The sequence below is a fragment of the Streptomyces sp. NPDC107654 genome (assembly GCF_055639035.1).
This window is the reverse complement of record NZ_JBVKBI010000026.1, coordinates 56,960-107,093: the sequence shown is the minus strand read 5'-3', so window position 1 is coordinate 107,093 and position 50,134 is coordinate 56,960. Positions and strand designations below refer to the sequence as shown.

At 69.2% G+C, this 50,134-nt stretch carries 46 protein-coding genes and 9 pseudogenes; 29 read left to right on the top strand and 26 right to left on the bottom strand.

What is annotated here, in order from left to right; all coding sequences use genetic code 11:
- Positions 1 to 913: 913 nt before the first annotated feature.
- The 7 genes from ACZ7N4_RS32900 to ACZ7N4_RS32870 all read left to right on the top strand — a co-directional run bounded on the left by ACZ7N4_RS32900 (position 914) and on the right by ACZ7N4_RS32870 (position 7,584).
- The gene (locus ACZ7N4_RS32900; RefSeq protein ID WP_471365878.1) at positions 914 to 3,631 is read left to right on the top strand and encodes a helicase associated domain-containing protein; all 2,718 of its coding nucleotides are present in this window, start codon (positions 914 to 916) and stop codon (positions 3,629 to 3,631) included.
- A 113-nt stretch (positions 3,632 to 3,744) separates the two neighbouring features.
- A complete protein-coding gene (locus tag ACZ7N4_RS32895) occupies positions 3,745 to 4,248 on the top strand; it encodes an AAA family ATPase (RefSeq protein ID WP_471365874.1) in 504 nt (167 codons plus the stop codon).
- On the top strand, positions 4,170 to 4,550 hold the full coding sequence (locus ACZ7N4_RS32890; RefSeq protein WP_471365891.1) for a hypothetical protein: 381 nt from the start codon (positions 4,170 to 4,172) through the stop codon (positions 4,548 to 4,550). Before ACZ7N4_RS32895 ends, ACZ7N4_RS32890 begins: the two co-directional genes overlap by 79 nt.
- Complete coding sequence (locus ACZ7N4_RS32885) at positions 4,463 to 5,629, top strand: ATP-dependent nuclease (RefSeq protein ID WP_471365871.1); 1,167 nt, start codon at positions 4,463 to 4,465, stop codon at positions 5,627 to 5,629. The genes ACZ7N4_RS32890 and ACZ7N4_RS32885 overlap by 88 nt, the downstream gene beginning before the upstream one ends.
- Complete coding sequence (locus tag ACZ7N4_RS32880) at positions 5,626 to 6,183, top strand: UvrD-helicase domain-containing protein (RefSeq protein ID WP_471365867.1); 558 nt, start codon at positions 5,626 to 5,628, stop codon at positions 6,181 to 6,183. The genes ACZ7N4_RS32885 and ACZ7N4_RS32880 overlap by 4 nt, the downstream gene beginning before the upstream one ends.
- Before the next feature lie 36 nt (positions 6,184 to 6,219).
- Positions 6,220 to 6,639: a UvrD-helicase domain-containing protein gene (locus ACZ7N4_RS32875; protein ID WP_471365861.1), complete on the top strand. Its 420-nt coding sequence runs from the start codon at positions 6,220 to 6,222 to the stop codon at positions 6,637 to 6,639.
- A gap of 165 nt (positions 6,640 to 6,804) precedes the next feature.
- Positions 6,805 to 7,584, top strand: a complete 780-nt coding sequence (locus ACZ7N4_RS32870) for a hypothetical protein (protein ID WP_471365857.1) — start codon at positions 6,805 to 6,807, stop codon at positions 7,582 to 7,584.
- Here the strand turns inward: ACZ7N4_RS32870 and ACZ7N4_RS32865 are convergent.
- The 6 genes and pseudogenes from ACZ7N4_RS32865 to ACZ7N4_RS32840 form a co-directional block, all read right to left on the bottom strand.
- On the bottom strand, positions 7,575 to 8,771 hold the full coding sequence (locus ACZ7N4_RS32865) for a hypothetical protein (RefSeq protein WP_471365854.1): 1,197 nt from the start codon (positions 8,769 to 8,771) through the stop codon (positions 7,575 to 7,577). The two genes, ACZ7N4_RS32870 and ACZ7N4_RS32865, sit on opposite strands and share 10 nt — an antisense overlap.
- Positions 8,768 to 9,901, bottom strand: a complete 1,134-nt coding sequence (locus ACZ7N4_RS32860) for a methyltransferase (RefSeq protein ID WP_471365851.1) — start codon at positions 9,899 to 9,901, stop codon at positions 8,768 to 8,770. Before ACZ7N4_RS32860 ends, ACZ7N4_RS32865 begins: the two co-directional genes overlap by 4 nt.
- A gap of 280 nt (positions 9,902 to 10,181) precedes the next feature.
- Positions 10,182 to 11,225, bottom strand: coding sequence for a ketoacyl-ACP synthase III family protein (locus ACZ7N4_RS32855; RefSeq protein WP_471365848.1), 1,044 nt, complete (start codon positions 11,223 to 11,225; stop codon positions 10,182 to 10,184).
- Between the two features lie 127 nt (positions 11,226 to 11,352).
- A complete protein-coding gene (locus ACZ7N4_RS32850) occupies positions 11,353 to 11,880 on the bottom strand; it encodes a Mu transposase domain-containing protein (RefSeq protein ID WP_471365888.1) in 528 nt (175 codons plus the stop codon).
- A pseudogene (istA, locus tag ACZ7N4_RS32845) lies at positions 11,881 to 12,636 on the bottom strand (IS21 family transposase); the annotation flags it as partial. It abuts the gene before it with no gap.
- 349 nt (positions 12,637 to 12,985) lie between these two features.
- Positions 12,986 to 13,546, bottom strand: coding sequence for a GNAT family N-acetyltransferase (locus ACZ7N4_RS32840; protein WP_471365845.1), 561 nt, complete (start codon positions 13,544 to 13,546; stop codon positions 12,986 to 12,988).
- A gap of 465 nt (positions 13,547 to 14,011) precedes the next feature.
- Between ACZ7N4_RS32840 and ACZ7N4_RS32835 the strand changes: the two are divergent.
- Positions 14,012 to 14,381: pseudogene (locus tag ACZ7N4_RS32835) on the top strand (IS701 family transposase); the annotation flags it as partial.
- Between the two features lie 126 nt (positions 14,382 to 14,507).
- Positions 14,508 to 14,879: pseudogene (locus tag ACZ7N4_RS32830) on the top strand (transposase); the annotation flags it as partial.
- Positions 14,880 to 14,932: 53 nt separating this feature from the next.
- Here the strand turns inward: ACZ7N4_RS32830 and ACZ7N4_RS32825 are convergent.
- Positions 14,933 to 15,373, bottom strand: a complete 441-nt coding sequence (locus tag ACZ7N4_RS32825) for an HIT family protein (protein WP_471365885.1) — start codon at positions 15,371 to 15,373, stop codon at positions 14,933 to 14,935.
- 208 nt (positions 15,374 to 15,581) lie between these two features.
- Between ACZ7N4_RS32825 and ACZ7N4_RS32820 the strand changes: the two are divergent.
- The 3 genes and pseudogenes from ACZ7N4_RS32820 to ACZ7N4_RS32810 all read left to right on the top strand — a co-directional run bounded on the left by ACZ7N4_RS32820 (position 15,582) and on the right by ACZ7N4_RS32810 (position 17,151).
- Positions 15,582 to 16,331: pseudogene (locus ACZ7N4_RS32820) on the top strand (transposase).
- The gene (locus ACZ7N4_RS32815; protein WP_471365883.1) at positions 16,244 to 16,603 is read left to right on the top strand and encodes a Scr1 family TA system antitoxin-like transcriptional regulator; all 360 of its coding nucleotides are present in this window, start codon (positions 16,244 to 16,246) and stop codon (positions 16,601 to 16,603) included. The pseudogene ACZ7N4_RS32820 and the gene ACZ7N4_RS32815 overlap by 88 nt, the downstream one beginning before the upstream one ends.
- An 86-nt stretch (positions 16,604 to 16,689) precedes the next feature.
- Complete coding sequence (locus ACZ7N4_RS32810) at positions 16,690 to 17,151, top strand: hypothetical protein (RefSeq protein ID WP_471365843.1); 462 nt, start codon at positions 16,690 to 16,692, stop codon at positions 17,149 to 17,151.
- Here the strand turns inward: ACZ7N4_RS32810 and ACZ7N4_RS32805 are convergent.
- Together ACZ7N4_RS32805 and ACZ7N4_RS32800 are read right to left on the bottom strand one after the other, a co-directional pair.
- Complete coding sequence (locus ACZ7N4_RS32805; RefSeq protein WP_471365838.1) at positions 17,121 to 17,237, bottom strand: type I-E CRISPR-associated endoribonuclease Cas2; 117 nt, start codon at positions 17,235 to 17,237, stop codon at positions 17,121 to 17,123. The genes ACZ7N4_RS32810 and ACZ7N4_RS32805 overlap by 31 nt on opposite strands.
- A gap of 67 nt (positions 17,238 to 17,304) precedes the next feature.
- Positions 17,305 to 17,928: a DUF4352 domain-containing protein gene (locus ACZ7N4_RS32800; RefSeq protein WP_471365832.1), complete on the bottom strand. Its 624-nt coding sequence runs from the start codon at positions 17,926 to 17,928 to the stop codon at positions 17,305 to 17,307.
- Between the two features lie 89 nt (positions 17,929 to 18,017).
- Here ACZ7N4_RS32800 and ACZ7N4_RS32795 point away from each other — a divergent pair, with 89 nt between their 5' ends.
- Together ACZ7N4_RS32795 and ACZ7N4_RS32790 are read left to right on the top strand one after the other, a co-directional pair.
- Positions 18,018 to 18,578 carry a hypothetical protein gene (locus ACZ7N4_RS32795; protein WP_471365827.1) on the top strand — a complete coding sequence of 187 codons (561 nt, stop codon included), beginning with the start codon at positions 18,018 to 18,020 and terminating at the stop codon, positions 18,576 to 18,578.
- Positions 18,517 to 19,323 (top strand): class I SAM-dependent methyltransferase, encoded by an 807-nt coding sequence (locus ACZ7N4_RS32790; protein WP_471365822.1) that lies wholly within the window; start codon positions 18,517 to 18,519, stop codon positions 19,321 to 19,323. The genes ACZ7N4_RS32795 and ACZ7N4_RS32790 overlap by 62 nt, the downstream gene beginning before the upstream one ends.
- Before the next feature lie 186 nt (positions 19,324 to 19,509).
- Here ACZ7N4_RS32790 and ACZ7N4_RS32785 read toward each other — a convergent pair whose 3' ends face one another.
- A complete protein-coding gene (locus ACZ7N4_RS32785; RefSeq protein WP_471365819.1) occupies positions 19,510 to 21,057 on the bottom strand; it encodes an AMP-binding protein in 1,548 nt (515 codons plus the stop codon).
- A gap of 655 nt (positions 21,058 to 21,712) precedes the next feature.
- Positions 21,713 to 22,948, bottom strand: coding sequence for an FAD-dependent monooxygenase (locus tag ACZ7N4_RS32780; protein ID WP_471365814.1), 1,236 nt, complete (start codon positions 22,946 to 22,948; stop codon positions 21,713 to 21,715).
- Between the two features lie 105 nt (positions 22,949 to 23,053).
- Here ACZ7N4_RS32780 and ACZ7N4_RS32775 point away from each other — a divergent pair, with 105 nt between their 5' ends.
- The 4 genes and pseudogenes from ACZ7N4_RS32775 to ACZ7N4_RS32760 all read left to right on the top strand — a co-directional run.
- Positions 23,054 to 23,767 (top strand): TetR/AcrR family transcriptional regulator C-terminal domain-containing protein, encoded by a 714-nt coding sequence (locus tag ACZ7N4_RS32775; RefSeq protein WP_471365811.1) that lies wholly within the window; start codon positions 23,054 to 23,056, stop codon positions 23,765 to 23,767.
- A gap of 221 nt (positions 23,768 to 23,988) precedes the next feature.
- Positions 23,989 to 24,309, top strand: coding sequence for a MafI family immunity protein (locus ACZ7N4_RS32770; RefSeq protein ID WP_471365807.1), 321 nt, complete (start codon positions 23,989 to 23,991; stop codon positions 24,307 to 24,309).
- Between the two features lie 81 nt (positions 24,310 to 24,390).
- Entirely contained in the window at positions 24,391 to 25,167 is a 777-nt protein-coding gene (locus tag ACZ7N4_RS32765; protein WP_471365804.1) for a hypothetical protein, read from the top strand.
- A gap of 262 nt (positions 25,168 to 25,429) precedes the next feature.
- Positions 25,430 to 25,591: pseudogene (locus ACZ7N4_RS32760) on the top strand (DUF5670 family protein); the annotation flags it as partial.
- A gap of 135 nt (positions 25,592 to 25,726) precedes the next feature.
- Here the strand turns inward: ACZ7N4_RS32760 and ACZ7N4_RS32755 are convergent.
- Positions 25,727 to 26,150, bottom strand: a pseudogene (locus ACZ7N4_RS32755) (transposase); the annotation flags it as partial.
- Between the two features lie 69 nt (positions 26,151 to 26,219).
- Positions 26,220 to 26,336, bottom strand: a pseudogene (locus ACZ7N4_RS32750) (IS5/IS1182 family transposase); the annotation flags it as partial.
- A 104-nt stretch (positions 26,337 to 26,440) separates the two neighbouring features.
- Here ACZ7N4_RS32750 and ACZ7N4_RS32745 point away from each other — a divergent pair.
- Complete coding sequence (locus tag ACZ7N4_RS32745; RefSeq protein WP_471365802.1) at positions 26,441 to 26,938, top strand: hypothetical protein; 498 nt, start codon at positions 26,441 to 26,443, stop codon at positions 26,936 to 26,938.
- Between the two features lie 11 nt (positions 26,939 to 26,949).
- Here ACZ7N4_RS32745 and ACZ7N4_RS32740 read toward each other — a convergent pair whose 3' ends face one another.
- Complete coding sequence (locus ACZ7N4_RS32740) at positions 26,950 to 27,858, bottom strand: ADP-ribosylglycohydrolase family protein (protein WP_471365796.1); 909 nt, start codon at positions 27,856 to 27,858, stop codon at positions 26,950 to 26,952.
- A gap of 431 nt (positions 27,859 to 28,289) precedes the next feature.
- Here ACZ7N4_RS32740 and ACZ7N4_RS32735 point away from each other — a divergent pair.
- Both ACZ7N4_RS32735 and ACZ7N4_RS32730 read left to right on the top strand, forming a co-directional pair.
- A pseudogene (locus ACZ7N4_RS32735) lies at positions 28,290 to 28,754 on the top strand (helix-turn-helix domain-containing protein); the annotation flags it as partial.
- Between the two features lie 1,277 nt (positions 28,755 to 30,031).
- A complete protein-coding gene (locus tag ACZ7N4_RS32730; RefSeq protein ID WP_471365791.1) occupies positions 30,032 to 30,232 on the top strand; it encodes a hypothetical protein in 201 nt (66 codons plus the stop codon).
- A 311-nt stretch (positions 30,233 to 30,543) separates the two neighbouring features.
- On the opposite strand, the gene ACZ7N4_RS32725 is transcribed toward ACZ7N4_RS32730, so the two are convergent.
- From ACZ7N4_RS32725 to ACZ7N4_RS32715, 3 genes are all read right to left on the bottom strand, one after another.
- On the bottom strand, positions 30,544 to 30,714 hold the full coding sequence (locus tag ACZ7N4_RS32725; protein WP_011113206.1) for a DUF5670 family protein: 171 nt from the start codon (positions 30,712 to 30,714) through the stop codon (positions 30,544 to 30,546).
- Positions 30,715 to 31,215: 501 nt separating this feature from the next.
- Complete coding sequence (locus ACZ7N4_RS32720) at positions 31,216 to 31,707, bottom strand: hypothetical protein (protein ID WP_471365783.1); 492 nt, start codon at positions 31,705 to 31,707, stop codon at positions 31,216 to 31,218.
- Positions 31,708 to 32,122: 415 nt separating this feature from the next.
- Positions 32,123 to 32,791: a TetR/AcrR family transcriptional regulator gene (locus ACZ7N4_RS32715; protein WP_471365778.1), complete on the bottom strand. Its 669-nt coding sequence runs from the start codon at positions 32,789 to 32,791 to the stop codon at positions 32,123 to 32,125.
- A gap of 175 nt (positions 32,792 to 32,966) precedes the next feature.
- On the opposite strand from ACZ7N4_RS32715, the gene ACZ7N4_RS32710 reads away from it, so the two are divergent.
- Positions 32,967 to 33,752, top strand: a complete 786-nt coding sequence (locus ACZ7N4_RS32710; protein ID WP_471365774.1) for an SDR family NAD(P)-dependent oxidoreductase — start codon at positions 32,967 to 32,969, stop codon at positions 33,750 to 33,752.
- On the opposite strand, the gene ACZ7N4_RS32705 is transcribed toward ACZ7N4_RS32710, so the two are convergent.
- Entirely contained in the window at positions 33,749 to 34,195 is a 447-nt protein-coding gene (locus tag ACZ7N4_RS32705; RefSeq protein WP_471365771.1) for a hypothetical protein, read from the bottom strand. The genes ACZ7N4_RS32710 and ACZ7N4_RS32705 overlap by 4 nt on opposite strands.
- A gap of 277 nt (positions 34,196 to 34,472) precedes the next feature.
- Between ACZ7N4_RS32705 and ACZ7N4_RS32700 the strand changes: the two genes are divergently transcribed.
- Complete coding sequence (locus ACZ7N4_RS32700; protein ID WP_471365766.1) at positions 34,473 to 35,021, top strand: GNAT family N-acetyltransferase; 549 nt, start codon at positions 34,473 to 34,475, stop codon at positions 35,019 to 35,021.
- A gap of 489 nt (positions 35,022 to 35,510) precedes the next feature.
- Here ACZ7N4_RS32700 and ACZ7N4_RS32695 read toward each other — a convergent pair whose 3' ends face one another.
- On the bottom strand, positions 35,511 to 36,272 hold the full coding sequence (locus tag ACZ7N4_RS32695) for a TetR/AcrR family transcriptional regulator (protein WP_471365763.1): 762 nt from the start codon (positions 36,270 to 36,272) through the stop codon (positions 35,511 to 35,513).
- 137 nt (positions 36,273 to 36,409) lie between these two features.
- Here ACZ7N4_RS32695 and ACZ7N4_RS32690 point away from each other — a divergent pair, with 137 nt between their 5' ends.
- Positions 36,410 to 37,633 (top strand): saccharopine dehydrogenase family protein, encoded by a 1,224-nt coding sequence (locus ACZ7N4_RS32690; protein ID WP_471365757.1) that lies wholly within the window; start codon positions 36,410 to 36,412, stop codon positions 37,631 to 37,633.
- 902 nt (positions 37,634 to 38,535) lie between these two features.
- Positions 38,536 to 39,126, top strand: a complete 591-nt coding sequence (locus ACZ7N4_RS32685) for a hypothetical protein (RefSeq protein ID WP_471365752.1) — start codon at positions 38,536 to 38,538, stop codon at positions 39,124 to 39,126.
- Positions 39,127 to 39,347: 221 nt separating this feature from the next.
- On the opposite strand, the gene ACZ7N4_RS32680 is transcribed toward ACZ7N4_RS32685, so the two are convergent.
- Together ACZ7N4_RS32680 and ACZ7N4_RS32675 are read right to left on the bottom strand one after the other, a co-directional pair.
- Positions 39,348 to 39,476 (bottom strand): hypothetical protein, encoded by a 129-nt coding sequence (locus ACZ7N4_RS32680; RefSeq protein WP_471365748.1) that lies wholly within the window; start codon positions 39,474 to 39,476, stop codon positions 39,348 to 39,350.
- 440 nt (positions 39,477 to 39,916) lie between these two features.
- A complete protein-coding gene (locus ACZ7N4_RS32675; protein ID WP_471365744.1) occupies positions 39,917 to 40,633 on the bottom strand; it encodes a hypothetical protein in 717 nt (238 codons plus the stop codon).
- A gap of 334 nt (positions 40,634 to 40,967) precedes the next feature.
- Between ACZ7N4_RS32675 and ACZ7N4_RS32670 the strand changes: the two genes are divergently transcribed.
- Positions 40,968 to 41,153 (top strand): hypothetical protein, encoded by a 186-nt coding sequence (locus ACZ7N4_RS32670; protein ID WP_471365741.1) that lies wholly within the window; start codon positions 40,968 to 40,970, stop codon positions 41,151 to 41,153.
- An 87-nt stretch (positions 41,154 to 41,240) separates the two neighbouring features.
- On the opposite strand, the gene ACZ7N4_RS32665 is transcribed toward ACZ7N4_RS32670, so the two are convergent.
- Together ACZ7N4_RS32665 and ACZ7N4_RS32660 are read right to left on the bottom strand one after the other, a co-directional pair.
- Entirely contained in the window at positions 41,241 to 41,390 is a 150-nt protein-coding gene (locus tag ACZ7N4_RS32665) for a hypothetical protein (protein WP_471365738.1), read from the bottom strand.
- 247 nt (positions 41,391 to 41,637) lie between these two features.
- Positions 41,638 to 43,035, bottom strand: coding sequence for an FAD-dependent oxidoreductase (locus ACZ7N4_RS32660; protein ID WP_471365735.1), 1,398 nt, complete (start codon positions 43,033 to 43,035; stop codon positions 41,638 to 41,640).
- Between the two features lie 373 nt (positions 43,036 to 43,408).
- Here ACZ7N4_RS32660 and ACZ7N4_RS32655 point away from each other — a divergent pair, with 373 nt between their 5' ends.
- Positions 43,409 to 44,002: a hypothetical protein gene (locus tag ACZ7N4_RS32655; protein WP_471365732.1), complete on the top strand. Its 594-nt coding sequence runs from the start codon at positions 43,409 to 43,411 to the stop codon at positions 44,000 to 44,002.
- 252 nt (positions 44,003 to 44,254) lie between these two features.
- On the opposite strand, the gene ACZ7N4_RS32650 is transcribed toward ACZ7N4_RS32655, so the two are convergent.
- A complete protein-coding gene (locus ACZ7N4_RS32650; RefSeq protein ID WP_471365880.1) occupies positions 44,255 to 45,547 on the bottom strand; it encodes an MFS transporter in 1,293 nt (430 codons plus the stop codon).
- Between the two features lie 429 nt (positions 45,548 to 45,976).
- Here ACZ7N4_RS32650 and ACZ7N4_RS32645 point away from each other — a divergent pair, with 429 nt between their 5' ends.
- Together ACZ7N4_RS32645 and ACZ7N4_RS32640 are read left to right on the top strand one after the other, a co-directional pair.
- Positions 45,977 to 46,921, top strand: coding sequence for a helix-turn-helix domain-containing protein (locus ACZ7N4_RS32645; protein ID WP_471365728.1), 945 nt, complete (start codon positions 45,977 to 45,979; stop codon positions 46,919 to 46,921).
- Positions 46,922 to 47,183: 262 nt separating this feature from the next.
- Positions 47,184 to 47,468 (top strand): hypothetical protein, encoded by a 285-nt coding sequence (locus ACZ7N4_RS32640; RefSeq protein WP_471365725.1) that lies wholly within the window; start codon positions 47,184 to 47,186, stop codon positions 47,466 to 47,468.
- A gap of 322 nt (positions 47,469 to 47,790) precedes the next feature.
- Here ACZ7N4_RS32640 and ACZ7N4_RS32635 read toward each other — a convergent pair.
- Together ACZ7N4_RS32635 and ACZ7N4_RS32630 are read right to left on the bottom strand one after the other, a co-directional pair.
- Positions 47,791 to 47,889: pseudogene (locus tag ACZ7N4_RS32635) on the bottom strand (lysophospholipid acyltransferase family protein); the annotation flags it as partial.
- Positions 47,890 to 49,310: 1,421 nt separating this feature from the next.
- Complete coding sequence (locus ACZ7N4_RS32630) at positions 49,311 to 49,604, bottom strand: hypothetical protein (RefSeq protein ID WP_471365722.1); 294 nt, start codon at positions 49,602 to 49,604, stop codon at positions 49,311 to 49,313.
- Positions 49,605 to 50,134 lie beyond the last annotated feature (530 nt).

Sequence of the window (50,134 nt, the reverse complement as noted above, 5' to 3'; positions counted from 1 at the left end):
CCCGCGGAGCGGGTACCACATCGCTGCGCGATGTGCAAGCGAACCCCCCGCGCTGCGCGCGGGGGGTTGCGCTCCCGCTCCGCGGGAGCGCTGGCGGGTGGCTGCGCCACCCGCTCAACCGCATTGCTACGCAATGCGGTTGACGGTCCGTCCGCTTCGCTCCCGGACTGGGCGGGACTTCGTCTCGCTACCGGGCCGGCGGGTCCGCTGCGCTCCCCCGCCTGAAGGTCCTTCCGGCTGTGCCTCCAGGACCGTTAGGCCCGCTGGCGCGGGTCAGGCTGGCTAGAGGGTGGGGTTGCTTGTTCGTGTCGGAATCAGCGTACATGCTGCCTCAAGTTGATGCAGCATGTACCATTGGGAGAACTTGAGGACTCCCATCAGGGGGTGTCCTCAAGACAGTAGTCACTACTTCTTGTTCATGACAATACGCACAAAGTGGTAGACAGGAAATGCGAGACCTATAACTCCTATCGCAATAGGCGCAACTCCAGCCACTGCTAGAACATCTAAAGTCAAACTGCAAAATCCGAAGATTATCTCAATAATGCACCAAAACTTGTCACGCATCTATCTAGGTTCCTATTCTGTGAATGATTCATTGATATCAAGTCCCTTCTGGGTGCTTGAAGCTTGTGCAAGGACATGCTCCCCGCGCTTGTTAACTACTACTCTACGCTGGTCAGATCCCCAGGTCAATACCCTCCGTAAGGGCCAGAATGCCCTCTGTGAGAAATGTAGAAACGGCTTGGGGTGACCGCCCTACCTACAATTGCGGCAATCTCTCATTTCGGCTGAGAGGGTCTCCGCTGGTCATCCAGCTACTGATGCAGCATGTACCGTTGGCGTACGCCAGGCGTCACGTGGAGCTGCAAGAACTGACAGTCGCAGCACACATCTCACGGGGGAAGTGATCATGTTCTCAACGGGACGTAGTCCAGTTATTCTTCGTCCACATCAGCTGGACCAGAAAAGGAAATTCCGCGCTTGGTTTGGATCTGATTTCTCTGCAAGATCGTCTGTGCCCGCGCGCGGCTTCCGGGGGACCATCGTGTCGGCAACCGGGTCGGGCAAAACGATCACAGCGGCCTCGTGCGCACTGGAGTGCTTCCCCTCTGGACGCATCCTTGTCACCGTGCCAACACTGGACCTGCTCGTGCAGACCGCCCAGGCATGGCGCCTGGTCGGTCACCGGGCCCCGATGGTCGCGGTGTGCTCACTGGAGAACGACCCGGTACTCAACGAGCTCGGGGTGCGCACCACCACCAACCCGATTCAACTCGCCCTGTGGGCCGGGAAGGGGCCGGTGGTCATGTTCGCCACATACGCCTCTCTCGTGGACCGCGAGGACATCGACGCACCAGAGGGTCAGCGGAAGGTCCGCGGGCCGCTGGAAGCTGCTCTGGCGGGCGGAGACCGGCTCTACGGCCAGCGCATGGCGGGCTTCGACCTCGCCATCGTGGACGAGGCACACGGAACCGCCGGTGATCTTGGACGTCCGTGGGCGGCGATCCACGACAACACCCGGATCCCGGCGGACTTCCGGCTCTACCTGACCGCGACCCCGCGCATCCTCGCCGCACCCCGGCCGCAGAAGGGCGCGGACGGCCAGGAGGTGGAACTCGCGACCATGACCGACGACCCGAACGGGACCTACGGCGCGTGGATCGCAGAACTCGGGCTCTCGGAGGCGATCGAGCGCGAAATCCTCGCCGGGTTCGAGATCGACGTGCTGGAGATCCGCGACCCCTCCCCCGTTCTCGGGGAATCGGAGGAGGCGCGGCGCGGCCGGCGCCTGGCGCTCCTGCAGACCGCACTCCTGGAGCACGCCGCGGCGTACAACCTGCGTACGGTCATGACCTTCCACCAGAAGGTGGAGGAGGCCGCGGCGTTCGCAGAGAAGCTGCCGGAGACGGCTGCCGAGCTGTACGTCAACGAAGCCACGGACGATGACCTGGCCGCCGCCGGCAAGCTGCCGAAGTCCTCCATCGACGCCGAGTTCTACGAACTCGAGGCCGGCCGCCACGTACCCCCGGACCGGGTGTGGTCGGCGTGGCTGTGCGGCGACCACCTTGTGACCGAGCGGCGCGAAGTCATCCGCCAGTTCGCAAACGGCATCGACTCAGCCGGGCGCCGGGTGCACCGCGCGTTCCTCGCCAGCGTTCGCGTACTCGGTGAAGGGGTGGACATCACCGGCGAGCGGGGCGTGGAGGCCGTCTGCTTCGCGGACACCCGCGGCTCGCAGGTGGAGATCGTGCAGAACATCGGCCGCGCGCTGAGGCTCAACAAGGACGGCTCCACCAAGGTGGCCAGGATCATCGTGCCGGTGTTCCTAGAGCCCGGCGAGGACCCGTCCGACATGGTTGCCAGCGCCTCGTTCCGCCCCCTTGTAGCGGTCCTTCAGGGCCTCCGCTCGCATGATGAGCGTCTGGTCGAGCAGCTCGCCTCCCGCGCCCTCACCAGCGGCAAGCGCAAGGTCCACCTCCAGCGCGATGAGGACGGGCGGATCGTCGGGGCCGGCGGCGAGGGCGACGGCGAGGACCAGGAGGACGACACCGACGCCGCTGCCGAGTCCGCCCTGCTCCACTTCTCCAGCCCGCGCGACGCGGCGACCATCGCAGCCTTCCTGCGCACCCGGGTCTACCGGCCAGAGTCGCTGGTGTGGCTGGAGGGCTACCAGGCCCTGCTCCGGTGGCGGGCGGAGAATGAGATCACCGGCGTCTACGCCGTGCCCTACGACGTTGAGGTCGAGGTCGGGGCGACGAAGGCGTTTCCGCTTGGGCGGTGGGTGCACCAGCAGCGGAAAACGCTGCGGGCCGGGGAGCTGGAGGAGCGGCGCAAGGTCCTCCTGGACGCGCCGGAGGCCGGGATGCTCTGGGAGCCGGGCGAGGAAGCGTGGGAGGCCAAGCTGGCCGCGCTCCGGTCCTACCGGCGGGCGACCGGGCACCTCGCGCCGCGTCAGGACGCGGTGTGGGGCGAGGGCGAGGCGATGGTGCCCATCGGGCAGCACATGGCCAACCTCCGCAGGAAGGGCGCGAAGAACGGCCTGGGCAAGGACCCGGAGCGAGCGGCGCAGCTCACGGAGATCGACCCGGACTGGAACTGCCCCTGGCCGCTCAACTGGCAACGCCACTACCGCGTCCTCGCCGACCTCGTCGACGCCGACGGCCAACTCCCCGACATCGCACCCGGCGTGCTGTTCGAGGGCGATGACCTGGGCAAGTGGCTCGCGCGGCAGAGGAACCCGGGCACCTGGGCCCAGCTGTCGACCGAGCAGCAGGAGCGACTGTCCGGGCTGGGCGTGCAGCCCGCCGAGACGCCGCCTCCGGCCCCTGTAGCAACGCGTGTGACGAAGGGCCCGAGCAAGGCGCACCAGGCGTTTCAGCGCGGGCTCGCGGCCCTCACGCAGTGGGTCGAGCGGGAAGGCGCCCGACCTGTACCGCGCGGCCACGCTGAGGAGATCGCGGTCGACGGCGAGACGGAACCGGTGGCGGTGAAGCTGGGCGTATGGATTTCGAACACGAAATCGAGGAGGGGCCGGCTGGACGCCAACCAACTCGCCGCCCTCGCGGAACTGGGCATGCAGTGGGCGGGCGCGGTGCTGGCCGCCGATGCCACCACGGACAGCCCCTGACCGCTACGTCGTTGCGCAATAGGTGCTGAAACAGCGGGCAGACCACGTCATGCAGTGCATACGATCATCTGATCACTGTTGCTCTAGGTGACAGGCCAGGTGGGGGGCGAGCGGTGTACGTAGCCGAGGTGTTGGTAGAGCGATTTCGATCGTGCGAGCGGGCACAGATCCCGCTGCGGCCAGAAGTGACGGTGCTGGTCGGAGAGAACAACGCGGGCAAGTCTTCCGTGATCGATGCGCTCCGACTGCTCACAGACCCCCTGGACGGCCGCCGAATGCGCTACTTCGAGGAAGCCGACATCCTCACGGCCGCGGCCGCACTGGGCGGCCCCAGCCTGCAGATGGATGTGGTCGGCATAGGCCCGCAGCACAGCGGAGCGTATCTGGAGGCGCTGCTGCCCGAGGGAACCCCCGACAGCCGTACAGCGCGGTGGCAGGTGTCCTGGATGCCACCGCAGCCGGGCGGCCGCCGGGGAGCACCGTCTGGGCACAAGGCGTGGGCCTCCCCGTCACAATCGAGCCTCCCGCGCGCGGGGGTGTGCGGCATGTCTACCTGCCCGCGCTGCGCGACGCGGAGCGGGAGCTGGCCTCGGCGGGCGGGGACCGGGTGCGGATGATCCTGCGCGGGCTGCTGGGGGACGACGAGCAGGTCGATGCCTTCGTGGAGCGGATCGGCACCGAGCTGAAGAAGGTGGCGGCAGACCCGGATGTGGCCAGGGTCAGCGAGAAGATCAACGAGCCGCTGCGGGACCTGACCGTGGGTGCGCATCCTCAGGTGACTGAACTGGCCCTGGCCGAGCCCCCTTCGTATCGATCGCCCGGTCGCTGCGAGTGCTGCTGGGTGATGCCACCGGCCAGCCGTTTCCGCTATCGGCTTCGGGACTGGGCTACGCCAACGCCCTGTTCATCGCCACGGTGATGGCAGAACTGGACGCGGCAGCGGAGGCTGACCTGACCGTGCTGCTGGTCGAGGAGCCTGAGGCGCACCTGCATCCGCAGCTGCAGACGCTGCTGCTGCGCTATCTGCAGCAGCGGGCGCGGGCCTCGCGCCGCCGGCCTGCCAGTGACCCGTCCCAGCCTGCCGGGCATCTGCAAGTTGTGGTCACCACCCACTCCCCGATCCTGTCGGCTGCGGCCAGTGTGGAGAATCTGGTGGTCATGGCCCGGTGCCCGGCCGGGCTGTCCGACTCCGACGGCTGGCAGGCACGGCCCTTGCCCATTCCGCGGCTGCGTCTGAGCCCGGACCGGGTGCGGCATCTGGATCGCTACCTGGATGCCACGAAGAGTGCCCTGCTGTTCGCCTCACGGGCGATCCTGGTTGAGGGCATCTCAGAGCTTCTTCTACTGCCTGCCCTGGCCGAGCGTGTCCTTGCCGCCGGTGCTGGTGTCAGTGGCCCGGCGGCCCGGGAGGCGTCCGAAGCGCTGGAACGGTTCTTCGGGACCACCCGGGTGATCGTGGACGGCGTCGGGTTCGAGGTCTACCTGCGGGTGCTTCTGGCGCCCGTGGACGGTATGAGCCTGGGGCGGCGGGTGGCGCTGATCACTGACACGGACGTGGCACCCGATCAGCCGGAACCGCGCCGATTGCAGTCGCTGCGGGCGCTTCCGCTGCGCTGGGGCTCTCCTGGTGAGCTGTACCTGGCCGCGGCACCCCGGACGCTGGAACCAGCCCTGTGGTCGGCCGACAACATCGCTGCGCTGGAGGCTGCGTTCTTGCGCTGTGCGCCGCGCTCGCAGGAACGCTGGGAGCAGGTCGTTAAGGCGGCGGATCCAGCCCTGGCGTTCGGGGAGCTGTTCATCCCGAAGACCAACCGGACCATCACCGGCACAGACGGGGAGATCCTGAAGGGCACCGAGATCTCCAAAGGTCGGTTCGCCCAGGAACTCGCCGATGTGCTGGCCGATCCGACAGTGGGATTCACCGTGGCCGCCTACCTCGCGGACGCCATCCGCTTCATCACCGCCACCGACAGCACCGCTGGGGTGAGCACGCCATGAGCGAGCCGAGCCATCCAGGGGTGATGTGGGCCGACGCCGAGGCGCAGCAGAAGACCGCGACGGCCGCGGCCGCCCCCGCCTACATGCCCGCCTGCCCAGGCGCGGGCAAGACGCATGTGATCACCAGCCGGCATCTGCAGTCACCTAGGCAGCTGCTGCGCCAGGGTCGGGCCTTGATCTCCTTCACGCGGGTGGCGCGGGATCAGATGGCCCGCCGCTGCCGCCAGGCGGGCCGCGCCGACCTGGTCCAGGCACCGCACTTCATCGGCACGCTCGACTCGTTCTTGTGGGAGTTCCTGGTCAAGCCCCGGCGCGCGGCCGAGCCCGTGCCCCGGCTGGTGGAGTCGTGGGCGAGCATCAAGGCCCCGGTGGAGGGCGTGGACCGGGAGATCTCCCTGCACCGTTTCCCCATGGCCTTGGACCCGTCGCAGGATCCGGCGCGCGAGTCGGTGGTCTGGGACAAACTCGACTACGACACCCGGCAGCTCATCGAGGCCAGCGCCTACAGCCGACCGGCATGGCAGGAGAAGATCTTCGCCACCCGCAAGTCGTGATGCGAACAGGGCTACTTCACCGGGCACGAGGCGCGGGTGCTGGCCCTGTGGAACCTGCGCAACGCCGAGGCCTCCGCCAGATTGCTGGCCCCGCTGCGCTCCCGCTTCTCGGAAGCCGTCGTCGATGAGGCGCAGGACTGCTCCGCCGCCGACCTGGCGATCCTCCAGCTACTGCACGACGCCGGCCTGCCGCTGGTCCTCGTCGGCGACCCGGACCAGGCCATCTACCATCAGCTCAAGGGCGACGAAGCCGACGGGGTCCTGCTGTTGCTGCCCGATCCCGGGAGCGTCCAGCGCTGGGCCACCTCGGACCCAGCCACCGACGAGGTGCTGCGCATCTGGTACGTCGCCGTCACCCGCGCCCGCCGCCTGGCCGCCATCGCCCTGCCCGAGGAAGAGACCGAGGCACTGGCGAACCTGCTGGGTGGGCACCGGGTGCCAGTCCGCATCGCCTAACCCCTGTCCTGGGCCAGAGGTTTGGGACCGGGAATGTGTGGGCCGACGGCGGAACGGCGCCCACCGCCGTCGTACGGTGAGACACCCATCTGTGGTTGGCAAGGCCAGGATGGACATTCGTTGCCTCACCCCCGCGCGGATCGCGGAACACGAGACCATGGTGGAGTGACCTGCTACACCAGCCCTCTGCGGATTGCTCCTCTGCGAAGGGAGACGACTTCGTCGCTGATCTGCCGTATCGCGAGCCGCTACGGGCTGGAAGCAAAAGCGCTGCGGGCGTGCTGGAAGTGGCGCAACTACCCGCCTGGCCATGAGGGCGGAGGCGCGCGGGCCGACGCCGAGGTGCTGCTGAACGCAGCCGGGCGTCAGCTCCTGGAAGACCTGTGCGGCGTGGAGGAGGACGTACTGGCGCGGGCGTTGCCGTCCTGGGGAGAGGAGGACGCACGGCTGCGTGCCGAAGATGACGATCCGGTGGGGCTGTGGCGGACCGGTGGTGCGGTGGCCGGTCCCGTGGCGTTCGGCTGCCGGCTGTGCGCGGCCCGGCGCACGGGGACGGCTTTCCGGGCGATGCGGTACGCCTCGCGGTGGGATCGGGTGAGTGTTCGGCATGGGCGGTGGCTGCTGGACGCGGATGCCGACCAGCCGCTGGAGTATCTGGATCTGCGTGGCCTGCCGGAGGTGGTGGCGGCGCAGCGGCGGTGGGTCTCGGATAGGCGGCGGGCGGTACGGGCCGGCGCGGAGCCGGAGCGGGTGTTCGCGCTGGCGCAGGCGGTGGTGGCCCGGTGGTGGGAGCAGGCGCTGCAGTGGGAGCGGGAGACGATCTGGCCGCGGCGCCTGCACCAGGTCGCGGGTGGGGATGCCGGTGGTGATCTGGAGCGGTGGCGGATCGTGGGGCGGGACGCGGTCGTCTTCCCCGACCAGGCGAGGAGGGACTCTCAGCGGTAGAGGAAGCCGGGCAGCAGGGCCAGACCGATGTGCCGATCGGTTCCCGCGACGCAGGCATCCTTCTTGACGAACTTCTTGACGTAGCTCGCCCCCTCGGTGCCGCCGGAGGCCGGTTTGCCTTCGTCCAGGTAGTTCCGGGCGAACCGATAGTGGGCGCCCCGCCACTTGGACAACGACCGGTCCAGCGCGTGCCAGCCCTTCGCCAGTCGTTCGTCGGGTACGGCAGCAAGGACTGCAGCGAGCGGGCGATAGCGCTTGATGCTATCCCACGTGAACACCCGTAAATGGCCGATCGAGTCAAAAATGTCCGCCTTGCGCGGATCATAGCCGTAGACCGAGATCTCCATGGCGTGGTAATTCAGCGACTGGACGGCGCTGGCTGCGCCGGTGGCTTCCCTAAAAGACATGAACGCTTCGGGTGTGAGTGTCCTTAGGATGTGCAGCACACGGTTGAGATGCAGTGCGCACTCCGCGCCCAGCGTCAGTCGGGCGGCGGCCCACACGGGAAACTGCTCCGCCGCGACGACGACCTCCAGGGCGAGGTGCCGTACAAGGAAGAACAACAGCTCGCAGGACTGAACCACGCGCAGGAAGACATGCTCCTCGTGCTCAACGGAGCGCGGGAAGCGGGTGCACTCGGCAAGCAGAGCCGAGCGGCGGGCCAGGTCCGCTTCGGTCGACGCTCGGTCGATGACGTGGCCGACGGACGTGCCGAGGACCGGATCGACCAGCGTCCCCCTCACCGCGGTGATGCTTTGCTTCAGCCTGGCGATGCGCTCATCGGCGGAGTCGGGCCCCTTGCCCTGCGCCGAGGCGTCACGCTCCACGGCGAGCAGGTCTCCCAGAGTGACGTACAGCGCGCACAGCGCACCAATGGCTGGATCGTTGGGAAAGTTGTCGAGGAACCAGCCGTAGGCGTGCAGGCAGGTGTAACGGAAGTACTCCGGTATCTCCAGCTCCCTGCTGAGCGGGCGGGTCAGCAGCCGCACAACCTCTGCGTCCTCGTCGGTGCGCAGCGGTGAGAGGGCGTCGTGCGCGGCGGCGAGCATCTCGACCTCGTCGGGCCGCAGATGAGCTCGGCCGCGCAGCCGCTGGAGCTGTGCCAGTTCGTGCTGGTGAGGGAGCAGGACGGCATCGGTGTGCCCTGGGCGACGCTCGGGCGGGGCGACCTGAGGGGCCTCGGTCATATCTTCCGCCCCATTACAAGGTGCTTGTCCCAGCTGGAGCGGCGTACGACGCATTCGGTGAAGCCCGCCTTCCGCAGCAGAGCGGAATACTCCGCCGACGTGCGATGGCGGCCCTCCACCTCCACGTGCATGGCAAGGTTCATGGCGGCGGTGGCCAGCGGTCCTCCGTCGTCCTCGAAGAGCCGCTCCATCACCAGGACGCGCCCGCCCTCAGCGGATGCCTCGTATGCCTTGCGCAGCAGATCGAGGCAGGTCTCGTCCTTCCAATCGGAGAAGATGTACCCGAAGGAGAAGCAGTCCGCCGGCGGCAGCGGGTCCACGAAGAAGTCCCCGGGAGCGAAGGTGAGCCGGTCACCCAACCCGTGCTCTCTGCGAGTTCGTTCGAGATGTGGACCCACCTGGGGCAGGTCGAACACCGTGGCACGCAGGTCCGGGTATCGGTCCAGCGCTGCCACCGCGAACGCACCACTGGCACCGCCGACGTCGACCAGATGGCGGACGTCCGCCAGTTCCGCCAGCCGGGTGAGCTCCAGCGACGGATGGAAGCTTAACTGCCACATCGCTTCCAGGAAGGTCCGGGTCGACTCCTCGTCGTGGTAGATCACCTCGAAAGGAGACGGCGCCTCTGCGTCGACGGTCTCCTTCCCCTTCTCCAAGTAGTCATCCAGCTTGCGCAACTGGGTGGTCGTGTTGGTGACCAGATGACGCAGGAAACCGCCGATGTAGCGAGGGCTCCTGAGGTTGAACGCGGGCGCCAGTGCATCGGCGACCGCATAGGTTCCGTCGGCGCCGCGCTCGACGACGGACACGGAGGAGAGGAACAGCAGCAGCCGTTCCACTGTCTCCTCGTCGAGATTGCGCGCCGTGGCGACGGCTTCCGGTCTTGCCGGCCCGCCCTGGATCAGGTGCGTGAAGACACCGTGCCTGTCAGCCAGATAGAGGGCATGAGTCGAGAACAGTCCGAACATGGCTTGGTCAAGGATGTCGCTCATTGATTTCCTTGGTCGATGTCCCGTTACGCCGGCGACACGGCCGGCGTGCTTCGGCGGTGTGCAGGCATCGGAGAGACGGAAGTCGTGGACGGCCGTGTCGGCAACGGCGCAGGCATGGTCCGCCTTCAGGTCCCACACGCGCGCAGTTCCTCGATCAAAGTCGCCCGGTCGACGACGGCCTCCTGGTGCCGCCCGGCGGACCGGCCGACGCTGGTCAACAGGGCGGAGAGCACGCCCTGCTCCTGGAACGCATCATCCTGCCCATCGACCGTGCAGTCGTTGCTCGACGACGGATACGCGTCGAGCGGGGCATGGCCGTGAGCGTGGCGAGCTCCCTGCCACCGGTGTCCACCACGCTCACGTATCCGCCGCACTGATGTAATGTCAGGATTCGCCTGCGGGACTCCGTCTATCGGCCTCACGCGTACGACCACTGCGGCTCGGACACGATCTCCAGAACGGCGGCGCCGAAGTTGAGCCCGTGGCCGACGCTGGACAGCACAACCTTGTCGCCGAGTTTGACGGCGTTGCTCTCCAGCAGGTCGGCGAGCCCGGCGAACTGATCACCCGCGCCGAGGTGACCAAGGCGGCGGCCCAGTTCCCAGTTGGTCTGCTCAACCTCGACTCCGGCGACCTCCTTGAGCGCGTCCCAGTCGAAAAACGTGGCCCCGGAGTGGGGGTATACGAACCGGGCGACGTCCTTAATGTCGACGCCCGCCTCACTCATCGCCTCCAGCATCGAGGCCTGCTTGCCCGCGCCGAGGGCCCTGGCCACGTCCGCCACGTCGCCGCCGCCGATCAGGTACTCCTTGAGACGCTGTCGCAGGCTGACCGGCCATCCCTGTTCACCCGCGATGCCCTCCCACGGCCTCGTCCCCCGGTACGTGCCCTCGAAAGCGGTGTCGGCGATCACCACGGTGGACAGTAGTCGGGCGATGCCCGAACCGCGGGTCAGGACCAGCGCGGTCGCGCCGTCCCCGCGTGGCGCTCCCTTGTCCGAGCGGTACCGGTCGAACATCGGCAGGTGGTACTTGTCACTGGTGGTGATGAGCGCGGCGGCGGGTGCGGGGCGTGCGGCCAGGTGTGCCGCGACGAGGTCGAGCGCGCCGAGGCCACCGTTGGACGCCTGCTGGAGCTGGATCGCCGGGGCTCGGCCACCGACGGTGCGGGCCTGGATGTATGAGGCGGGTGTCCAGTGGTCCAGTCCCTGGAAACCGCCGCTGGTGACGTGCACAACGAGGGTGAAATCCTCGTCGGCGGCCCGGCTCCGGCTCACCGCGAGCCTGGCGGCGTCCACGGCCATGTCGGCGTGGCTCGCGTCATCCACGACACTGACGCTCACGAGATCGTCGGCCTCGCACTCGGCGGGGTCGTAGCGGCCCTCGGCCGCTGCCTGGTGGACGTCCTCACGTCGGCCCAGTCGGCACGCCGCCGCATCTACGTAAATGTCGTTCCAGAGCATGTTCACGTCTCCCTGGCCGGCTCGGCCGAAAGTGGTGTGGGTCGGGTGATGGAACGGTCCCGGGGCATGCCGGAGGTGGCGACGTCCGGGTGGCCTCAGCAGAGCGGTGCACCCGCCGGAAAGCGCCTCAGACTCTCGCCACGAGGCACCTAAATGCTGTCGAGAGCGAAGAAGGCCGGCATCGGGGGGCCGCACTGGTGCGGCGGGTGACCCGGGTGGCCTTCGCCATATCAGTCATCGTGCACATGCGCCCCCCGTGATCGCTTAACCAAGTCGACTTGGCACGCAGGGAGTTCGACGCTCGGGCGGCGGCCCAGAACGCTTCGTGAACCTCGGTGAACGAGCCGTTCTGACGGGCGGTGACCAGCGCGGTCGAGCCGGCCATCGCCCCAGGCTTGGCCAGGAGAATCTCCAGGTAGTGGTCGAGTTCGTCCCGGAAGTCGCCCCGGCGGGTCAGCCGCGGGTGCCGGGCGACGATCTCCCGCCGTTCGAAGACGAGGAGTTCATTGCCCCGCAACAGCATCCGCACGTTCTGACCGATGAAGCGGGCCGGCACCGAGTAGTGGCACTGCCGAACGGTGATCCGGCTGCTCCGGTCGACCTTCGGCGTCATGGTGATGCCGCACTCGAACTCCTCCAGCGCCAGCGGCGCCAACTGGTCCGTTTCGGTGAAGAAGTTGAAGCCGACAGTGGTCAGCCTGCCCGCGAGGATCTGTTCGTCCACGACCGCGTCGATCTCGGCGATCTTCGCGTTCAGCTCCTCCAGCGTGGTGACCTCGGGAACCGGGACCAGGTGGGTGCGGCGGAAGCGGCCGCCCTCGTGCTCGACTCCGCCCTTCTCGTGGGCGCCGTCCTCGCCAGGAATGCAGTAGAAGGCGTCGAAGCCGTAACGGGCCCGGAAGGACACCCATCGCTCGGACTCAATGCGGCTGCGGCCGGTGCAGATGCGATTGACCGCTGGTTTCAGATTGTCGTAGCGGATGTGCTTGGTCGGCACGCCTCCCAGGACGTTGAACGCCTCGACGTGCCGTTCCATGAAGGACTCTTGCGCCTGCGAGGCATAGATGCGGTGGACGGCCTTGCCCGAGTACGACAGTCGCAGCGTGAACAGGTGGCACTTGACGACCTGGCCTGCCAGGCGGACCCAGACGTCGGCGACATCGACCTCGGCTTCCTCGCCGGGAAGGTGGACCTGCGGGACCATGCCCGTCAGGTGCCGGCGGCCTTCCAGTACCTCGGCCTCGATCTGAGGGCGCCTGGCCAGCACGTAGTCACAGACCGTGGAGTACGACACCAGGTCGAAGTCGTACTCCTGGGCAAGACGCTGATGGATCCGGCGGGCCGTGTGCTTCTGCTTGCGCGGCGCACTCGCGTCTTCCCGCCGCATCGCGCGGATCACGGCTTGGCCGGGTCCAGGACGGTGACCCGTGGCACTGGCTTCTTCCGCGGAGGCGGAACAACAGACAGAAGGGCCTGCCTCACCGTCCGGCGATGGACTTCGTACTTTTCCGCCAGAACCCGCTGTGACAGTTCCGGATCAAGACGCTTGTCCCTCCGGATCGCAGCGAACAGTTCCGTCCGCGACAAACCCATCCCGGCCTCCCGACATGACCGTGATCAAGCAACACGGCCTCCGACATGACCGTGATCGACGCACAAACCCTGCCGTCGCCGGGCGGACGGAGCAGCGCATTCACTTCAAAGAGGGCAGGTCGTCGGTAGGCTGCCGCAGCCTCACTCTGCTCCCGGAGGCTCAGCGTTCACTCAAGTTCGCTCATCGAGTGCATCTCCGCAAACTCGTCGGCGAGTATGCCCATGACGACGAGATCGTGGTGTCGGCTGGCAGAGAACACGTGATCGCGCAGGCGCCCTTCCTCGGCGAAGCCAAGACGGCGATGCAGTGCCAGCGATGCCTCGTTGTGCGCGAAGATCCGCGCCTCGCACTTGTGGTATCGCCGCTCGGCGAACATGAATCGCAGCAGCATCACCACGGCTTCTGCCGCGTAGCCCTTGCGCCGGTGCCCAGCACCCATCGTGATGCCGTACTCGAACCGCCCCGCCCGCGGATCTGCGTAGTGGGAGCCGACAGCCCCGACGATCTGCCCCGTGTCCACGGCTTCGACGGCCAAAGTGAAGCAGTCACCATCGGACTTCGCGACAGCCTGTTCCTTCGCCCAGGCGCGGAACCCCTCGGCAGACCGAGGCGGATGCAGCAGGTCACCCGACCGCTCCTCATCGACGGCAAAGCCCACGAACGCCGTCCAGTCCTCGGGCTCGATACCGCGCAGACGTACCCGCTTACCAGTCCAGAACGAAGTCATCCCCTATTCGATCACGCCGCCAGATGCGATGCACAGGCCCTCCTGACCCTGGCCTGAACTGCCTTGTCATACCGGTGGAGCCAGATCAACTTCGTACGTCATGGAGCCACGAAACGCTGGTGCGCTGGCGCCCAAAGAAGTGCTTACAAACAACCGCACCATGCCCGGGGAAGCGGCCTACAACAGCCCCTCACCTCAGAAACCGGCGGCAGGCCGCCTTCGCCGACTGGCCGCACTGGCGGACTGGCGGACTGGCGGACTGGCGGACTGGCCAATAGTCAGCCCCGGTCCAGGAATTGTGTGATCAGGTCGACCACTACGGCAGGTGCTTCGAGTGGTGCGAGATGTCCCACGCATGGCAGCACTTCGAGGCGGGCGCCGGGGATGGCCGTGGCGAGTTCTGTGGAGTGGGGATGGGGCGGCAAGGCTTTGTACTCGGCGCCGGAAATCACCAGGGTGCGGTCTGCCCGCGTCGAGGTGCGGCCCTGGCACCGGCCCGATCGCCGCCACTGGGCGATCGCCCGCCGCAGCGTCGCTTGCCCGCAGGAGATGGCCTACTACATCGCCTACTGCCTGCCGAGACCACGCTGGACGAGCTGTCCGCGTCGCGGGCAGCAGGTGGGCCATCGAGGAGTGCTTCCAGAGCGCGAAGCAGGAATGCGGTCTGGATAACGGCCAGGTCCGCCGTTATCCCGGATGGCACCGGCACATGACCCTCGCGATGGCCGCTCACGCCTGCCTGACCGTCCTGCGGGCCCGCGAACTGGACGCCGGGAAAGCAGAAACGGATCCTCCCAGCTCATCCACCTCAGCCTCGCCGAGATCCGACGGCTGATCACCCGCCTCACCAACCGCCGGCCCCCACCCGTCGAGCACATCCTGCACTGGTCACGCTGGCGCCGCCGACGACAACACCAGGCCCGCACCAGCCACTACAAACGACGCAGACACAGCCCCTGACCTGGCCATCGGTCACCACAAACACCGTTGCAGTACTAAGGAAGTCCTCTTCCGTCTCCGTCTGATGCACCCCGAGATCACAATCGTCTGGGCCGACTCCGCCTACGCCGGCAAGCTCGTCGACTGGGCGAAACAGCACCTCAACCTGACGATCAAGCCGGTCAGCCCTCCCAAGGACGCCTCAGGCTTCGTCGTGCTGCCCCGCCGCTGGGTCGTCGAACCCAGTCTTGCGTGGATGATGCACGCCCGTCGACACGCGCGGGACTACGAGCGGCTCGTACAGCACTCCGAAACGCTGATCACCTGGGCCGCCACCCTCATGACCAGGCACCTGGCCCGGATAGGCGCCACCCCCAGCTGGCCGAGGAAACCGGCGTCGGGCCTCAGCTGACCCACAGGAAACCGTGACCCGGAGAACGATGGTCGTCAGTGGGGGCCAGATTCGAGGGCAGCGAGGCCGCCACGGACGGCAGCAGCCGTCTTGTCGAGCTGGTCTCGCTCCTGCACGCGCCAGTCAGCATCAATGCGGAATGGGTCACCTGCGAAGCGGGGGAAGACATGCAGGTGAACATGGAAAACTTCCTGGAAGGCTGCTTCGCCGTCCGCAAGGAACAAGTTGACGCCCTCGCATCGCAAGCTTGACCTGCGCAGTGCGCGTCCGAGCTGATGCGCCACTTTCCAGACCTGGACGCCGGCGTCCTCCTGGAGATCGTCCAGTCCCACCGCGTGCGCCTTGGGGATGACCAGCAAGTGGCCTGGAGTGACAGGCTGGAGAACCATGAAGGCGATCACTGAGTCATCCTCGTGGACGATGCTGGCGTCCGCCTGACCTCTCGCTATTGGACAAAAGATGCATCCGTCGTCCATCACAGCACGCCCCCTTAAGGCCCCGATTACACCGCGCCGCTCGCCACATCAAAAGCGGCACACAAGCGCGAGCGAACTTCACCCAATGGAGTCACTGAGTTTCTTCGAGCCGGGCCCCGATCAGGTGACGCCCGCCAAGTGCAACGAGCGAGGCCCGGTCAGTTGATCGAGATGTCTGACGTCTCAACCATGCTGCCCAGGGGCCTCGTTGGTCATCTATCCTGCCGCACTCGACCTGCCGCATGCGCTCGTGGAGTGGGTCACCATGCTCATCGTCACCCGTGAGGGCGACCGGCGCCGCAAGCTCCGCCCGTCCCAGCGAGCGATGGTGGCACTGGTGTAACTGCGCGAACACACCACCCTGGCGAAGATCGCTGCCGGGTTCGGGATCAGCGAGTCCACCGCCCACGCCTACACCAGCGCGGTCATCCACCTACTCGCCCAGCGCGCGCCGGGTCTGCTGAAGGTCCTGCGCGAGGCCGATCCCGACTTCGTCCTGCTGGACGGCACCCTCGCCGAGTGCGACCGGGTCGGCGACTCACGCGCGGACTACTCCCACAAGCACCGCCGGCACGGAGTGAACGTGCAGGTGGTCACCGATCCGGATGGCCGGCTGCTGTGGCTCTCACCCGCGCTGCCGGGCCGGGCTCACGACCTGACCGCTGCCCGCACCCATCGGATCATCCGCATCTGCGAGCGCCAGGGCGTCCCCATCCTGGCCGATCTCGCCTACCAGGGCGGCGGCCCCTGGCTGACCAGGGGCATCAAGCGCAGGCCCCTGCAGGAACTCACCTCCACCGAGAAGACCGTCAACCGAGCTCTGGCCGCGGCACGGGCACCGGTCGAACGCGGTGTCGCCCGCTTGAAGTCCTGGCGGATCTTCCGCAGATCCCGCCGCAGTCCGAACCGCATGACGTCAATCGCCAAAGCAGTCCTCACCCTGGAGCGGCAACGCTGAAGAAGCTCAGTGGGTTCATCGGCCTGGACACCGTCACCCTCGGCATCATCCCGCTCGGCGCACACACGCCGTTCTCCCCGAAGCACGGGTTCTGGATCATTGACGAACGCCTCGTCGTCGCCGACACCTGGAACGCCGAGCTATGGCTCGACGCCGCGGAGGACGTCGCCCACTACCGCAAGCTGTGGAACCTGATGCAAGAGTCCGCCGTCTTCGACCACCAGGCCCACCGTCTGATCGCCCGCGCGCGGGCCAGCCTCACCCTGTCGTAGGCAATCCCCGACAACGCCCCTGGCCGTGTGCGCAATCCCGCGCAATCGACACGCCGGCCCGCAACTGCCCTGCTTACGGTCAGTTCATGGCGACACACCCTCCCCTCGCCCTGGCGCGCGAGGGACAAGCCTGGCTGCTCTCCTGCGCTCCCGACCCAGCCGCGATACAGCGCGCGTGGGGTGCCGGGCGACTGGCCGCCATCCCGGCCGGCCCGCACTGGCGGGTCGCCGAGGCATCCCTCGCCCGCTCTCTCGAAGCGTTCCGCCGGATGGACGCCGCCCCGAATGGCCCGGTCCCGGCGGACACGTACCGCGCGCTGGCTTGGTGGCTGCTTCCTCCGAGTCTCGCCGACAAGCTGGAGGACGTTGCCGGCATCACCGTGCACCCTGCCGGGTGGCTGCTGGAGTGCCCGCCCGTCGTCCACTTCCTGGGCGGCAGGTGGTGGCTCGATATGCCAGACGACACCGGCCAGCTCACCGACCCAACCCTGCTCGCCGCCGCATTCGGCCCCGGCGGCTATCGATCGGAAGGCGAAGCGCTCGCATGACGACCGCCGGTAACGGTATCGGTGACTGCGCTCCAGAGTTCATCACGGACGCGGGCGGAGACGCTGCCGACGAAGATGCGGGGCACGACCTCACTGGTCCAGCGGCTGAGAGCGTCGCGGAGGAGAGCTCCTGCGACGGGGCTGCACGACGTTCTAGGCCGGCAGCTTCAGCACGAACGGCACCGCGCCCTCAGGGTCGTTGGTGAACATGTAGTACACGAAGCCGCCCCGCCTGCCGACGTCGAGGACCAACTTCCCCGTCACGCCCTGACCCGGCCGGTATTCAGTGTCCACGTCGTCTCCTTCGCCGACACCTTCCAGCGTGGTCGATTCCTGGCCGGCGGACGTCGAGTCCGACCACATCAGGTTGCCGTACGTCTCCACGCGAGCCGATGACTTCCCGATGTTCTGGAACGTGAGCGTCACCTCGACGTACTGGCCGTGCTTTGGCTTGTTCGACGTGCCGATATCCGCCGGCGTTACGTACTTCGCCCCGACGAAGGTGACGCTCATCTTCCCGGTAGGCTTGTAATTCTCCCCGTGCTCGTCGGTTTCACCGACCTCGTACGTGCCCGTCCGGCCGACGCTCAGCGCCGATGCGGAGGAAGGGGACGGAGATGACGTAGAAGACGCCTGAGCGGGCGTTTGAGCCACTTCCTGCGTGGCTGGTGCCTTCGCTGGAAGCGTCTCGTTCTCGCTCTCCGACGAGCATCCCGTCAGTACGACGGCAGACAGCAGCGCGGCCGGCACAACGGCACGGCGGATGTAGGTGCGCATGGTCCATCCCCCCATGAGTCGGTGGCTCTCCCTGGCCACACAGAGACGCCAGCGTAAGGTACAGATGCAGGAGATGGAGACGCTGTGGCGTGGCAAGGCAGCACGCGCAGGAGCCGCCTCCCAGCCGCCTCTCAAAGGACTGGCCGCGCGTTCGCCGGCGCATCATCCGCAGGGGCGCCCACGACGCCATCGGCGCCGCAGTCACCGGCCTCGCCCAGGCCGGCCTCGCCCAGGCCGTCCCCGCCCTGGCCGTCGGCCTCGGGCCGGACCGGTCGTCGGAGAAGCAGGCCGTCGTCCTGACCGCAGTCACGATCGTCGTCGGCATGTGGGGCCGCACCCAGGTCACCGCCCCGGTCTCGGCCCGCGCCGTACAGACGGCCACCGAGCCGACCGGCGTCCGACCCGATGACGTTACGGCACGCCGGCCGGCGTCCGGCAGCGACGGCAGCGTGTCGTCCCCACACCACCAAGGAGCGGCACGCCTCGCACCCTTGGCGGCCTGCAAGGTGCAGGAGCCGTCGCTGTCCCGGCTGCTGCATCTCGTGGCGGCGCGGCGGGGCAGAGGTCTCCGGGTGCGGCACTACCGTCATGGGGGTGACGGGAAGCGACGCCGACCGGCAGTGGTCCGAGTCCATGCCGGCGGCCTATGAGCAGTACCTCGTACCGGTGGTCTTCCGGCCCTTCGCCGAGGACCTGACCGCCAAGGCGGCGGCACTCCACCCTCGACGCATCCTCGAACTGGCAGCGGGAACCGGCGTGTTGACAGCGAGCCTGCTCGCGACGGCGCCCTCGGCCGAAGTGACGGCCACCGACCTGAACGAGGCGATGGTGGCATTCGGGGCGGCCCGTGCCCCGGGTGCGGTGTGGCGGCAGGCCGACGCGCAGCGGCTGCCGTTTATGGACGGGAGCTTCGACCTGGTGGTCTGCCAGTTCGGCGTGATGTTCTTTCCCGACCGGGTCGCGGCCTTCACCGAGGTCCGGCGGGTGCTGACCTCGGGCGGCCGGTTCTTGTTCAACACCTGGGGCCCTTTGGGGACGCACGCTTTCCAAGACGCGACGCAGGCAGGGCTGGAGCGGGCCTTCCCGGACGACCCACCACGGTTCCTCCGGGCCGTCCCGCACGGCTACGCCGACCCCGCTGTCGTGGTCGCCGATCTGACGGCTGCCGGGTTCACTGTCGAGGAGGAGCAGGAGCTGACGCTTCAGGGCCGGGCCGCGTCGACCGCCGACCTCGCCACCGGGTACCTGACCGGGACACCGGTGCGCGCGGCCGTTGAGGAGCGCGGCGTCGGACCAGCTGTCCGGGCGGCTGTCATCGCGGAGATGACGTCCCGACTCGGCCCCGGGCCGGTCACCGCCCCGATGACGGCGTACGTCTTCCGCGCCGCGGCTTGAAAGCAGGACGCGTCGGCGTCGAACCTCGGCGGCGGGTGGTGGTGCCCTGGTGTTCCCGCCGACCGCGGCGCCGGCCGGTCGACGCCTTGCGCGGCCGGCGCCTCTCACGATGCGTCGTACGTCGTCGCTCTCCTCACCCTGCACCATCGAATGGGCTCGAAACCCGGCCGACCCCGGTGCATACGCTCACGCGTGGGCCATGGCTCGACGGCGAAGTTCCTTCTTGTCGGGCTTGCCCACGTCCGTCAGCGGCAGCTCGGTGGGGAAGACGATGCTGGCCGGCTCGTACATCGAGCCGCGTTCGGCGCGCACGAAGGCGCGGAGCTCCTCGGCACTGGTCTTGGCTCCGGGGACGAGCAGTACGGCCGCGTGGACACGCTCCATGCGGTCCTCGTCCCGGACGCCGTAGACGGCGCTCTGCAGGACCTGGGGGTGCCTGTTGAGCAGATCCTCCAGTTCGGTCGTGTACACATGGCCGCCGACAACGACGATCATGTCCTTGAGACGGTCCACGACGGTCAGGTAACCGTCGCCGTCCCGGTATCCGATGTCACCGGTATGCAGCCAGCCGTCCTGGAGGACCTGGGCGGTGAGCTGCGGTTGCTTCCAGTAGCCCTGCATGACCATGGCGGAACGCACGACGATCTCGCCGTGTTCGCCGTCTGGAAGCGTGTTCCCGCCGGCGTCTCGGATGGCGACCTCGACACCGTCCAGAATCCTTCCCGCGCTGCGCAGCCGCTCGGGCCGGGCGTGATCCTCCGGGGAGAGGACGCTGATCAGCCCCGCTTCGTTCTGTCCGTACCCCTGCATCAGCACCGGCCCGAGACGGCGCACCGCGTCGGCGAGTCGCGCCGGAGAGGCCTGGCAGCCGCCGTAGAGCACCTGGCGCAGAGTGGAGGTGTCGGTGTGCTCCATGCGGGGGTGGTCGAGCAACTGGTAGAGGAGGGGCGGCAGCAGCCACAGGTGGGTGATGCGCTCACGCTCGATGGTCTCGAGCACCTGCCCCGCCTCGAACTCGTCGAGCAGGACCACGGCACCGCTTGCCTCGAGCACGGCGTCCGTGAGCATGCCGGCCGCGTGGGCGATGGTGGTCGCGACGAGCTGGCGGTACGAGGAGGCTGCGTTGTTGTCGGCGTTGTTGTCGAGCGGGCGCGCGGTGCGCTGCGCCTGCACCTGTCGGTAGGTGGTGCATATGCCCTTCGGGTGGCCGGTGGTGCCGCCGGTGTGCCGGATGGCGCAGATGTCGTCCGCCTGCGCCTGGCTCACGAAGGGCTCGTCGGACTGGGCCGCGGCCAGCGCCAGCAGATCCTCACCCGTTTCGGTCGGGCCGAGTACCAGAACCGACTTGACCGGCACGGACTCGGTGATCTCGCTCGCCCGGTCGGTCATCCGCGGATCGACGACGAGTGCCCGGGTCTCCACATCGCGCACGATCGCGGCCTGCACATCCGAAGCGAGCTTGCTGTAGAGGTGGTTGACCCGCGCCCCTATCAGATTGGCCGCGTATCGCACGGCCAGAGTTTCCGGCAGGTTGCCGCTGAGCAGGGTGATCGTCTGGCCGCGCTCGATTCCCTGCCCCTGCATCGCCCAGGCCATCCGGTGCACCAGGCTACGCAACTCGCCTGCGCTGACACGGCGGTCTCCGTACACCAGTGCCTCGTTGCCGGGGTTCTCCGACAGGGCGTCGAGGATGTGCTCCACATGACTGCGGAAGTGGGGGGCGGCGTTCGGCATGTCTGGTCCTTCTGAGCCCGTGAGCGCGGGTCGGGTGGTGGTCGTCCATAGGTGGGGGACGGAAGCCGGCGCCTCCTGACCTCGGTCATGACGGGCCTGCTCCGCGTGGAAGGCCGGGCAAAAGGTTGCCTGGGCCAACCATGTATCGACTCTATGACGTCATGGCGAAAGTACCAACTCCGGTGTCACGCTTGGTCAGGAGGCGCGGCCGGACTGCTGCATGTTCGGGTGACAGCGGGGGGTACGAGTTGGGGCGTGACTGCGGGCGGGGCGCGTCTGCCCTGCTCGTGGCCTGTTTCAGGCGGCTCCAGCACGATCCACGGGACCGTTCGCTCCTCTCCTTCGCCGCTCGCGTTGCCGTCCTCGTACAGCACCCCCTTGAGGTGTCGACCGCGGACCTCGAACCGTCCGGTGCCGTCCTCGCGCTCCGCCCGCGTGCAGCAGCCGTAGCGCACGGCCAGGATTACTGGCGGGAGGGGGTTATTCCAACCGTGCACTATTCCGTCTTGCCCGTCCGCGTTGGGGCCAGCGGATAGCTTCGTCGGCGAGGACCGAGAGCAGGTGTTACTCAGTACCGAGAGCTTCTGTCCGGCCAGGGTTCGATCGTGCACGTTTCACCTTCGCGCTGCGCTCAGCCCGCGACCGGGTGGTCCCGTTATCGGCGTGCTGCCCGTGGGCTGGCCTGTCCGCCCACGGCACTGACTGCAGCGGCGTTGGACGGCCCGGCCGCGTAGTCCGGCAGATCGACGCTGCTGATCTGCTTGCCCATCTTCAGCATCTTGCCGAGGATCCAACGCCGGTTCAGTAGCCCGTTGCGCACCCGTAGCCCGGTCGCGGTGCCGGGCGCCAGGAACGGGCCGGTGCGGTCGCCGCCTTTCTGGCAGCCCTGGGCGTAGTCTCGCAGGGTGCGCTCGTAGCGGGGGAAGGCGGTGCGGTGGTCGCCGCGGGCCCGGGCCAGCTCGCCGGCCAGAACGTACGCCGCCACCACGGCGGTGCCGGTTCCCATGCCGCCGATGGTGGCCCCGCAGGCGGCGTCGCCGAGCAGGGCGATCCGGCCGGAGGACCAGGCGGGGACGTCGGCCCGACTGATCGAGTCGAAGTACAGCTCCGGGGCCTGCTCCAGGCTCTCCAGCAGGCGGGGCACCTCCCAGCCGAGGCCTGCGAAGGCGTCCCGGATCAGCTTCTTCTGCTGCGCCACGTCATGGCGGTCATAACGGAGTTCGGCCGAGGCGAAGACGAAGAAGGCACCCGCCTTGGTCGGGTCGCTGTGGTCGGAGCCGACGGCGGCAAGCCGGCCGGGGGCGTTGAGGCCGACTGAACCGAGCGGTAGGCACAGGTAGTTGGGCAACTGCCAGGTGGCCGCGTAGTAGCCGAGGTGGCGGACGTAGCGCTCCTCTGGGCCAAAGGCGAGCCGTCGGACATTGGAGTGCAGCCCGTCGGCGCCGATCACCAGGTCGAACTCGCGTGGCGCGCCGTTCCTGAAGGCCACCCGGACGCCGGTGGGCGTCTCCTCCAGGGCGGTGATCGAGTCGCCGAAGAGGTACTCGGTGCGTGGGAGGCTTCGCTGGTGCAGCACCTGGGCGAGCTCCCCGCGCGGGACCTCGACGTCCCCGCCCGCGAAGTCCGCCGGCAGATGGAGGATCTGGCGGCCGCGCTGGTCGATGAATGTTATCGGGCTGCCGCCGGTGTCGAGCGCGCGCAGCTCGTCGAGGACACCCATCCGCTCCAGCACGGTCAGGTGGGTCTTGCCGCGGAAGTCGACCGCCTGGCCGCCGCCGCGCAAGGCGGGCGCCAGCTCGACGACGGTGGTCTCGAAGCCGTACCGCCCCAGCCAGTACGCCAGTGCGGGCCCGGCGATGCTCGCGCCCGAGATCAGGACCTTCGTGCTCACGTGAACCACCCCATCTGAGCTTGTTGAATAACCGTGTCCAGCGGACACAATTTATGGCTGTGTACGCTAGACGCAGTTAGGTCGTTTCGCAAGGAACAGGCGGAGATGAAGCGGGAATTGGGTGAGGAAAACGAGGCGGTGCGGCTGCTGTGGGGACCGCCCGCCAAGCCGTCCCGGGGACCGAAGCCCGCGCTGAGCCTGGCGCGGATCGCCGCGGCGGGCGTCGAGATCGCAGACGCCGAGGGCCTCGGCGCCGTCTCGATGCAGAAGGTGGCCGGGCTGCTGGACTTCACCAAGATGTCGCTCTACCGCTATGTACCCGGCAAGGCGGAGCTGGTCGCGCTCATGGTGGAGGCCGCGGTCGGCGGACCGCCGCCAGTCGTGGAAGGGCTCGGGTGGCGCGAGCAACTCACGGACTGGGCAGCAGAGTTGACGAGGTCGTTCACCGAGCACCCATGGCTGCTCGACGCCACCGTCGGCCCGCGGGTGATGGGCCCCAAGGAACTCGGCTGGCTGGAGCGAGTGGTCGAGGCCTTGGACGGCCACGGGCTGACCGGCCCCGAGCGGATGGACGCCGCGGTGCTGCTGGCCGGGCACGTCCGGAGCATCGCCGAGCAGGCCCGCGCGGCCCGTCCGGGCAGTTCGCCCGAGACAGACCTCCTGGCCGTACTCGGCCCCCTGGTGTACCAGCACGCGGACCGCTTCCCCGCGCTCGCCACGGCCATTGCCTCACAGGACGGCCGGGATCAGGCGCTGGACTTCGGCCTGGAGCGGATCCTCGACGGTCTGGAGGCCCTGATCACGCGCCGCGCCGGGTAACTCGGGGAAGATCAGCCGTGACTCATTTGAAGTGGCGCCTCCTCGGCGGCGGTCTCCAGCCGCTGCGTCCTGGCGCTGACCAGTCCTACTCGCGCACACACTGCCCCCGGCCGACCAACGGCGCGAGCACGCTCACATCCGTAGTGAGAAGGGCATCCGCTGGGGCGGCTGACCAGTGGAAGCCGCGTGACCCCGCAAACAGCACCGGCGACACTGCCGCCATGACCGTTGATCGCGAGGCACTTCAGGCCAGCTGGAACCGGACCCGTGGCCACCTCGACGCCGCCCGCATCCACCTGACGGTCCTGCCGATCGTCGACCTGTCGGTGACGCGCGAGTTCCTACAGCACAACGAGCTGGGACTCGCCTTCGACTGTCCCGTCGATCTCGGTGACGACCTCGACCTGCCGCTCACCTTCTGGTATCACCTCGACCGAGCAGCTTTTGAGATGCGGCTCTGCAGCGATGCGCTGCACAAGCCCCACCTCACGGCTGCCGGCCTCTGCCGCCGCCGTCTCGCAGCCGACGCCGAGAAAGAATGACCCGCTTACCTCGGAGCATTGGGCTAGGAGTTCGATCCGAGCTGGCTCCGGCGGTCGTCGTCGACGGGGGACAATTCTTGGATGAGCACACAACCCCAACGCACCAAGCGCAGCGGTCCGCAGACCGCTTCCGTCGTGGCCGACCTGCCGTTCAAGCCTCAGCTCGTCAAAGCGGTGTTCAGGGACGTGACCTCGTTGCACGTCTCCCGGCCGGCCGCCTGGACCGCCGCGTCGGTTACACGGACCGTGCTGACGGAGATCATCGACGGCGCGAGAAGCGCGGCGGCCGAGGAGGCCAGGAAGAGGCTGGTTCCCAAGGACCTCATCTCGGCGATCGACCGGAACGTCGAGGTGGAGGTGGGATCGGAGTGGTACCTGCACAGCCCGACCTTCCATGGCCTGTTGGGCGAGGTGCGCAACGCCGATGGTGCGCTCGTGTCTCTTCGTGAGCGCCGCGGGGCGCGTACACCGAGTGGTGTGGCTGGTGCCCACCGGTTCGAGGCCGGGATGAGAAGGCTGCTGGGGAACCGGGGGGTGAGGGCGGTCCCGGCGATGGTCCGCGACCTGGACGGAATCGCGAGCGTGTTCCTGACGGCCCTGGCCCGGGACGCGGCCATGGTCGTCCGTGAGGGCGGGGTCAAGCGGTTCGGGACGGTCAGTCTGGCGGTGCCGGGCGAGCCGGCCCCGGCCCCGCTGCTCAAGGACCCCCTCCTCGCCCTGTCCAACCGCCGCGGGGACAGGCGGACTGTTGGCGGGAACGACGTCCTGGCCGCCGTCACAATGCAGCTGTTCGGCGATCTCAGGCAACGCGCCATCACAGAGGCAGTCGAGATGACACGGAACACGCCGGCCAACTGATCGGGCCCGCCCCTGCGCTCTGCCCACGGTTCCCCATGTGCGCGGCCCCCTGAATCTGCCGCCCGCATTCGGCTCCGGCCGGCTCGCGAAACAGGGCTCGTCGTATGGGCGCGGACCGCCGACCGCAGGCACCTCACGGGAAGACCTCCCTTTGCACTGTGTGTCAGCGGTGCGTGAGGTGCGAGGCAGGCGGAACCGTCCACAGCGTACGGCGCGCATATGGAAGTAACTCATATTGCGTGTGCTTGTCAGCCTGGCGTAAGCGCACCTCTTCTTCGGTGCGGGTTTCGCGCTGAAGGCGCTGTGGTGGATCGCGGTGATCGTGCTCGTCGTGTGGCTGCTGGGCTTCGTCGTCCGTTCTGCGGACAGCGGTGGCCGCAAGGGCCGCTGGTACCGCTGGTACCGCTGGTCTGGCAGTCGCTAGACGCCAGGCGCGACAAGCGCGCCGCCCTGCGCAAGGTGATGAGGCCCGGCCGTATACGGCCGGGCCTCACTCGCGTGACGACACTTCCTATGCGGGCGGTCGGGAGGAATCGGGCGTATCGCAGGGTACGTGAGTGATGCGCCGGCCCCGCAGTGGGGGCATAGCGGCGCACACCCCGATCCGGCAGTCGTCGATCTCTCCTGAGGTTCTGGTGTACTGCCGGCCCACTCCGGCCGAGGTGGTGCCCTTCTTGATGAACCCGATGTCGTCGATGATCAGCACTCCGTCCGGCCCGAGCCGTTCGGCGATCTAGGCGCGAACGTCGTCACGCAGCGCGTCCGCGTCCCAGACACTGCTGTTCAGTAGCCGCTGAAAGCCGTCCGGGGTTACGGTGGCCTGCCCATTCCGCGAGCTGCCAGCCGTTCTTACGTGTCGCCCGCCCCAGCAGACCGGGGACGTGGTCGCGCATCCGCCACCGCAGATCCGCCCGAGCAAACCGGCCCGCCACCCGGGCGAACGCCGACTCCAACTCATGTGCCCAGTCAGCGACTTCAGTCATCCCCTCCATACCCAGGACAACGACAACCACCAGCTCAGGACACGAACCGCTGCTGGAGTATGAGAACGGTTAACACAATGACTGAACTTGCCTGTGGGTGATGAGGCAGCAGGCCAGTTTGAGGAAGGCTTCATGAATGTCGGCCTGGCGTTCCCAGCGGACCCGGAGTCGGCGGGAGCCGCGCAGCGTGGCGCTTCTGGGCGCCGCGAGTATCCGCCAAGACGATGTACGTCTGCTGAGACGTCTGCTCAAGGCCGTTCTGGCTTCCGGGTCGGGGAGCTGAGGCCGTCATGGGACGCCCGGAAGCACCGATCGATCACACGATTCCCGCGCTGGGTCAGGTCGCTCAGATCCTGCGGTCCATGCGGCGCTCGGCGAGCCTGACCTACACCATCTCGCCGACCGCACCAACTACTCGCCCGCGTACCTGGAAGCGGGCCGCCCGCGGCCACTGGGCCAGCGCCGACGTCTTCGAGGCCTACGCGCAGGCATGCGTGACCAAGGACGCGGACTACTGCCTCATCGCAGAGGTCAGGCATCTGCACTCCACCGCAGCTCAGGCCATCGCGGTCGGCAAGCGGGCGGCACGCCGCTCGACGGTCGTGCCCAAGCCCCAGTACGTCCACGACGAGCCCGACCTCAGCCGGGCCCTGACGGACGCCTGGGCCCGCGCGGGCCGTCCTGGCCCTGCCGTCCGTCGAGGGCACCTGCCGACTCGCCCCGTACACCGCCTCCAAGGCCTCGGCGGCGACGGCGCGCAGGCGGGCCGCCTCAGACTCCCCACATGAAAGACCTGTTACTACGTCATGATCGGGGGCAGCGGTTCACAGGCCTCGTGCCATGCAGGAGGAAGGGCGGCGACGCCGGTGCGGGCGGCGATGACCCCGCCCGCGATGGCGCAGGTAGTGTCGATGTCGCCGCGCCCGGCGACCGTGACCCACAGGCCCTCGTGCAGGTCGTCGAGGTGCCCCGCCGCGCACCACAGGGCGTACGGGACGGTGTCGGGCCCTGACATCCGGTAGCCGGAGCCGAGGACCTCCGCGGCGTGCCGAACCGAGGTGCGCTCCGGCATCCGGGCCGCGATCCGCACTCCCGACCGGACGTCGCTGTCGGGGAGTCGTTCGGCGACTGCCTGGAGGAAGTCCGATCTCGCCGGCGTGGGCCCGCCCCGGCTGCGGGTCGCCAGCGCCGCGGCCAGGGCGACCGCCACCGCTCCGGTGACCGCCTCCGGGTGGTGGTGCGAGACCGCACCCTGGCGGGCGGCCTGCTCAGCGACCACATCGAGGTCGGCGCCGTGCCAGGCCCCGAGCGGGGCGGCGCGCATGGCCGCGCCGTTGCCCCAGGAGCCTTGGCCGCCGAACTGTCCGGCGACCACCTCCTGCCAGGGCTCGCCCGCATCGATTCGGCGCAGCACGTCATGCATCGAGGCTCCATAGCCGCGGTGCGTGTCCTCGGCGTAGGCCGCCGCGAGGCGCAGGGCCAGGCGGTCCTGGTCGACGATGCCCCCGCCCTCGACGAGCTCCCGGACGAGAACCAGCGCTTGAGCGGTGTCGTCACTCCACCGCCACAGCGCTTCCTGGGGCAGCGTCCGCGCCTCCAGGGCTGCCGCGCCATGCCTGCGCAGGATGCCGAACCAGCGGTCGCCGAAGGCGTCGCCGAACGCGAGCCCGTACAACGAGTCCAGCACAGCAGTAGGCACGTTGATCATCGGCGAAGTATCGCAGCGCGATGGATCTCCTACATCCCTTTTTTGAAGCCGCCGGGCCTCTGACCTGGCCATGGAGCGGCTGCCCAAAGAACTCTCTGTAGTGCAGTGCGGACCCCAACCCGCGTAGTCGCGTTATTCCTCCCGGGAGAGCTGATGGGTGCCCTCTACACGGTCGAGCAGGGCGCACACGTTCAGCCCTGTGCTGATGAGCGGTTCCTCGGTGTCCTCGTTTCCCCATCACACTGCCGCGCTCCGTACCCGAAGTCGCTGACGCCACCTCGCCGAACAGGCCAAACAGTCCTGACCAGAACAGACACCAACCGAGCCACAACCCCCCTCCGAGTGTTACGGGCCATCCGGCTTGGGGCATTTACGAGTTGGTGCGTGATAGCGGGTGAGGTGTCGTGTCAGGTGGATGGCATGATCCCGCTGTGGCGATCACGGTCAATCGGACGGTGCTGGCGCATCGGCTGTTCACGGGGCTCTCTCCGCATCATCTTGCTTGCTTGGTCGAGGAGTTGGCCGGGCCGTGGCAGGCCGGGGTCGAGGGCCGTCGCCATGCTGCGCGAGGCGGGGCCCGCAAGCGAGCCGAAGGTGCCGGCGCCCGTCATCAGCTGGTGTTCGTTGACCGGCTGGTGGCCACGCTGATGCATCTGCGGCACGACCTGCCGCACTCGGTGCTGGGGCTGCTGTTCGGCGTCGACCGGTCCACCGTCAGCCGGGCGATCGGAGAGGTGCGCACGCTCCTGGCGGAGCGGGGGTGCGCGGTTCCCGACCGTCCCGGCCTGTGGTTTCGAACGCTGACAGATGTCTTTGCCTATGCCCAGGCCGAAGGCGTCGAGCTGCGCCTGGACGCCACCGAGATCCAGGTCCGCCGGCCGCCGGCCGGCCGCGGGCACTCGGAAAGTGATCACAGGTTCGCCCATTCGGAGCTGGACGTGAAATGACAAGCTAAGGAATTGTTAACCGAGGGCCTCGGCGGCGTACGTCACCTCGCAGCGAGTACGACGGCCGGGGCGTTACTGGGTTCAGCGATCCATAACTCGCTATGGGTCCTGCCCCCGGTCGCCCAAGGAACGGCGACCGGGAACCGCTCCGCCGGCCGTTCGCGCGCGGGGGCCAGCATGCTCCTGGTGCTCGTCGGCGGCCCGTTCGACGGGCGGCTTTCTCCTCTCCCCCGAACGCGGCGACCATCGCGGCGTTCCTGCGCACCCAGGCCTTCCGGCCGGAGTCGCTGGTGTGGCTGGAGGGCTACCAGGCCCTGCTGCGGTGGCGGGCGGGAAACGAAAACACCGGGGCACCTCGCGCCGCGTCAGGAGGCGGTGTGGGATGTAGGCGAGGCAATGGCGCCCATCGGGGAGCACTTGGCCAACCTCCGGCGAAAGGGCGCGAGGAACGATCTCGGCAAGGGCCCGAAGCGGGCGGCGGGGCGCGCGGCGCAGCTGACGGAGATCGACCCGGACCCACTGCCCGTGGACGCTGGACTGGCAACGCCACTACCGGGTGCTCGCTGACCTGGTCGACGCTGTTGGCAGCCTGCCCGAGATCGCGCCCGGCGTGCTGATGGACGGCGACGACATCGGGCGATAGCTGGAGCGACGGAAGCAGCCGGCCCACCTGGACGCAGCTGTCGACCGAGCAGCAGGAGCGGCTCACCGTGCTGGGCGTCAAGCCGCTTGAGGCGCCGTCCCTCGCCGCCTTGGGCGCCGTCTTCTGCATCGTCGCCATCACCCTGTCCGCCCCCTGGGCCTATGCCGTCGGCGCCCTCTTCCGCGTCGCCTCCGTAGTTGCCGGCCACCGCCCCCCGGTGCTGACAACCACCCGGCTCACCCCCAGACGGCCCTCGGTGACACAAGCACGCCTTATGGCGCCTATCGTGCTTCGGCTCATAGGTCGCCGGGACCGGATCACCCGCGCTGATCTCACAAGTCGAAGCCGAGCTGTTCAACGTCGGTGAACTCCACCAGCAGGCCGACCACGCGACGGCTGCCGTCACGGAGTACACCTCCCCCAGAGCCTCAGCGGCCAGGGTGCGCAGCCGGTCCGCATTGGCGCATGCCTGCTGGGCAAGGAGCAGGCGTGGGCCGGGGGGCAGGGCCAGGGTGAGGTGACGGATCGAGCGTCGTCGGTGATACCGGGCGCGGCGGTGAACCCGAACAGGGCGTGAGTGCAGATGACCAGGCCGGTGACGGTGGCGGTCTGGCGGCGGGGCCTGCTCGCGCATGCGTGGTTGCCGCCGGGCGCGGACCGCATCCGTCAGGTACGCGGCGAGATCCGCGCGGGGTCGGCGGATCTGGTCCTTGACGTAGCGCTTGCCTCCCCACTCGCCGGTTTGGTGAATGCCGAGCGGCAGGGGACCATCGCTTTGTCCTGAGCGATGCCGGGGACTGCGGCCCGGGCGGACACAGCGAATCGCCCGCTGCCGCACCGCAGCGGGCAGGGGATCACAGCGCGATCACCGGAGCCGTACGCACCGGCCCTGGCAGACAGGAGGAGCAGGGTTCCACTGCTGGGCCCGCAGGGCCGGTGCATCACTCACGTACCCTGCGATGCGCCCGATACGCCCTATCCCTCCCAACCGCCAGCGCGGCACCTCTCCTTACGCGAGTGGGTCCCGGCCGTATCGGCCGGGCCCCACTCACTTCTCGCACGCGGCTCGTTCCTCGCGCCGGGTGTGTCCGACGTCTACCAGCGGTACCAGCGGCCCTTGCGGCCGCCGCTGTCCGCGGTACGGACGACGAAGCCCAGCAGCCACACGACGAGCACGATCACCGCGATCCACCAAAGTGCCTTCAGCGCGAAACCCGCACCGAAGAGGATCAGAGCCAGAAGAAGAACCAGAAGCAGGGGAACCATTGTTATCAACCTCCTGGCCACCAGATGCCCTTACGTCAGGCTGACAAGCCCGCCAAGCGGGAGTTATTTCCGCGAGGCACGGGGCATAGGCGGGCGCCGCGTGCCAGGGCTGGTTCCCCCGGCCCCATTCCTCAGGCCGCGCAGAGCGCTTCGCCAACCGCGGTGTGCGGGCCTGGGGCAGGAAGTGTCGCCAGAGCAGTGAAGGCGGTAGGCGAGGCCAGGGCCTGGTCTGCGCGGCGCGCCAGCGCTTGGTCTACCGGGGCGAAACGTTCCGCGTCATCGTCCGCATCGAACGTCGTCTTCACTGCCGACCAACCCACCGACCCGGGCCGGGAAGCGGACCCGACTCGCGGTGATCCTTCCAGGAGAAGCTCTTGCGCCCGTCAGGCCGGGTGTTCTGCATAACCTTGATCATGGAGCCCAGGGTGGCTTCGCGATTGTTCGGTTCGACCGTCGCGTGCGCTGCGGCTTCGACGGCCTTGATCGCTTCGCTGTACGCCCTCACGGGATCCGGATGCAACGCGTACGCGGCCGCCCAGGCCCGGTGCAGGTGAGCGCCGGCCGCCCGCGTGCCGGGTCCTGGTCCGCGCCTGTCACGGCAGCTTCGACGAGTGCTTCCACCGTCGGGTCGACGCGCTGGCGCAGGCTCCCTTGGTCGGCACGCAGGCTGTACGCAGACCTGCCATCGTCCAGCAGGCGTTGCAGCGATCGGCGCAGCTGGACACGAGGTTGCAATTCGCCCGTCCCAGCCATGGCCGCCACGAGCATGTCCAGCTTGGTCACGGGCTGGTTCGGAAGGACGGGCAGCGTTTTGACGGATGCGGAGGGCGCGGTCAGGTGCAGCCAGGCGTCGATGACGTCCGGCAGTGCCGCTGCGGGCGTGCAGTAGGCAAGATGGTCCACCTCCGGTTCCCAGTCGTCCGGCGGTTCTCTCCCCTCCACCAGCTCGTGCCGCCGGCACCGGTGGGACTCGCGCAGGTCGCAGCGCAGCACGATGCGGTCCAGGGCAGTGGAGTCCTGGCTGATCGCGCGATGGGCTAGGACAGTGGAGTCCTGGCTGATCGCGCGATGGCTTCATCGCCGGAGCTGGATTTCCAGCGCCCCGGAGACCGAAGTTCGCAGGGCCGGCGCAGCAGCGCTGGCCCGCTCGGACAGGGGTCGCCACGGGTCGTTCGTCGTCACGGGATCACGATAGAGAGCCAGTTGATGAGCGGAAACAGGCTGTCGTCTCGCGGAGCAGCGACGTCGGGGTGCACGGGATGTCCGGGTCTTCTCCGGGGAGTTGCCCGGCGCGACGCCGCCGCAAGCCTGAGGTGCGAAGCCCGCGGCGCTTCGGCCGGCGCACGGACGGCGGAGGTCGGCGTGGCCCGTCTGAGTCATCGGAGCCTACGTCCAGCGCATCCTGTGTCTACGGGGCGGTCGTCTCTTCGGTGAAGAGGTGAGCCGTTATCTCTTCGTGGGTGGGTGGTGACGGCAGGGTGCGGGTGTGCTCCGGGCGTAGGCCGTCGAGGAAGACGCAGAGATGCCGTGTGGCGAGAGTGGCAGCCTGCTCGGGTGGCAGGTGGGGCAGGGGGCGGCAGATCAGCGCGGCGGTGGCGATGAGGTCCACCGCGGTGATGTCAGGCCGGAGCACCTCGGCGCTGCGTCCTGCGGCGAGGATCTCTTCCAGAGCGGCGGCAATGTGCTGTTGCAGGTCGCGGGCATGAGGATCGTTCGTCATGGGCCCGCCGATGAGTGGCAGGGACAGCAGTTCGCGGTTGTCGATCATGCTTTGCAGGAAGGACTGCAAGGCCGCAAGCGGATCGGTCTGCGCCGTGTCGGCCGCTGCCCGAGCCGCGTCGAGTACCAGGCTGAAACCGTCCACCACCACCTGAGTGATGAGGGCGTCGCGGTCGGGGAAACGCCGGTAGAGGGTGGCGATGTTCACTCCCGCGCGGCGCGCGATCTCGTCCAAGGGTACGGCGGTCCCCGACTCGCGGAAGGCTGCGCGGGCCGCGGCCAGGATCTGGGCTCGGTTGCGCGCGGCGTCGGCCCGCAGGCGCGGGGCCGGCGGTCCGCTCGGAGTGCTGGCAGCCACCGTATCCACCTCTGCTGTTTCTCATCGTCTGCGGCGTGTCGAGGGTACGCCCCCAGCCTAAGTGAAGGATTTCCTTCACTTAGGTGTAGTGTCGCTGTGCAGGCGACGCGGCGCACCATCCATTCGGTGGAATGGGCGCCCGCCCACCGGCCGGATATGCGAAAGGAAACCCCTCATGACAACAGCGGACGACAAGCGCTTCGCGGGCAAGGTGGCGGTGGTGACGGGAGGCAGCCGGGGCATCGGAGCGGCGGTCGCCACTCGCCTGGCGGCCGAAGGAGCAGCTGTTGTCGTGGGCTACCGCGGCAACCAGCGAGCCGCCGATGAACTGGTCCGGTCACTGGCGGCCCAGGGCCACAAGGCCATGGCGCTGCGTGCGGACGTAGCCAATCCCGACCAGACGGAAACCCTGATCGACCGGGCTGTCTCCGAGTTCGGACAGCTTGACGTCCTGGCCTCCTGCGCGGGCGTGGAGCACTTCGACGCACTGGAGAACATCACCCCGGCCGACTTCGACCGCGTCTTCTCCGTCAACACCCGCGGCCAGCTCTTCGCCGCCCAGCACGCCGCCGCCCACATGCGCACAGGCGGCACAATCGTGCTCACCTCCTCGGTCAGCGCATCGAAGGCGTTCTTCGGACACACCCTGTACGCAGCGTCCAAGGCCGCCGTGGAAGCGATGGTCCTCAACCTCTCGGCCGAACTCGGACAGCGCGGCATCACCATCAACGCCATCGCCCCCGGCGGAACGGCCACCGACATGGCCGCCGAACACGGAGCCAGCTACCAGCACCCCCAGCAGGTCGGGAAGCAGGCCATGTCCGAGTGGCTGGACGTGCAGGTGGCGCTGCGGCGCCTCGCGGACCCCGTCGAGATCGCAGCCGCGTACGCCTTCCTCGCCAGCGAAGACGCCGCCTACATGACCGGCCGCACCCTCCAGATCGACGGCGGGATGTTCTAGCCGACCAGCGGGATCCGCCGACCGGCAGGCTCACCCCTCGCAGCTTCCGGTCGACGGCCGGCTGTCTCGGCCGCCGGCCCACCGGCCCTGCGTCGGGAAGAGCCCGGGCTCCTGGCGGCCAGGGTGGCCAGGTGGGCGACAGCAACGGCAAGAGCGAGACCGACCCGTAGGCCGTGCTGAAATCCGGATGTGCCGGAGATCAGGGCGCCGAAGACGGCGACGGCCAGCGCCGCGCCGATCTGGCGGCTGGTGTGGAAAACGCCGCCGGCGGTCCCGGCCTGCTCGGCGGGCACACGGTCCAGCAGGACAGCGGTGGTCGGGGGCCTGACCAGCGGGCCGGCCATGCCCACCGGGACCAACAGCAGGGCGCTCACCCACACCGGCGCCGCGGCCGGCACCAGCGCCAGGGTGACCGGGGCGACCACGGTCAGGGCCATGCACATGTACGGCTTGGCCTCTCCTCGCCGGGCGGCTGCAGATGGGGGCCGTCGGTGATCCGAATCGGGTCGACCGACTCCAGGGGGACGAACGCGTCGATCGGGATGTGCTGTCCCGGGACGTGGTGACACGCGTGCTGGGTGCTTGAAAGGGTGAGGGCCTTCTGGGTTCGGCAGCGGCGGGTCGCTCAAGTCCTCGTCCATGATCGGGATGACCTGCGTCGGGGTCAACTCGTAGCCCATGCCGATCGGCCGGCGCGACTGCATCTGGCAAGATCGGATCGTGGCTCAACTCGCCGTCTCCTTGAGCAGAATCGGGCTCGCAGACTGGCGAGCTGTCCACTCCTGGGCTTCCCTCGCTCAGGTCTGCCGTTTCCAGGCCTGGGGACCGAACACCGAAGAGGAGACCCGCACGTTCCTGGCGACCGCGGTCGAGGCCTGGGAACGCTCACCTCAGCAGCGGTTCGCCTATGCAGCGCGCGTAGGGGGTGACGTGGTCGGCATGGGTGAGCTGCACGTCCGGAACCGAGGGCAACGGCAAGGCGAGATCACCTATGTCGTGCATCCTCGGGCCTGGGGACAGGGCGTGGGAACGGCGATTGGAGAGGAACTACTCGCGCGAGGGTTCGATGATCTCCGGCTGCACCGCGTCTACGCGACCTGCGACCCGCGCAATATCGGCTCAGCACGGGTTCTCGGCAAGCTTGGCATGACGTGGGAAGGACGTCATCGTCACACCGCGCTGATCCGGGATGGCTGGCGAGACTCCGACATGTTCAGCATCCTCGAAGATGAGTGGCGCGAGCGGGCGCCCCGGGTTGCTGACGAGTAGCAAGTAGGGCCTGTGCCGGCCGGTCCAGCCGTGTAATGGGCGGGGCTTGGCGGGTTCGCTTGCCGTTGAGGCGACGGGTCATGAGGGTGATCGCGGCCCAGGTGATGAGCGTTTCCCTGGAAGTCGGCGAGCAGTGGCGCCAGTTCCTCGCCGGCGTCCACGCCGGCCTGGTTCTCGGTGGCGATCCGGTCGTGGTCTTCGACTTTCGGTTGGTCGAAGTGGCCGGGCACGTCGACCGCCGTCACCGCGAGTCCGGACTCCGCCACGAAGTGGTACGCGCGGTCATGATGCCTGGGGCCTTCTTGTGCCGACCGCCACCGTGTCCCATGAGGATCAGGGGACGGGGCCCGGTGGCAGTCCTCGGTGTCCGGAGCACGCCGGGAATGTCACCGGCAGCGAATGGATCATGCGAGAGAGGGAGTCCTGACGTGTCGCGGCGTTGATCGGACTCACCTGCTCAGTTTGCGGCGATGCACGGCAGCGCCGGACCTACCACGAGGGTTTCCGTGCCTGCCCGCAGTTGTCGTCAGCCCGAGTGCCGCCTGCTTGCTCGCCGGCAACCAAGTGTTGCGCGGCGTTGTCCAGCAGGGCGTCCAGGACGACCGGGTAGGCGCTGTGCGGCATGCGGGCGGCCAGCAGACGGGCGGTCGCCGCGATGTTCGGGTAGGACTCGGCGGGCAGTCGCGCGTACGTGGAGGTCCACATCTCCTCGTCCCTGGTCCGGGCCTCTTGCGTCAGGACGAGCGCTCCGGCGTCGAGGGCGACGAAGGCCAGGCTGAGGTCGATGAAGGCGTGGTAGATGCGGACGGACGCGGTGTCCGGGAAGCCGGCCGAGCGCAGGATGCCGAGGATCGTCTCGTCCAGCGCGATCTCCCGCGGCCGGCCGGTGACCCGGCTCGCGGTCAGCGCAGCGGCCTGCGGGTGGGCGAGGTACGACGCGTGGATGGCCAGCCCGAGCGAGCGCAGGTCGGCCCGCCAGCCACCGGTGGCGGTCCAGTTGTCCCGAGCGCGTCCCATCAGCTCCTCGCCGATGGCCCGGGTCAGATCGTCCAGGCCCGAGAAGTACCGGTACAGCGTACTGGGATCTGCGCCGAGGGCGGTGCCCAGGCGGCGGGCGGTGAGGCCGGCGGTGCCGTGCTCCCGCAGCACCCGCAACGCGGTCTCGACGATCAGCTCCTCCGACAGCACGGTGCCCTGCCGGGTCGGCCGGCGCCTCCGCCGCGCCGACTCCGGCACCACCTGTTTGGCCATGCGGACCACGCCCTCTCCACCGCCGCGGCGGCGACCCTTATGCCAACGCGGTTGACCTTACACCGCGCCATCCCGTTGCATCAGGGCGTCCCAGGGCCCATGCCCTGCACAGGACCTGCACAGAAAAGGTGTCTGACATGCGTGTACTCCTGGTGGGCGCGGGCGGAGTCGGTACGGCCGTCACCCGGATCGCGGCCCGTCGCGGCTTCCTGACCCACATGATCGTGGCCGACTACGACCCGCACCGGGCCGCGGCGGCCGTCGCCACACTGGAGGAGCACGGTGACCGGTTCAGCGCCCGGCGTCTGGACGCCTCCGACGAGGAGGCAGTGCGCAGGCTGCTGACCGAGGAGCGCTGCGACGTTCTGCTCAACGCGACCGACCCCCGGTACGTGATGCACCTGTTCCGCGCGGCCCTCGCGGCGGGCGTGCACTACCTGGACATGGCAATGTCCCTGTCCTCCCCGCACGCCGAGCGCCCGTACGAGGAGTGCGGGGTAAAGCTCGGCGACAGTCAGTTCGAGCTGGCCGGGCAATGGGCGGACGCCGGTCGTCTGGCCCTGGTCGGGATGGGAGTGGAGCCCGGCCTTTCCGACGTCTTCGCCCGGTACGCCGCGGACGAACTCTTCGACGAGATCGAGGAGATCGGTGTGCGTGACGGAGCCGACCTCACCGTGGAGGGCTACGGCTTCGCCCCCTCCTTCAACATCTGGACCACCATCGAGGAGTGCCTCAATCCCCCGGTGGTCTACGAGAAGGACCGCGGCTGGTTCACCACCGCGCCGTTCAGCGAGCCCGAGGTCTTCGACTTTCCGGAGGGCATCGGCCCGGTCGAGTGCGTGAACGTGGAGCACGAGGAGGTGCTGCTGATCCCCCGCTGGGTGGACGCCCGTCGGGTGACCTTCAAGTACGGGCTGGGCAACGACTTCATCGCCAAGCTGAGGACCCTGCGCGAGCTTGGCCTCGACTCCACCGCCAAGCTGTCCGTCCCCGGCGAGGGCGGCCCTGTCAGGGTGTCCCCGCGTGATGTCGTCGCCGCGTGTCTCCCCGACCCGGCCGGCCTCGGCGAGCGGATGACGGGGAAGACCTGCGCGGGCACCTGGGTGAAGGGCACGAAGGACGGCGCTCCGCGCGAGGTGTACCTGTACCACGTGGTCGACAACCAGTGGTCCATGCGCGAGTACGACTCACAGGCAGTGGTCTGGCAGACCGCCGTCAACCCCGTCGTCGCCCTGGAACTGCTCGCCACCGGCGTCTGGACGGGCACGGGTGTCCTCGGTCCCGAGGCCTTCCCGCCCCGCCCCTTCCTGGAGTTGCTCACCGAATACGGCTCTCCTTGGGGCCTGCGCGAGCAGGGCTGACACCGGGCGGGCACGTGCCCCGATGACCAGGCCGTGGGTGGGCACCGGACGGAATCTCAGCATGTCGGCTTCTTGCGCCATGGCCCCGGATCGCGCCCGGACGCGGGCGGATGCGGGCGGATGCGGGACGGGCCAGGCCGATGGGGCCCGGGCCGAGTCGGGTGAGACCGATGGGGCCCCGGCTGGGTCGGGCCAGGCCGATGGGGCCCCGGCCGAGTCGGACCAGGCCGATGGGGCCCCGGCCGAGTCGGACCAGGCCCGACGGTGTCGACCACCCCTTGTCCGGCCGCACGCACCCGGGACGAACGTCATGCGACGCTCCGTCCCGGGCCGCTCAGGCGGGCACGAGGTCGGGGTCAGGGCCGGCAGCGTCGCAGGGCGATCGGTCTGGCTGCCGCCCATGCGCTCGGCCGCGTCAATGCAGTCGGCGATTCAAGCTCGTCCCGCAGGACTGGTGATCGAGCCGCTGACATCGACGGTCGCGCGCCGGGCGGGCATCCCGGCCGCGAGGGGTGCCCGATCCAACTGCGTCGGTGCTCCAAGGGCATTCAGTTCATGCGGGCCGAGAACGGGAGCCGTCGGCCGCATCGGCCGGCGTGTGGTGACACCCGCCTCGCTGTCTGGGCACGCGTCTTCCCGCCTCGGGCCTGCGCGCCGGGCGGCACCGGGACGGACGTGTTCCGCACACTGCAGAGGAGGCTGCTGCCGTGACGACGGCGCGCGAGAGTCTGACGGAGGGCGCCGGGTGTATCGGCGTCCGGCCCCGCATCGTGGCCCCTGCTCGGGGTGGGCCTCCTCCGGTCGTACCAACTGCGATGGCGGTCGGCCGACTGCTCGGCGACAGTGAAGTGGCGCCCGGCCGCCTCGCCGGGCCTCTTCCGCCTGGGTCAAGGGAGCCGGTCATGTCGAGACGCAACACGGTGCTGCGCAGCCTGCACGATGTCGGGCTGGCTGCCTGGTTCGGCGGTTCCCTCATGGGTGCGGTCGGTCTGAACGGTGCCGCCCGTGAAGAGGGCGGCACCCGAACGGCCACCGCCCGGATCGCCAGCTCCGGCTGGGCGAAGTGGAGCCCCGTCAACGCCGCGGCGATCGCCACGCACCTGTTCGGCTCCGGCGGCCTGCTCGCCGCGAACGCCCCGCGGGTAGCCGCCCAGCAGGGTGTGGCCGCCTCAACCCTCGTCAAGACCGTCCTGACCGGCGCCGCCCTCGGGGCCACCGCTTACAGCCGTGTCCTGGGCAAGAAGATGGAACTGTCGGCCTCTTCCGACCCGCAGGACGCCGAGAAGGCCGCCAGGCACCCCATCGACACCGACAAGGCCCAACGGCAGCTGGCGTGCATGCAGTGGGCTGTTCCCGCGTTGACCGGCAGCCTCGTCATCCTCAACGCCCTGCACGGCGAACAGCAGCGCCCCCGTGAGCAGTTGCACGGCATGTGGGACAAGGCTCGCACAATGGCGCCCCACGTGTTCTCCCCCGGGCACCTCCTGCACTGAGACCGTCGCGCGGCGGCCGCGTGGCCCGGTCCCCGTCCGTCGGGCCTCGGCGCCACCCACCCCGCTCGTGCCGGCTCGCACCCCTCCCCCTCCCCGACCCATCGCTCAGGTACCCGCGGAGGTCAGCCACCGTCTCCGGGTCGGGTGGTCCTCCTGCGCCTCGGTGCCACCGCCTTGCGGATCTCCTCGGTGGCCGCCGCCCGGAACGCGGGTGCGGCGTGTTAGACGTCGTCGAAGGGCAAAGCGCGCTGCTCGGGACTGTGGCGGGAGACGACCTCGGCGATGTGGCGGCGGACGGGGTTCACGACCTCCTCCACGCCCGTCGGCGCGTCAGGGACCGGTTCGACCATCACCCGGCGGCGGTCCTGAGGGCTGAGGCGTGGCGCGCGTACCCGCCCGCTCCAGACGGTCGATCAGGCGGGTGGTGGAACCGGTGGTCAGGCCGGTTCTTGTGGCGACCTCGCCCGAGGGTGTCGCGATCACGGGGCCCCTCTCGTACTCAGCGCCCTCTCCTACTCAGCGCCCTCTCGTACTCCGCGCCTGGGACCCCACGACGCCGAAGCGTACGGCGCGGTGTTCACGAGGACGCCCGCTACAGCACGCACGTCGGCGCAAGGACACACGATCGCGGAAACTCGCCAAGGTCCAGCCCTGCACCCTGGTCCGCGAAAGCTACGGCCACTGGCGCATCGCACCCTTCACGACACCAAGCGCAAGCCGCTACCGGCGTCGGGCTCCTTCAACCGCGGGCGACGGTGACGGGCGGAGGACGCCTGAGCCATGCAGTCGGTCAGTGCAGGATGCTGACGGCCCTGGCGATCACGAGGAGCGAGGTGAGCAGGGCGGAGACGCTCTGGATGCTCATCAGGAGCTTTGCGCGGGTCGACAGCGGCATCGTGTCGGTCGGGCTGAACGCCGTGGAGTTTGTGACGGACACATAGAGGTAGTCCGCGAGGGTGGGGACCCAGTCGGACGTGCCGCTGGCGCCGTCGGCCACTTCCTGGATGGCGTCGTCGTTCTCGTCCTGGGAGAAACGGAAGTCCGCCAGGGGCAGCGCCGAGCGGGGCGCCTGGGTGCGGCTGACCGGGCCGCCGCGGTCCAGCTCCCAGTAGGCCAGGCCGAAGACGATGATGTTGGTGAGCCACACCTGCAGCGCCGCCACCAGCAAGGACCGGCCGTCCTTCACCCCGGCGTACACCAGCTCGTGGATCAGGATGACCAGCGCCACCAGATTGCTGACGGCGATGACCGCCACGAGCGTGAGGGAAAGCACCCGGAACGCCTTCGTCTGCCGGGTCAGACGCTTCGGATTGATCGCGATCAGCGGAACGAGCAGCAGGCACTCCAGGGCGGGCAGCACGTAGCGCGGAGCGACCAGCAGCCGTTGCGGCAGGAACAGGTACAGGGCGATCGCGGCGAGCGTCGCGATGACCGCAGGCAGCCGAACTTCGCCCCTGCGTTCGTGCCGGGGATGTCTGGTGCTCGCCTGCGCACGCGTACGTGCCATATCGACTGCTCCCTCCGGCCGCCGCCACTGACAGCGCTACGACGCCCGCATCCTTCGACGGTGCAGGCCACCGAGCGTCTCCACCATCTACCCCGAATACGACTCTCCCCCGCCTGCCTGATCCGACGCGCGAGGGGCAACGGGCTCCTCACTCTTGTGGGTGATCGCCTACCTCTCCCGTCGGTGCCTGTCCGGTGGTGGCGGCCAGACCGGCACCGACCGGTGGTTGGCCAGGGGCTCGGGCAGTATGCGAGGGGAGGGCGGAGGGGGTGGGTACCGTCCTGCGGGTGGTCCCTGCGGTGGGGAGACGACGTGGTCGTTCTTGCGTCGCGCGGTGGCTGACCACCGACTGCGGACCACCGATCTGACGGATGGCCGGCGGTGGGCGTCCCCCTTGGAGCGCCGCAAGAGTGCGCGCCCCGACGGTGAGGTGCTGCTGGACGAGGTGGCCGTGGAGATGCTTCGCGTGGCCCGCGCGCCCGCGTACGTCAGGCTCCGGAGAGACCGGCCGCACTCCTAGCTCCTGGATCCGGTGATCCGGGCTCTTGGTCAGGACACCGTTTGAACGCACCGACGACGAAGATCCCACCGACGGTCACCGTCAGCATCAGGGCCACGGACACCGGCCGCCGGTGTCTGCTCCCATGGCGACCGGGTCCGGAGCGCACGGCAGACTCGTCCAGGACACGCTCCGGAAGCCGCCGTTGCGTTCGACCTCGGTGATGGTGAGCACCGCCACCAGGGTTGTGACCAGCACGATGAGTACGAGCGAGGCGAGCGCGGATCAACTGATCAGTGCTGGCGTTCCCCGGTCCATCGTGCCGTCGAACCCGTACCGAAACCGCTCCCGGGGTCTGCCGCGCCCCGCCTCCAGCGCCGTAACCCTCCTCCTGCCGCCGCCTCCCAAGCCTCCGCCACGGTTCTCGGCGCGGTCGGTTGCGCCGCTGTTCCTCGAGCTCACGGCCGGCACAGCGGCTCGCGGCCAGTGGGGGGACCGCGATCCGCTACGTGCCGCTCGACCGCGTCGACTCCGAGGCGGGCGCAGCGTTGCGGCTGCGGCGCTTGGCCGGCCGCGTGGTCAGGACCTTCAGCGCCACGACGGGGTGGAACAGCACGGCGGGAGAGGCCACCATGTTCACCACCCGCACGAACCTCGCCCACACACGAGCGTCCCTCACCGCCACCTGGAAGAGACGTGTGTTGTACCAGTGCGCGAAACGCGCCCCGAACGGCTGGCCGTGCGGGTTCCACATGAGGTCGGAGTTGGTGGACAGCGTCCAGGGGCCACGCACCAGACGGCCCACCTTCTTCTGGAAGGTGGCGGCGAGGCCGTCCAACTGCCCGGACGTGCTGCGCCGGGCCAGCATGCCCTGGAGCAGTTCCGCCTCCATCGCGGCCACCGTCAGGCCCTGGCCGTAAACGGGGTTGAACACGCAGACGGCGTCGCCGACGGCGACAAGCCCCTCCGGCCACTCCTTGACCGCGTGGTAGAGCCGCCACTGGTTGTCGACGTTGGTGTAGCTGCGGGTGGGCTCCTGGACGGTGCGCCGGCTGATCTGCTGGGCCAGGCGCGGATTGTTCAGGCTCTCGGCGAACGCCAGGTAACCCGCGTCGTCGGTCGGCGGCTGGTCCTGGAAGGCGAACAGTGAACACGTCCACCGGTTGCGTTCCACAGCGAGCAAGACTCCGGCTCGGGGCACGCTGGGAGCGAACAGCATCTGGTAGGCGATGTGGAAGTCCGGATGGCCGGGGTCGCCTTCCTGCAGCCGATCGAAGATCATCGACGTGTACGTGACCTTCGCCTTCACCGTGCGTTTCGGCGGCACGGCGGTGCCCATCGCCGCCAGCCAGTGGGCCAGGGAGCTGGACCGCCCGGAGGCGTCCACGACGAGATCGGCGGAGATCTCGACCGGGTCCGCGCCCTGCGGCCGGCACGTCACCCCGCTCACCCGTCCCGAAGGGTGCCTGACCAGGCCCGTGCACGGGGTGGACGGCAGCAGCGTGACGCCGGGCAGGGCGAGCACCCTGCGGCGCAGCCGGCGTTCCAGCTCGTCACGGGTGAAGGTCTGGATCCGGACACCGGTGCGATTGCGGGGTGCAAGCCCGACGGGCAGCAGGAAATCGATCCCCTCCCCGTAGTCGAAGACCGGTGCCCCCGCCTCCCGCAACTCCTCGCGCAACCCTGGAAACAGTCGCTCCAGGATCTCCCCGCCCCTCGCCAGCATTGCGTGCGCGTGGTGGCCCTGGGGCGCGCCCGGATGCACACCGGTGTCCTCGTCCACGGCGTCCCGCTCCACAAGGACGACCTCGTCGAAGAAGCCGGCCAGCACCCGCGCGGTCACCAGTCCCGCGTAACTGCCGCCGACAACAACAGCCTTGCCCCAAGGGCGATTTGCTCCCATGCCGTCTCCCACGTATGACCCAGCCAGCGCGTCCACACCAAGTCAACGACGCCGCTGCACCCTCCGCAACAGGCTCGGGAAGCACTCGGGGAGCGCGTTACATCAGAGGCCAGTTGCCCGATCAGTTGCGTCATGACGGCGGCCCGCGGCGCGCGGGCCGCCGTCATGGAAGACGAGCAGCAGCGGCTGGTCGGCCGGTCGGCCGTCGGGCACCCACCCGGCGGGTGTGCCGTATCGGCCGCACGGCGCCGTCGGCGTCCTTCGCCTTCCGTCGGCAGAACCGCACGTGTTTGCCGATCGGAGCGGCTGTCCTCGTCGGTGCGGGGTATCCGCAGGGCCACACGGCACGGTTCAACGGGGAAGGAGTCGTTTCGTGACCCTGTCCGAGAGCGAGCGAGTACGGAACGCCGGTCCTGCCGGCCGGGCGACCGCGGCCGGGCGCGTCGGCCGTTTCCTGGGCCGGCACTTATGGCTGCAGGTGGTCCTGTCCCTGCTGGCGGCCAGCGTGTTGATCATGCTATTGTTCCCGGGGCGGTCGTTCGCGTCCGTTCTCGTCCGCACGGCCGTCACCTCGGTGGGAGCGGTCGCCGTGCTGGTCACCCGGCGGCGCAAGGAGAGGCGTGCCGCGGGCGGCTCCGCGGACGATCTGGTGTCCCTGGACGTCAAGATCCGCCACGGTGAGGTGCCCGACGCCCCCCGGGAACGCCGGGCCATGCGTGACCTCGTGGCGCAACGCCTGCACCGTACGCGCCACCGACGTGCGGGGCTGGTGCTCCTCGGGGTGCTGTTCGGCGGACTCACCGTGCTCCTGGCACTGAACGGGAACGCCCGGCAGTCCATCGGCTTCGCCGTGCTCACCGTGGTCTTCGTGGGGTGGATGGCGTACCAGGGAAACGTGCAGAACCGGAGGCTGCGGACGATGCAGGCCGCCCTGGCCGACGACGACCCGGCGGGGCGGCCCGGGTAGCACCCGGCACGGGTGCCAGCCGGAGCCCGGCACGGGTGCCAGCCGGAGTGAGCACCCGTCCGTCCGTCTGGTGTCGCCGTGAGCATCAAGACCATCGGGCGTGACGCTGGTGAAGCTCCTTGGACTTCCGCACGCGCTCCTCGGTGGGGCCACCGGACCCGCTCCACTGATGCCCCTCCGCAGGTGTACGTGAGGATCGGCCTGTGCCGTCGCCGCCGTTGTACGCAGGCGAGCGGAGCCGAGCGCCGGAGGTCAGCAACGGGGAAGGAGGAGGCGGGAGAGGCCGGCGGTGGCGAGGAGAAGGGCGGCGACGGCGAGCAGGCCGATGCGCATGCCCAGGAGGGAGAAGCCGCTGCCGGAGCCGGAGAGCAGGCTGCCGAAGAGGGCGACGGAGAGCGCACCGCCGGTCTGGCGGAGGGAGTTGAGCAGCCCGGACGCGGTCCCCGCGCGCTCTGGCGGTACGGCGTCCATCAGCATCGCGGTCATCGCGGGCACCGCGAGCGCCCCACCGACGCTCAGCGGCAGCAGCAGGACGAGCACCAGCCATACGGGGGTGTGCGCGGCCAGCGGCAGCATGGCCAGCATCGCTCCGGCGAACACCAGCTGCCCGGCGACGATCACCGGACGCCGCCCGATCCGCTCCGCCAGCCGCGGTGAAACCAGGTTGGTCGCCGTCACCACCGCCGACATCGGGACGAACATGAGCCCGGCCGCGATCCCCGTCATCCCGCGCAGCTGTTGGTAGTACAGCCCGAGAAGGAAGATCCCGCCGTAGAAGGCGGCGTTGACGGCGAAACCGACCGCGAGCGGGACAGCCACTCGGCGGTTCGTCAGCAGGCCGAGAGGCACCATGGGCTGACGGTGCCGGGCCTCCACCACGCGGAAGGCGTACCCGGCGGCGAGGGCGAGCGCGGTGGCTGCCAGCACCGGGCCGCTGGTCCAGCCCAGGTGGCCGCCCTCGATCACCGCGAAGGCCAGCCCGGCCAGGGCCACCACGGCGGTGAGCTGGCCGCCGCCGTCCAGCGCGGCGGGCCGGCGCGGGGAGCGCGGCACCCGGACCAGCAGACCCAGGACGACAGCGCCCACGGGGAGGTTGAGGAGGAAGACGGCCCGCCAGCCGGCCGAGTCGGTCAGCAACCCGCCCAGCACAGGGCCCGCGGCCATCGCCACCGAGCCGCCGACCGTCCACAGCGCGATGGCGCGGGCGCGGGCCCGCGCGTCCTCGTAGGCCTGCCGGATCAGCGCCAGCGAGGCCGGCATCACGACCGCGGCGGCGGCGCCCTGCGCGACGCGTGCGCCGACCAGCACGCCGATGCCGGGCGCCAGCGCGCAGCCCAGGGAGGCGAGGGTGAACAGCGTGACGCCCCAGGCGTAGGCGCGGCGGGCACCGGCCCGGTCGGCGAGGGCGCCCGCCGAGAGCATCAGGGCAGCGAACATCAAGGTGTACGCGTCCACCACCCATTGCAGCCCTGCCATCCCGCCACTGAGGGAGTCCCGGATCGCGGGCAGCGCGATGTTCACGGCCGATACATCGATGGTGATCACCGTGAACCCGAGCAGCGAGGCGACCAGCGCGACGCCGCTCCGGCGCGGTACGGCGGGGAACTCGGAGGGTGGCGCGGTTGGTCGAGCCCCGTCCGCCGGTCGCCGCCGGAGCCCGGACGCCGACGGCTCACCGTCGTGCCCGTGGGCGGAGGCGGTGGACCGTGAGGGGGACGGGGTGGCAGGCATGGTGAACTCCTGGTCAGGTGCAGGTGACGTCTCATCGGAAGTGACCGGGCGGGCGGCCGGGGCGCGCCGGGGCCGCGGTCCGGTGTCTCGCACCCCCTGGGCCCCGGCGGCCGGGCCGCCCGCTCCGGGATCAACTCTGCGCCCGCCCCCGCCCGTCCGCCAGACCGCGCTGTACCCGGGGTGTGGTGTTCCTGGTCCTGACACGGCCCCCCACGCTCCTCGAACGCCTGCGACAATGGTCGAATGGCAACAGCAGCGGATACGAGGGGCACGGAGCTCGGCCGGTACCTGAAGGCTCGCAGGGCGCAGGTACGACCGGAGGATGTCGGTCTCCCGGCCGGCGGGGGACTGCGCCGCACTCCCGGACTGCGCCGTGAGGAGCTGGCCGCGCTGGCCGGGGTGAGCGTCGACTACTACATCCGCTTGGAGCGCGGCCGGGAGACCAACCCCTCCCCCGCCGTCGTGGACGCCCTCGGCCGCGCCCTGCGGCTGCGTGGCGATGGTTACGAACGCCTTCACGAGCTCGCGGAAATGGCCTCGGGCCGGGTCTCGGAGCTGCCGGCGTCCTCGGACCACACCGTCCGCGACTCGGTGGTGCGGATGCTGGAGTCGGTGCGCCCGCTGCCCGCCTATGTGGTGAGCCGCTACAACCGCGTCCTGGCCGCGAACCCACCCGGGCGGCGACTGATGCCCGGGCTCTGGGACTGGCCGGAGAACCAGCGCAACCTGACCCGCTACGTCTTCCTCCACCCGGTCGGCCGGACGCTCTACGAGCCGTGGGAGGAGACGGTCGCGCTCTCGGTGGCGCATCTGCGCGCGGTCGCCGGGGCCGACCCGGACGACCCCGAGCTGACCGCGCTCGTCGGCGAACTGGTGCTGAAGTCACCGGACTTCGCGCGGCTCTGGGAGCGGTACGACGTCTGCGAGCGCGGCGGCGGGCAGAAGTCCTTCCGGCATCCGAAGGTCGGACCGATGACCCTGACCTATGAGGTCATGCGACTGGCCCGGACGGGCGGCCAGCGGATGGTGGTCTACCAGGCTGCCCCCGGCACCCCGGACGAGCAGGCCATGCTCCGTCTGGAATCCGCGGACGCCCGGCCGCAGCCGGCGCCCCGCAACCGTCTGGAGGCGGCCGCCGAGTCCTGCCCCGCGGACGTGCCCTCCCCGATCCGCACCTCCGTCGGCTGAGCCCGACCGTCATCCGAAGTGCCTTCGGCAGGTCCGCTCCCGGCTCTGACCACGGCGACGGTACGGTCGCCCGCCATCCGCGGGTCGAACGACCCGGAGCCGTTCACCACACGGCACGAGGGCACAGGGGCTACGTCGTGTCCGGACGGCGGCTCGGCTCGGCTCGTGACCCAACGGATGTCCCGCGGGGCCGCATGAATCGCCGTGCAGGGGACACCCCCTTTCCCAAGCGCACGCCTATTGGGGAGAGTCGGGGAGTGTCATGCGGTTGATCTCGTCGCGCGAGGTGCTGACCATCACCGCCGCGGCGGCCGTCGGAGCCGCCTGTGCCGCGCATTGGTGGGCCAACCGTGGCGTGCCGTGGGAGTCGCACGCCGCCGCCGACGGAGTGCGGGACCGTGTCGAGGAACTGCATCTGGTCTTCCGCGACCACACGGAGTCGTCCGCCGGGAACGCGGAGGAGAAGCTGCGCCTGTACTGGGAACAATTGCACCAGCTGGAGCTCGAACCCGCGGACTCGGCCCGGCCGGTGGCCCCGACCGCCTGAATCGCGCATCCGGGGAATGCCGTCCCCTCTCGGCTCATCCCGCCGGAGGCGATGCCGCCTCCCGGTGTTCTGCTTCATGGTGCGCGTACTCATCAATCCACGCCGACCCGGCCCGGCCGGCCCCCTTGGCTCGACCCAACCGGCCCGGCCCCGGCAGCCCGGTCGAGCCCGACCAGCCTGCCCGGCGTGGCAAAGCGGTATGCCGCGTTCTGACGCCGCCGTGGGACGCGGCGGACACGACGGTGGCCGGCGGCCCGGAGGAACCGGGGACCGGAGACCGGGGACCGCCAGAAGTAGGGGGTTCCGTAATCCGCCGCGGGAACCGGACCTCGGTCTTGGCGAGCATCCTGGCCGGGCGTACGGCGGTGAGCAGCGGGATGTCCAGCCACGAGACGTGGTTGGCGACCAGCAGCAGCCCGCCGCACGTGCGTACCTCCGCCGCCGCGGCCACCTTCGCTCAGCCGGCGACATGCGCCTGGGCACGAACTGCCCTCTTTGATCGGCAACTCGTTAAAGCGGCCGATACGGGGAGCAGGCCCGTGCGGCTCCAGCGCAACCGCGCGTAAAGGAGCCCAACCGGCCCTTGCTTGTCCTTGTAACCGACGTGTAGACCCGCCTCGATGAACACCACGGGCGGCCCACCTCGGACAGGCACTGAGAAGCACCCGAAAGGGCTTGAGCGCGGGGGTACGCAACCTCCGGTGCGAGGTTGGGGGCACGGGTCCCTCCCAGCCCTGCCCATCGCCGGCGCAAACCGCTTCGCGGCGCGCTGAGACCCTCACCTACCGGGAGGTGGAGGAAGTCGCCTTCCCTCAGGTTCGCGAGCCGGCCCCGGCGAGGTCCGATGTTCGTGCAGGGCCTGTTCGACAGCGTCGAGGTGGCGACGCTGCCGGCGTGCGGTGAGGGGATTGGCCAGGAACACGCAGGCCATGAGGATCTGGAAGCACGCGTATCCGTAACGGGCGGCGAGGAATTGGAAGACGGCGCTCACCAACCACATCAACACGGCGGCCCTCATCCCCCACCGCACCCACCCACGCTGCTGGGTGTCCAGTGCGCGGCGCCGCCGTCTGGCGATGTCGATAGCGGCAGGCAATTCGGCGGGAGCTTCCGGTAACTCGCCCCGCTGCAGGCTGCGACCCACCCGGGCGTACCGACTGGCAGTCAGTCCGAACTCCGCTGCCCGGCGCCGCGTCCACCACCATGCTCCGGCGGCCGACCCCGAACCCAGCAGGAGGAAGACCACGGCGAACACCAAACCCTGAGGGACGTCCACTTCACTCCCACCGACGATCGCTCCCAGCCGGAAGCCTGCCCGTGCCACTGCCGACAGTACGGCGAGGAGGGGCCCAGCGTGTTCGTGTGCCCGCGCCGACGCCCCTCAGAGCCACTTCGAACACACCCGGCTTCCTCCGCCCTCACTGTGTTCGACCGGATACCCCCGTCCACCGCGAACACCCCAACTGTCGCGCGGCCAGAGCGTGCGGCACCGGTCCAAAGCGCGGGGGCGACGTGGGTACGCAGCCGGGCTGTCGCCCGGGCTGACTTCCTGGTAGCGCTTGTCCCGGACGAGGCCCCGATCCGCATCGCGTTCGAGCAGCCGGTGGGCTGATTGCGCAGTGACTGGTGTGCTCACAGCGTCGGAGCGATCTTGGACAGCCTCGTTCACCGGCTCGGCCCGGGGCAGTTCGGCAAGCAGGTGACGATGGTGCGGCGCACAGGTGTGGACGCGGTTCGCAGGGCGGGCGGCCGTAGGGCTTCCGCTGGAGGGCCGGCCCCTGCTGGTCGCGGTCTGCTGGCGGACGAACCCCGAGCTGGTCAACCCACCCGGGGAACGGAGCCTCAGGCGTGCGCGTGGCGAGGGCTTGCCGTCTTGTTCGAGGTCGCGTGACGCGCGGGCCAGCCTGTCTCGGGGACTTCCAGACGCCGTAGGGACAAGGCGGCGGTCACGAGGAGCCCGGTGAAGACGGCCAGGAGGAGGACGGACACCCACATCTGCCGACTCCCCGGCGCCTGCCAGCTGGTCCACGTGGCGCACACCGCCCACAGCAGGGCGCCCCCGGCGTAGAAAGAGCGGATCCGGTGCAACTGCCGCACAGCCCGCAGGAACATGACGCGTTCGGTCTTCGGTGCCATGCGCAGCCGTGTACCCCCAGATGCCTTTTTCAGCGGGTCGGATGTGCTGCTCGTGCCCAACCGCTTCGCGTCGCACCGGTCACTTCCGCTCTTGCTGCTCAGCGCGCCCCTCGATGCCGCGCCGCACCGCCACACCTTCGTCCTGGGACAGTGACGACTACCCGGTGCCCACGGCAGGCGAAGGAGGCCGAGGCGTTCGCTGCCTGGTCCGGCGCCGGCGGGGTGGGAGTCGTGGGCCGCAGGCCGGCGTCCGCGAGGAGCGGCTGTCGGCACAGCGCGACGTCTTTCGGGCCGGGCGGGACGGACGGACAGATGGCCGGGAGGGTGGGCGCTCGGAGGGGGATGAGGGTACTCGTCTCCCGGCGCATTCGTAAGCACTCCGTCCGCGTCCAGCACCGGGCGATGCTGGGTGTCGCACCTGCGCCATGACGCATGTTGTCCGCCGCAGATGACACAGCGCGCCCGTGCAACGCCGGCCGGAAGGCGGCCATGGCCCCTCTCGACAAGGGCAGGAGGGAGAGACAGCCCGG

Coding starts and splice junctions, on each gene's coding strand:
- ACZ7N4_RS32675 (WP_471365744.1), bottom strand. CDS start 40,633: ATGGCACGTACGCGTGCGCAGGCGAGCACCAGACATCCCCGGCACGAA.
- ACZ7N4_RS32810 (WP_471365843.1), top strand. CDS start 16,690: ATGGCGACACACCCTCCCCTCGCCCTGGCGCGCGAGGGACAAGCCTGG.
- ACZ7N4_RS32695 (WP_471365763.1), bottom strand. CDS start 36,272: ATGGCCAAACAGGTGGTGCCGGAGTCGGCGCGGCGGAGGCGCCGGCCG.
- ACZ7N4_RS32705 (WP_471365771.1), bottom strand. CDS start 34,195: ATGTGCATGGCCCTGACCGTGGTCGCCCCGGTCACCCTGGCGCTGGTG.
- ACZ7N4_RS32640 (WP_471365725.1), top strand. CDS start 47,184: ATGCGGTTGATCTCGTCGCGCGAGGTGCTGACCATCACCGCCGCGGCG.
- ACZ7N4_RS32785 (WP_471365819.1), bottom strand. CDS start 21,057: ATGCCGAACGCCGCCCCCCACTTCCGCAGTCATGTGGAGCACATCCTC.
- ACZ7N4_RS32630 (WP_471365722.1), bottom strand. CDS start 49,604: ATGGCACCGAAGACCGAACGCGTCATGTTCCTGCGGGCTGTGCGGCAG.
- ACZ7N4_RS32725 (WP_011113206.1), bottom strand. CDS start 30,714: ATGGTTCCCCTGCTTCTGGTTCTTCTTCTGGCTCTGATCCTCTTCGGT.
- ACZ7N4_RS32660 (WP_471365735.1), bottom strand. CDS start 43,035: ATGGGAGCAAATCGCCCTTGGGGCAAGGCTGTTGTTGTCGGCGGCAGT.
- ACZ7N4_RS32790 (WP_471365822.1), top strand. CDS start 18,517: ATGGGGGTGACGGGAAGCGACGCCGACCGGCAGTGGTCCGAGTCCATG.
- ACZ7N4_RS32685 (WP_471365752.1), top strand. CDS start 38,536: ATGTCGAGACGCAACACGGTGCTGCGCAGCCTGCACGATGTCGGGCTG.
- ACZ7N4_RS32900 (WP_471365878.1), top strand. CDS start 914: ATGTTCTCAACGGGACGTAGTCCAGTTATTCTTCGTCCACATCAGCTG.
- ACZ7N4_RS32880 (WP_471365867.1), top strand. CDS start 5,626: ATGAGCGAGCCGAGCCATCCAGGGGTGATGTGGGCCGACGCCGAGGCG.
- ACZ7N4_RS32710 (WP_471365774.1), top strand. CDS start 32,967: ATGACAACAGCGGACGACAAGCGCTTCGCGGGCAAGGTGGCGGTGGTG.
- ACZ7N4_RS32855 (WP_471365848.1), bottom strand. CDS start 11,225: ATGCTCTGGAACGACATTTACGTAGATGCGGCGGCGTGCCGACTGGGC.
- ACZ7N4_RS32680 (WP_471365748.1), bottom strand. CDS start 39,476: ATGGTCGAACCGGTCCCTGACGCGCCGACGGGCGTGGAGGAGGTCGTG.
- ACZ7N4_RS32865 (WP_471365854.1), bottom strand. CDS start 8,771: ATGACCGAGGCCCCTCAGGTCGCCCCGCCCGAGCGTCGCCCAGGGCAC.
- ACZ7N4_RS32740 (WP_471365796.1), bottom strand. CDS start 27,858: ATGATCAACGTGCCTACTGCTGTGCTGGACTCGTTGTACGGGCTCGCG.
- ACZ7N4_RS32745 (WP_471365802.1), top strand. CDS start 26,441: ATGGGACGCCCGGAAGCACCGATCGATCACACGATTCCCGCGCTGGGT.
- ACZ7N4_RS32800 (WP_471365832.1), bottom strand. CDS start 17,928: ATGCGCACCTACATCCGCCGTGCCGTTGTGCCGGCCGCGCTGCTGTCT.
- ACZ7N4_RS32775 (WP_471365811.1), top strand. CDS start 23,054: ATGAAGCGGGAATTGGGTGAGGAAAACGAGGCGGTGCGGCTGCTGTGG.
- ACZ7N4_RS32690 (WP_471365757.1), top strand. CDS start 36,410: ATGCGTGTACTCCTGGTGGGCGCGGGCGGAGTCGGTACGGCCGTCACC.
- ACZ7N4_RS32825 (WP_471365885.1), bottom strand. CDS start 15,373: ATGGACGACGGATGCATCTTTTGTCCAATAGCGAGAGGTCAGGCGGAC.
- ACZ7N4_RS32840 (WP_471365845.1), bottom strand. CDS start 13,546: ATGACTTCGTTCTGGACTGGTAAGCGGGTACGTCTGCGCGGTATCGAG.
- ACZ7N4_RS32645 (WP_471365728.1), top strand. CDS start 45,977: ATGGCAACAGCAGCGGATACGAGGGGCACGGAGCTCGGCCGGTACCTG.
- ACZ7N4_RS32765 (WP_471365804.1), top strand. CDS start 24,391: ATGAGCACACAACCCCAACGCACCAAGCGCAGCGGTCCGCAGACCGCT.
- ACZ7N4_RS32730 (WP_471365791.1), top strand. CDS start 30,032: ATGACCAGGCCGGTGACGGTGGCGGTCTGGCGGCGGGGCCTGCTCGCG.
- ACZ7N4_RS32770 (WP_471365807.1), top strand. CDS start 23,989: ATGACCGTTGATCGCGAGGCACTTCAGGCCAGCTGGAACCGGACCCGT.